At 72.2% G+C, this 55,886-nt stretch carries 55 protein-coding genes (2 of these 55 cut by a window edge); 22 read left to right on the top strand and 33 right to left on the bottom strand.

Annotation, left to right across the window (positions count from 1 at the left end; all coding sequences use genetic code 11):
* From hutH to ACZ7N4_RS09285, 3 genes are all read right to left on the bottom strand, one after another.
* Positions 1–417, bottom strand: partial view of a histidine ammonia-lyase gene (gene hutH / locus ACZ7N4_RS09295; protein ID WP_471356169.1) — the 5' end (the start) only. The gene continues 1,122 nt to the left of window position 1, outside the view; only the first 417 of its 1,539 coding nucleotides appear in the window; it begins with the start codon at positions 415–417; its stop codon lies beyond the left edge, outside the window.
* A gap of 88 nt (positions 418–505) precedes the next feature.
* Positions 506–1,648, bottom strand: coding sequence for a GGDEF domain-containing protein (locus tag ACZ7N4_RS09290; protein WP_471355565.1), 1,143 nt, complete (start codon positions 1,646–1,648; stop codon positions 506–508).
* A gap of 310 nt (positions 1,649–1,958) precedes the next feature.
* Positions 1,959–2,753, bottom strand: a complete 795-nt coding sequence (locus ACZ7N4_RS09285) for an enoyl-CoA hydratase/isomerase family protein (protein WP_471355563.1) — start codon at positions 2,751–2,753, stop codon at positions 1,959–1,961.
* Positions 2,754–2,951: 198 nt separating this feature from the next.
* Here ACZ7N4_RS09285 and ACZ7N4_RS09280 point away from each other — a divergent pair, with 198 nt between their 5' ends.
* Entirely contained in the window at positions 2,952–3,548 is a 597-nt protein-coding gene (locus ACZ7N4_RS09280; RefSeq protein WP_471355560.1) for a hypothetical protein, read from the top strand.
* A 76-nt stretch (positions 3,549–3,624) separates the two neighbouring features.
* On the opposite strand, the gene ACZ7N4_RS09275 is transcribed toward ACZ7N4_RS09280, so the two are convergent.
* Together ACZ7N4_RS09275 and ACZ7N4_RS09270 are read right to left on the bottom strand one after the other, a co-directional pair.
* Positions 3,625–4,749 carry an adenylate/guanylate cyclase domain-containing protein gene (locus ACZ7N4_RS09275; protein ID WP_471355558.1) on the bottom strand — a complete coding sequence of 375 codons (1,125 nt, stop codon included), beginning with the start codon at positions 4,747–4,749 and terminating at the stop codon, positions 3,625–3,627.
* A gap of 655 nt (positions 4,750–5,404) precedes the next feature.
* Positions 5,405–6,265: a biotin--[acetyl-CoA-carboxylase] ligase gene (locus tag ACZ7N4_RS09270; protein ID WP_471355557.1), complete on the bottom strand. Its 861-nt coding sequence runs from the start codon at positions 6,263–6,265 to the stop codon at positions 5,405–5,407.
* Between the two features lie 110 nt (positions 6,266–6,375).
* Between ACZ7N4_RS09270 and ACZ7N4_RS09265 the strand changes: the two genes are divergently transcribed.
* The 4 genes from ACZ7N4_RS09265 (at position 6,376) to ACZ7N4_RS09250 (ending at position 9,133) form a co-directional block, all read left to right on the top strand.
* On the top strand, positions 6,376–7,989 hold the full coding sequence (locus tag ACZ7N4_RS09265) for an acyl-CoA carboxylase subunit beta (protein WP_471355555.1): 1,614 nt from the start codon (positions 6,376–6,378) through the stop codon (positions 7,987–7,989).
* A gap of 36 nt (positions 7,990–8,025) precedes the next feature.
* A complete protein-coding gene (locus ACZ7N4_RS09260; RefSeq protein ID WP_471355551.1) occupies positions 8,026–8,235 on the top strand; it encodes an acyl-CoA carboxylase epsilon subunit in 210 nt (69 codons plus the stop codon).
* Between the two features lie 75 nt (positions 8,236–8,310).
* Complete coding sequence (mmpB, locus tag ACZ7N4_RS09255; protein WP_471355548.1) at positions 8,311–8,439, top strand: morphogenic membrane protein MmpB; 129 nt, start codon at positions 8,311–8,313, stop codon at positions 8,437–8,439.
* Positions 8,440–8,515: 76 nt separating this feature from the next.
* Positions 8,516–9,133, top strand: coding sequence for a Maf family protein (locus ACZ7N4_RS09250; RefSeq protein ID WP_471355546.1), 618 nt, complete (start codon positions 8,516–8,518; stop codon positions 9,131–9,133).
* Here the strand turns inward: ACZ7N4_RS09250 and ACZ7N4_RS09245 are convergent.
* A complete protein-coding gene (locus tag ACZ7N4_RS09245; RefSeq protein ID WP_471355543.1) occupies positions 9,105–9,689 on the bottom strand; it encodes a hypothetical protein in 585 nt (194 codons plus the stop codon). The genes ACZ7N4_RS09250 and ACZ7N4_RS09245 overlap by 29 nt on opposite strands.
* Before the next feature lie 378 nt (positions 9,690–10,067).
* On the opposite strand from ACZ7N4_RS09245, the gene ACZ7N4_RS09240 reads away from it, so the two are divergent.
* Positions 10,068–11,840, top strand: a complete 1,773-nt coding sequence (locus ACZ7N4_RS09240) for an acetyl/propionyl/methylcrotonyl-CoA carboxylase subunit alpha (protein WP_471355540.1) — start codon at positions 10,068–10,070, stop codon at positions 11,838–11,840.
* A gap of 299 nt (positions 11,841–12,139) precedes the next feature.
* Here ACZ7N4_RS09240 and ACZ7N4_RS09235 read toward each other — a convergent pair whose 3' ends face one another.
* Together ACZ7N4_RS09235 and ACZ7N4_RS09230 are read right to left on the bottom strand one after the other, a co-directional pair.
* Positions 12,140–13,069: a DeoR/GlpR family DNA-binding transcription regulator gene (locus ACZ7N4_RS09235; RefSeq protein ID WP_471355538.1), complete on the bottom strand. Its 930-nt coding sequence runs from the start codon at positions 13,067–13,069 to the stop codon at positions 12,140–12,142.
* 166 nt (positions 13,070–13,235) lie between these two features.
* Positions 13,236–14,684, bottom strand: coding sequence for an NAD(P)H-quinone dehydrogenase (locus ACZ7N4_RS09230; RefSeq protein WP_471355535.1), 1,449 nt, complete (start codon positions 14,682–14,684; stop codon positions 13,236–13,238).
* Between the two features lie 96 nt (positions 14,685–14,780).
* Here ACZ7N4_RS09230 and ACZ7N4_RS09225 point away from each other — a divergent pair, with 96 nt between their 5' ends.
* From ACZ7N4_RS09225 to ACZ7N4_RS09215, 3 genes are all read left to right on the top strand, one after another.
* Positions 14,781–15,218, top strand: coding sequence for a gamma-glutamylcyclotransferase family protein (locus tag ACZ7N4_RS09225; protein WP_471355532.1), 438 nt, complete (start codon positions 14,781–14,783; stop codon positions 15,216–15,218).
* Between the two features lie 123 nt (positions 15,219–15,341).
* On the top strand, positions 15,342–16,166 hold the full coding sequence (locus ACZ7N4_RS09220) for a purine-nucleoside phosphorylase (protein ID WP_467926844.1): 825 nt from the start codon (positions 15,342–15,344) through the stop codon (positions 16,164–16,166).
* Between the two features lie 167 nt (positions 16,167–16,333).
* Positions 16,334–17,965 (top strand): phospho-sugar mutase, encoded by a 1,632-nt coding sequence (locus ACZ7N4_RS09215; RefSeq protein ID WP_471355528.1) that lies wholly within the window; start codon positions 16,334–16,336, stop codon positions 17,963–17,965.
* 372 nt (positions 17,966–18,337) lie between these two features.
* Here the strand turns inward: ACZ7N4_RS09215 and ACZ7N4_RS09210 are convergent, their stop codons facing one another.
* Together ACZ7N4_RS09210 and ACZ7N4_RS09205 are read right to left on the bottom strand one after the other, a co-directional pair.
* Complete coding sequence (locus tag ACZ7N4_RS09210; protein WP_471355526.1) at positions 18,338–20,038, bottom strand: hypothetical protein; 1,701 nt, start codon at positions 20,036–20,038, stop codon at positions 18,338–18,340.
* A gap of 248 nt (positions 20,039–20,286) precedes the next feature.
* A complete protein-coding gene (locus ACZ7N4_RS09205; RefSeq protein WP_471355523.1) occupies positions 20,287–20,988 on the bottom strand; it encodes a PH domain-containing protein in 702 nt (233 codons plus the stop codon).
* 136 nt (positions 20,989–21,124) lie between these two features.
* Between ACZ7N4_RS09205 and deoC the strand changes: the two genes are divergently transcribed.
* From deoC to ACZ7N4_RS09190, 3 genes are read left to right on the top strand one after another with little or no spacing between them, the layout of a single operon-like run.
* Positions 21,125–22,084: a deoxyribose-phosphate aldolase gene (gene deoC / locus ACZ7N4_RS09200; protein ID WP_471355520.1), complete on the top strand. Its 960-nt coding sequence runs from the start codon at positions 21,125–21,127 to the stop codon at positions 22,082–22,084.
* A gap of 5 nt (positions 22,085–22,089) precedes the next feature.
* Positions 22,090–23,526: an aldehyde dehydrogenase family protein gene (locus tag ACZ7N4_RS09195; protein ID WP_471355517.1), complete on the top strand. Its 1,437-nt coding sequence runs from the start codon at positions 22,090–22,092 to the stop codon at positions 23,524–23,526.
* Positions 23,519–24,403 carry an aldehyde dehydrogenase family protein gene (locus tag ACZ7N4_RS09190; RefSeq protein ID WP_471355514.1) on the top strand — a complete coding sequence of 295 codons (885 nt, stop codon included), beginning with the start codon at positions 23,519–23,521 and terminating at the stop codon, positions 24,401–24,403. Before ACZ7N4_RS09195 ends, ACZ7N4_RS09190 begins: the two co-directional genes overlap by 8 nt.
* Before the next feature lie 172 nt (positions 24,404–24,575).
* Here the strand turns inward: ACZ7N4_RS09190 and ACZ7N4_RS09185 are convergent, their stop codons facing one another.
* Positions 24,576–24,977 carry a hypothetical protein gene (locus ACZ7N4_RS09185; RefSeq protein ID WP_471355512.1) on the bottom strand — a complete coding sequence of 134 codons (402 nt, stop codon included), beginning with the start codon at positions 24,975–24,977 and terminating at the stop codon, positions 24,576–24,578.
* 162 nt (positions 24,978–25,139) lie between these two features.
* On the opposite strand from ACZ7N4_RS09185, the gene ACZ7N4_RS09180 reads away from it, so the two are divergent.
* Positions 25,140–25,742, top strand: a complete 603-nt coding sequence (locus ACZ7N4_RS09180; protein WP_471356166.1) for a uridine kinase family protein — start codon at positions 25,140–25,142, stop codon at positions 25,740–25,742.
* 198 nt (positions 25,743–25,940) lie between these two features.
* On the opposite strand, the gene ACZ7N4_RS09175 is transcribed toward ACZ7N4_RS09180, so the two are convergent.
* The gene (locus ACZ7N4_RS09175; protein WP_471355508.1) at positions 25,941–26,717 is read right to left on the bottom strand and encodes a SigE family RNA polymerase sigma factor; all 777 of its coding nucleotides are present in this window, start codon (positions 26,715–26,717) and stop codon (positions 25,941–25,943) included.
* A gap of 252 nt (positions 26,718–26,969) precedes the next feature.
* Here ACZ7N4_RS09175 and afsQ1 point away from each other — a divergent pair, with 252 nt between their 5' ends.
* From afsQ1 to ACZ7N4_RS09150, 5 genes are all read left to right on the top strand, one after another.
* A complete protein-coding gene (afsQ1, locus tag ACZ7N4_RS09170; RefSeq protein ID WP_026248263.1) occupies positions 26,970–27,647 on the top strand; it encodes a two-component system response regulator AfsQ1 in 678 nt (225 codons plus the stop codon).
* The gene (locus tag ACZ7N4_RS09165; RefSeq protein ID WP_471355505.1) at positions 27,644–29,224 is read left to right on the top strand and encodes an ATP-binding protein; all 1,581 of its coding nucleotides are present in this window, start codon (positions 27,644–27,646) and stop codon (positions 29,222–29,224) included. Before afsQ1 ends, ACZ7N4_RS09165 begins: the two co-directional genes overlap by 4 nt.
* Positions 29,221–29,820, top strand: coding sequence for a hypothetical protein (locus tag ACZ7N4_RS09160; protein WP_471355503.1), 600 nt, complete (start codon positions 29,221–29,223; stop codon positions 29,818–29,820). Before ACZ7N4_RS09165 ends, ACZ7N4_RS09160 begins: the two co-directional genes overlap by 4 nt.
* A gap of 119 nt (positions 29,821–29,939) precedes the next feature.
* On the top strand, positions 29,940–30,503 hold the full coding sequence (locus tag ACZ7N4_RS09155) for a VanZ family protein (protein WP_471355501.1): 564 nt from the start codon (positions 29,940–29,942) through the stop codon (positions 30,501–30,503).
* Positions 30,504–30,626: 123 nt separating this feature from the next.
* Positions 30,627–30,827 (top strand): PspC domain-containing protein, encoded by a 201-nt coding sequence (locus ACZ7N4_RS09150; protein WP_356151172.1) that lies wholly within the window; start codon positions 30,627–30,629, stop codon positions 30,825–30,827.
* Between the two features lie 75 nt (positions 30,828–30,902).
* Here the strand turns inward: ACZ7N4_RS09150 and ACZ7N4_RS09145 are convergent, their stop codons facing one another.
* Positions 30,903–31,286 carry an ATP-binding protein gene (locus ACZ7N4_RS09145; protein WP_471355498.1) on the bottom strand — a complete coding sequence of 128 codons (384 nt, stop codon included), beginning with the start codon at positions 31,284–31,286 and terminating at the stop codon, positions 30,903–30,905.
* A 150-nt stretch (positions 31,287–31,436) separates the two neighbouring features.
* Positions 31,437–32,600 carry an adenosine deaminase gene (locus ACZ7N4_RS09140; protein WP_471355496.1) on the bottom strand — a complete coding sequence of 388 codons (1,164 nt, stop codon included), beginning with the start codon at positions 32,598–32,600 and terminating at the stop codon, positions 31,437–31,439.
* A gap of 134 nt (positions 32,601–32,734) precedes the next feature.
* Here ACZ7N4_RS09140 and ACZ7N4_RS09135 point away from each other — a divergent pair, with 134 nt between their 5' ends.
* Positions 32,735–33,496: an alpha/beta hydrolase gene (locus ACZ7N4_RS09135; protein ID WP_471355494.1), complete on the top strand. Its 762-nt coding sequence runs from the start codon at positions 32,735–32,737 to the stop codon at positions 33,494–33,496.
* A gap of 82 nt (positions 33,497–33,578) precedes the next feature.
* On the opposite strand, the gene ACZ7N4_RS09130 is transcribed toward ACZ7N4_RS09135, so the two are convergent.
* Complete coding sequence (locus tag ACZ7N4_RS09130; RefSeq protein WP_471355491.1) at positions 33,579–34,541, bottom strand: LysR family transcriptional regulator; 963 nt, start codon at positions 34,539–34,541, stop codon at positions 33,579–33,581.
* 63 nt (positions 34,542–34,604) lie between these two features.
* On the opposite strand from ACZ7N4_RS09130, the gene ACZ7N4_RS09125 reads away from it, so the two are divergent.
* On the top strand, positions 34,605–35,924 hold the full coding sequence (locus tag ACZ7N4_RS09125; protein WP_471355488.1) for an MFS transporter: 1,320 nt from the start codon (positions 34,605–34,607) through the stop codon (positions 35,922–35,924).
* Positions 35,925–36,133: 209 nt separating this feature from the next.
* On the top strand, positions 36,134–37,147 hold the full coding sequence (locus ACZ7N4_RS09120) for a sigma-70 family RNA polymerase sigma factor (protein WP_471355485.1): 1,014 nt from the start codon (positions 36,134–36,136) through the stop codon (positions 37,145–37,147).
* On the opposite strand, the gene ACZ7N4_RS09115 is transcribed toward ACZ7N4_RS09120, so the two are convergent.
* Complete coding sequence (locus ACZ7N4_RS09115; RefSeq protein ID WP_471356163.1) at positions 37,031–37,417, bottom strand: STAS domain-containing protein; 387 nt, start codon at positions 37,415–37,417, stop codon at positions 37,031–37,033. The two genes, ACZ7N4_RS09120 and ACZ7N4_RS09115, sit on opposite strands and share 117 nt — an antisense overlap.
* A gap of 80 nt (positions 37,418–37,497) precedes the next feature.
* On the opposite strand from ACZ7N4_RS09115, the gene ACZ7N4_RS09110 reads away from it, so the two are divergent.
* Positions 37,498–38,418, top strand: coding sequence for an AEC family transporter (locus tag ACZ7N4_RS09110; protein WP_471355482.1), 921 nt, complete (start codon positions 37,498–37,500; stop codon positions 38,416–38,418).
* A 7-nt stretch (positions 38,419–38,425) separates the two neighbouring features.
* Here the strand turns inward: ACZ7N4_RS09110 and ACZ7N4_RS09105 are convergent, their stop codons facing one another.
* The 17 genes from ACZ7N4_RS09105 to ACZ7N4_RS09025 all read right to left on the bottom strand — a co-directional run.
* A complete protein-coding gene (locus ACZ7N4_RS09105) occupies positions 38,426–39,010 on the bottom strand; it encodes a Uma2 family endonuclease (protein WP_471355479.1) in 585 nt (194 codons plus the stop codon).
* Between the two features lie 95 nt (positions 39,011–39,105).
* Positions 39,106–40,389 carry a thymidine phosphorylase gene (locus tag ACZ7N4_RS09100; protein ID WP_471355477.1) on the bottom strand — a complete coding sequence of 428 codons (1,284 nt, stop codon included), beginning with the start codon at positions 40,387–40,389 and terminating at the stop codon, positions 39,106–39,108.
* 74 nt (positions 40,390–40,463) lie between these two features.
* Positions 40,464–40,868, bottom strand: coding sequence for a cytidine deaminase (locus ACZ7N4_RS09095; protein ID WP_471355475.1), 405 nt, complete (start codon positions 40,866–40,868; stop codon positions 40,464–40,466).
* Positions 40,865–42,151 (bottom strand): ABC transporter permease, encoded by a 1,287-nt coding sequence (locus tag ACZ7N4_RS09090; RefSeq protein WP_471355473.1) that lies wholly within the window; start codon positions 42,149–42,151, stop codon positions 40,865–40,867. Before ACZ7N4_RS09090 ends, ACZ7N4_RS09095 begins: the two co-directional genes overlap by 4 nt.
* Entirely contained in the window at positions 42,151–43,278 is a 1,128-nt protein-coding gene (locus tag ACZ7N4_RS09085) for an ABC transporter permease (protein WP_471355470.1), read from the bottom strand. Before ACZ7N4_RS09085 ends, ACZ7N4_RS09090 begins: the two co-directional genes overlap by 1 nt.
* A complete protein-coding gene (locus ACZ7N4_RS09080; RefSeq protein WP_471356161.1) occupies positions 43,275–44,801 on the bottom strand; it encodes an ABC transporter ATP-binding protein in 1,527 nt (508 codons plus the stop codon). The genes ACZ7N4_RS09085 and ACZ7N4_RS09080 overlap by 4 nt, the downstream gene beginning before the upstream one ends.
* A gap of 199 nt (positions 44,802–45,000) precedes the next feature.
* Positions 45,001–46,059, bottom strand: a complete 1,059-nt coding sequence (locus tag ACZ7N4_RS09075) for a BMP family lipoprotein (RefSeq protein ID WP_471355468.1) — start codon at positions 46,057–46,059, stop codon at positions 45,001–45,003.
* 278 nt (positions 46,060–46,337) lie between these two features.
* On the bottom strand, positions 46,338–47,582 hold the full coding sequence (locus tag ACZ7N4_RS09070; RefSeq protein WP_471355465.1) for an amidohydrolase: 1,245 nt from the start codon (positions 47,580–47,582) through the stop codon (positions 46,338–46,340).
* Between the two features lie 266 nt (positions 47,583–47,848).
* Positions 47,849–48,382, bottom strand: a complete 534-nt coding sequence (locus ACZ7N4_RS09065; protein ID WP_471355463.1) for a hypothetical protein — start codon at positions 48,380–48,382, stop codon at positions 47,849–47,851.
* A gap of 27 nt (positions 48,383–48,409) precedes the next feature.
* A complete protein-coding gene (locus ACZ7N4_RS09060; protein ID WP_471355460.1) occupies positions 48,410–48,937 on the bottom strand; it encodes a hypothetical protein in 528 nt (175 codons plus the stop codon).
* 271 nt (positions 48,938–49,208) lie between these two features.
* Positions 49,209–49,739: a hypothetical protein gene (locus ACZ7N4_RS09055; RefSeq protein ID WP_471355457.1), complete on the bottom strand. Its 531-nt coding sequence runs from the start codon at positions 49,737–49,739 to the stop codon at positions 49,209–49,211.
* A 58-nt stretch (positions 49,740–49,797) separates the two neighbouring features.
* Positions 49,798–50,364, bottom strand: a complete 567-nt coding sequence (locus tag ACZ7N4_RS09050) for an alpha/beta hydrolase (protein WP_471355455.1) — start codon at positions 50,362–50,364, stop codon at positions 49,798–49,800.
* A gap of 84 nt (positions 50,365–50,448) precedes the next feature.
* Positions 50,449–51,345, bottom strand: coding sequence for a hypothetical protein (locus tag ACZ7N4_RS09045; protein WP_471355452.1), 897 nt, complete (start codon positions 51,343–51,345; stop codon positions 50,449–50,451).
* A gap of 38 nt (positions 51,346–51,383) precedes the next feature.
* Positions 51,384–53,222: an alpha/beta hydrolase gene (locus tag ACZ7N4_RS09040; RefSeq protein WP_471355450.1), complete on the bottom strand. Its 1,839-nt coding sequence runs from the start codon at positions 53,220–53,222 to the stop codon at positions 51,384–51,386.
* Between the two features lie 9 nt (positions 53,223–53,231).
* The gene (locus ACZ7N4_RS09035; RefSeq protein ID WP_471355448.1) at positions 53,232–53,675 is read right to left on the bottom strand and encodes a hypothetical protein; all 444 of its coding nucleotides are present in this window, start codon (positions 53,673–53,675) and stop codon (positions 53,232–53,234) included.
* Between the two features lie 147 nt (positions 53,676–53,822).
* A complete protein-coding gene (locus ACZ7N4_RS09030) occupies positions 53,823–55,034 on the bottom strand; it encodes a hypothetical protein (protein WP_471356158.1) in 1,212 nt (403 codons plus the stop codon).
* Positions 55,035–55,282: 248 nt separating this feature from the next.
* Positions 55,283–55,886: the 3' portion of an N-acetylneuraminate synthase family protein gene (locus ACZ7N4_RS09025; protein WP_471355446.1), read on the bottom strand. It continues 335 nt past the right edge of the window; 604 of the gene's 939 nt are visible here — the last part of the coding sequence; its start codon lies off the right edge, out of view; the stop codon is at positions 55,283–55,285.

The following is a 55,886-nucleotide window of genomic DNA, read 5'->3' as shown; positions in this document are numbered from 1 at the left end:
GCCGTACTCGTGCACCACCGGGGTGATCCCGGCGTTCAGCACGTCGGCCATGGTCTGCGCGACCTCCGGCCGCACACCGGTGTGCCCGGAGCAGACGGTCTTCAGCCGCAGGAACATCAGGGCCCGGACGACCTCGCGCTCCACGCGCGGGCCCATGCCGGCGGCGTGCGAGCGGACGATGTTGCGCTGCAGCTGGGCGCGGAGTTCCTGGCTGATGTGCCGGGTCGCCAGGGCGCCGAAGCCGGTGGAGACGCCGTAGACCGGGTCCGGCTTGGCCGCCAGCGCGTCCACGATCTCCCGGGCCGCCGCGAGGGCCGCCACCGCCTCCGCCGACAGTTCGATGCGGGCACCGCCGCGCGCCACGGCGAGAACGTCGGACGCCGTGACACCGGACGTCCCCACCACCACAGTGTGCATATCCATATTCAGGAGCGTACGCATTGAATGCGGTGATGTCACTACTGGGGACCGGGGGTGACCCTTACCGTACGGTGTGGGCTTCGCCTCACGGCCGGCGCCCGCGGAACCGCCGCCGCTCGGCCCGCGAGGGCGGCGGCTCGTCGGCCAGCCGTACGACCGGATCGTCCGGCCCCTCCCGGCCGGCCACCACCGGACGGTGCAGGCGCATCGCCTTCGCCCGGTACTGGGCGGCGTCCGCCAGCCGGAACAGCCGGCGGGCGTCCCGCACCTCGCCGATCGGATCCTCGGTCGAGGCGACCCCACACGCGACGCCCTCCCCCAGCTCCAGCTCCCCGGCCCGCCGGCACAGCTCGTCCGCGGCCTTCACCACGTCGTCGGCGGGCGGCCCGACCGCGAGCAGACAGAACTCGTCCCCGCCGAGCCGGGCGGCCAGCGCGCCCGGCACCATCGCGCCGCACAGCGACAGCACCGAGCCGAAGCGTTCGAGGAGGCGGTCCCCGACGGCGTGCCCGTGGGTGTCGTTGACCCGCTTCAGCCCGTTCAGATCGCACACGACGAGGCTGACGGCCACGCCCTCGGCGCGGTGCCGCTCCACCGCCTCGCCCAGGCGCACGTCCACGGCCCGGCGGTTGGCGAGTCCGGTCAGGGCGTCGGTGTACGCGAGCCGGCGGGCCTCCTCCAGCCGCTCTGTCTGCGCGATGCCCGCGGCGACGACGGCGGCGAGCACGGTGGCGAAGTCGGCGTCGGCCCGCGCGAAGAGCGGCTCGCCGACCGCCCGCGCCACATACAGCTCGCCCCAGGCCCGGCCGTGCAGGACGACGGGGGCGACGACGCAGCAGCCGCGGCCCCGGCGGCGCAGGGCGGCGACGCGCTGGTGGAAGTAGCCGGGGGTGCCCTTCGCCGTACCCTCGGCCGTCTCCACCCAGGCGTTGGGCCCACCGCCGCCGGCCCACCGTTCGTGCAGGAACTCGGTGATCTCCGGAAACTGGTGCACCGGGTAGGTCTCCGACTCGGGGAACTCCGCCTCGTCCGACGCGCGGTCCCCGACGTTGACCAGGACACGCAGCCGGCCCAGCTCCCGCTCCCACACCGACAGCGCGGCGAAGCTGCCGTCCAGCGCGCGGCAGGCGCCTCGGGCGGCGGCCTGCCAGCACTCCCGCGGGGTGTGCGCCGCCGCCATGCCCTGGGCCAGCGACACGACTGCGGCTAGCCGCTTGTCCTCAGCCATTACTCCAGATTAGGGAGGAATGGGGGTGTTCGGGCTGTTGGTACGGCGATCAGGTGGAATGCGCGGTGCCGGCTCAACGGGTACGGGCGCCGGCTCGGGCGTCCGGATTCCGGCTCGGGGAGGACTGGTGCCGGCTCGGGGAGGACTGGTGCCGACGTGGGCGTACGGGCGCCGGCCCGGGGAGGGGCCCGGTGCCGACGTGGGCGTACGGGCGCCGGCCCGGGGAGGGGCCCGGTGCCGACTCCCCGCGCCTGTCGCGGGGCGCTGTCGGCGCCGCGAACCGCCCGGCCCCGGCGCAGGCGGCGACGCCCTACTCCCCGGGCCACTCCGGCTTGCGCTTCTCGTTGAACGCGGCCACGCCCTCCGCCCGGTCCCCCGAGAACGCCACCGAGCGCCACGCCGCGTCCTCGACCTCGAGGCCGGCCCGCAGGTCCAGCCCGTGCCCCAGCCGCAGGGCCCGCTTGGCGGCGCGCAGCCCCACGGGCGAGTTCGCGGCGATCCGCTCGCCGAGCGCCAGCGCCTCCTCGCGGTCACGGCCGGTCTCCACCACCCGGTCCACCAGGCCCAGCTCCGCCGCCTCCGCGGCCTCCACCCGCCGCGCCGAGAAGATCAGCTCGGCCGCGCGCGCCGCACCGACCCGCCGGGGCAGCAGCTGGGTGCCGCCGCCGCCCGGGATGACGCCCACGGAGACCTCGGGCAGCCCCACCACGGCCGTACCGTCGGCCACGATCAGGTCGCAGGACAGCGCCAGCTCGAACCCGCCGCCCAGCGCGAAGCCGTGCACGGCCGCGATCGTCGGCATCGGCAGCTCCAGCACCCCGGTGTACGCGGCCCGCGCCACCGGCCGCTGCCGCACCAGGTCGGCGTCGGTGAAGGAGTTCCGCTCCTTCAGGTCCGCGCCCACACAGAACGCCCGCTCGTGCGACGAGGTCAGGACGACCACCCGGGCGTCCCGGTCGGCGGCCAGCGCGGAACACGCGCCCGCGAGGGAGCGGGCCATCTCCGTGGAGACGGCGTTCATCGCCTTGGGCCGGTCCAGCACCAGCTCCGCGACGAACCCGTGCCGCCGCACCAGCACGAACTCCCCGAACCGCTCCTCGCTCATGACACCCCTCCGGTTAACGCGGGTTAACTGACCGTTCGGCCCGATCATCGCAGCCGCGCCCCGTTCCGTGAAGTCCGGAGGTCCACCCCCGTTCGCCCGTTCGAGTGACATCCCGGCCGTCTCCCCGCACATCGCCCACAGGAGCGCATAGCGTGCGCTCCGCCGCGCGCCCCCGGCGCGCGACGGGGAGGGGAACCCATGCCACCGATACCTGCACAGTCCGGCGCGGAGCAGGACCACGCGCCGGAGCGCACACCGGGAGTACGGCGCGGACGGCACCGCAAGCCCCGTCCCCGCAAGGTGCTGCTCGCGGCCGGCGGCCTGGCCCTGGCCGCCGGGGTGCTCAGTCTGGTCCGGGTCACCCCGGAGCCGGGGGTCGGCGGGCCCGGCACCGCGGAGGCCGAGTCCCGCATCGATGCGGGCGGCACGGCCCCGGACCGCTCCGCGAACACCTCGGCCACCCTCGCCGCCGCCCCCACCGCGCTGCCCTCGGCGACCTCGGTCACGGGCGGCCGGAGCCTCGCGCCGGCACCGACCGGATCCCCGGCTCCCACGGCACCGCGCACGGCCACGCCCGGCCACACCTCCGTGCCGACGGCCGCCCCGACCGCCGTACCCACCGAGGCCCGGGACCCCCGCAGCACAGCGCGCCCCACGCCCACGGCGTCCGCCCCGCGCCCCGCCCCCACGCCGACCCGGACCCCCACCCCGAGCCGCACCACCACCGAGCCGGAGCCCGGCGGGGTGTGCGTCCCGGTGATCGGCCTGTGCGTGGACGTGCTCGACGGCGACTAGGACGGACCGTCCGCGACCGTCGACTGGTACCGGCCGCCGGAACCGGCATCCGAGTCCGACCGTCCGGACCCGGCGTCTACGACTGGCCGTCGCGGCGCGCGAGGAGCCACGGCTCGACCACGCCGAGCCCACGCACCGGGCGCTGCCACATCGGCTGGAGCGCGAAGCGGTACACCGGCGGGTCCTCGCCCTCCTTCTCGGCGGCCGCGGCGGCCTCCGCCGCCTCCGCCTCCGAGGCGGGCGCCTCGCCGGTGCGGATCAGCTCCTCGGCGAAGGCGCTGTCCACGAGGACGGCGTCGCGCGGGGCTATCGAGGTCAGCCGGGAGGCCAGGTTCACCGTCGTACCGAACACATCGCCCATGCGGGTGGTCACCGTGCCGAACGCCATGCCGACCCGCAGCTCGGGCATCGTCTCGTCGTTCGCGAGCGTCTCCACCAGCCGCAGCGCGATGTCCGCGGCCGTGCCCGCGTCGTCCGCGGCGTACAGCACCTCGTCGCCGAGGGTCTTGATGAGCCGGCCGCCGCGCGCGGCCACCAGGTCGGCCGCGGTCGTCTCGAACGCCTCGACCAGCTCGCCCAGCTCCTCCTCCTCCATACGGCGGGTGAGCCGGGTGAAGCCGACGAGGTCGGCGAAGCCGACGGCGAGCCGCCGGTCGACCATCTCCTCGTCGTCCCCGGTCTGCACGACCCGTCCGGCGGAGGCCGCGAGCTGCCGGCGCCAGACGTAGACGAGGAACTCCTCCAGCTCGGGCAGGAGCAGTTCGACGATCGGGTACGTCACCTCGGTGCGGGTCATGCCCGGTTCCGGCGGCTCGGTCAGCCCCTCCAGGAAGGAATCGATCTGCCACTCCGCCAAACGGGCGGTGGTCTGCCCGGTGGACCGGGCCACCTGCACCGCCATGGCCTCGCTGAGCAGCCCCGCCTCCACCAGACCGGCGAGACGGCGCAGCGCCAGCACGTCGGCCTCGGTGAGGGCCTTCGCCTGCCCGATGTCCGCGAAGCCCATGGCCCGCCAGAACCGGGACGCCAGCTCCATGGAGACACCGGCACTGCGGGCTGCCTGGAACGGGGTGTAACGGCGCTCGGCGCCCAGGATGAGCTGTTCGAGCCGCAGGGCCAGCGGGTCCTCGCCGGTGTCGGGGGCGTGGGGGTCCACCCGGCCGTCCCCGCCAGCGCCGGAGCCCGTGTCGTCGACGGTCACGCCTGCTGCCCTTCCGATCTGCCGCGGTCAGGTTTCGACCGGCCTCAACTCTACGGCAGGTGTGCGCCAGCTCACTCCGTCGGGTTCGGCCGACGGGTCGCTCCCCCGCACCGGGCACACGGACCGACACCGGTACCGCCCACGCCGGGGCCGGCACCCCCGGCCCCCGCATCGAGGCAGGTCCGGGCTCTGCGAGCGGTCCCGGGCCACCGGCCCCCTTCGTCGGGCGGGGGCCCAGTTCCCCGCGCCCTTCGGCCGATCCCCGGGCGGATCCGGGGCGGTGCCGCGGTCGCGCACGGCGGGAAGAGGACGTGCCGGGGGTGCCCGCCCACAGCGGTCGGCGCGTCGACGCCGGGCCCTGGACAGCCGACCGATTCCGCGCCGTTCCGACGCCGGACACGCCGTTTCCGACGACGGACACCCCTCGGCGCGGCCCCGGCCCCCACTCCGCCGCAGGAGGCGCTACAGGCACCCCCACCCCGCCGCGGACGCGCCGGCGGCACCTACACCGCACACGCACCGTAGCCACCCCGCAGACCCTCACGCCCGCCGCACAACGCCGCAGCCACCCGGCCACACCCGCGCACCACACACACCGCAGCCACCCCGCACGACCCTCACGCCCGCCCCCCGCACACCGCAGTCACCAGCCCCCTCACGCCGGCCGCAGATGGACGATGTCCCCCGCCCCCACCGGCTCCTGCACACCCTCCTCCGTGGCGATCACCAAGCGCCCGTCCCCGTCCAGCGCCACGGCCTCCCCCACCAGCGCCCGGTCGCCGGGCAGCTCCGCCCGCACCACGCGCCCGAGCGTCGCGCAGCCCGCCGTGTACGTCTCCTGGAGCCCGCTCGCCGAGGGGTCGCCGCCCGCCGCGCGCCAGCGCCCGTACCAGTCCTCCAGCGACCGCAGCACGGCCCGCAGCAGCGGATCCCGGTCCGTCCCCCGCGCCCCGGCCAGCGCCAGCGACCCCGCCTGCGGGACGGGAAGCTCCTCCTCCCGGAGGCTGACGTTGATGCCCACGCCGATGACAACCCCGTCGTCCCCGGCCCGCTCGGCGAGGATGCCCCCGGCCTTGCGCTCCTGGCCGCCCACGGTCACCAGCAGGTCGTTCGGCCACTTGAGCGCGGTGTCGATCCCCGCCGCCCGCGCCAGCCCGGTCGCCACCGCCACACCGGTCAGCAGCGGCAGCCAGCCCCAGCGGGCCACCGGCACCTCGGCGGGCTTCAGCAGCACGGAGAAGAAGAGCCCCGAACGCGGCGGCGCCGTCCAGCGGCGGTCCAGGCGGCCCCGGCCAGCCGTCTGCTCCTCCGCTACCAGCACCGCGCCCTCACCCGCCTTCCCGGCGTCGGCCAGCGCGGCGAGGTCGGAGTTGGTGGACCCGGTCCGCTGCACGACCTGGACGTCGCGGTACAGACCCTCCTCCCGGACCAGCCCGCGCCGCAGCGCCACGGCGTTCAGGGGCGGACGGTCCAGGTCGGACCAGCGGCTGTCGTCTGATGGATTCTGCGGCGTCATGCAAGCCACCCTAGGTGTGGTAAACGACGCACTGCTGATCCGCAGGCCCGCCACTACTCTACGGATGAGTAACCGTCCCCCCTTTTGAGCAGGCAGGGAGCCGCATCCCGATGTCCGAGCCGGAAGAGCGTCACGAGATCCACGAGATCGACATCCACACGACCGCGGGAAAGCTCGCGGATCTCCAGCGCCGCATCCACGAGGCGACGCACGCCGGCTCGGAGCGCGCCGTCGAGAAGCAGCACGCCAAGGGCAAGCTGACGGCCCGTGAGCGCATCGAACTCCTCCTCGACGAGGGGTCGTTCGTCGAGCTGGACGAGTTCGCCCGGCACCGGTCCACCCACTTCGGTCTCGACAGGAACCGCCCGTACGGGGACGGCGTCGTGACCGGCTACGGCACCGTCGACGGCCGCCCGGTCGCCGTGTTCTCCCAGGACTTCACCGTCTTCGGCGGCGCCCTCGGCGAGGTCTACGGCCAGAAGATCGTCAAGGTGATGGACTTCGCGCTGAAGACCGGCTGCCCGGTCATCGGCATCAACGACTCCGGCGGTGCCCGCATCCAGGAGGGCGTGGCCTCGCTCGGCGCCTACGGCGAGATCTTCCGCCGCAACACCCACGCCTCCGGTGTGATCCCGCAGATCAGTCTGGTCGTCGGCCCCTGCGCGGGCGGCGCGGTCTACTCCCCGGCCATCACCGACTTCACGGTCATGGTGGACCAGACCTCGCACATGTTCATCACCGGACCGGACGTCATCAAGACCGTCACCGGCGAGGACGTCGGCTTCGAGGAGCTCGGCGGCGCCCGCACCCACAACTCCACCTCCGGCGTGGCGCACCACATGGCCGGCGACGAGAAGGACGCCATCGAGTACGTCAAGCAACTGCTGTCGTACCTGCCGTCCAACAACCTCTCCGAGCCCCCGGTCTTCCCGGAGGAGGCGGACCTCGCCGTCAGCGACGAGGACCGCGAGCTGGACACGCTCGTCCCGGACAGCGCGAACCAGCCGTACGACATCCGCACGGTGGTCGAGCACGTCCTGGACGACGCGGAGTTCTTCGAGACGCAGGCGCTGTTCGCGCCGAACATCGTCACCGGTTTCGGCCGGGTCGAGGGCCACCCGGTCGGTGTCGTCGCCAACCAGCCGATGCAGTTCGCCGGCTGCCTCGACATCACGGCGAGCGAGAAGGCCGCCCGTTTCGTGCGGACCTGCGACGCCTTCAACGTCCCGGTGCTGACCTTCGTGGACGTGCCGGGCTTCCTGCCCGGCGTCGGCCAGGAGCACGACGGCATCATCCGCCGCGGCGCCAAGCTGATCTACGCCTACGCCGAGGCCACCGTCCCGCTGATCACCGTCATCACCCGCAAGGCCTTCGGCGGCGCCTACGACGTCATGGGCTCCAAGCACCTGGGCGCCGACCTCAACCTCGCCTGGCCCACCGCCCAGATCGCCGTGATGGGCGCCCAGGGCGCGGTCAACATCCTGCACCGCCGCACCCTCGCGGAGGCGGAGGCGAACGGGGAGGACCTGGAGGCGGTCCGGGCGCGCCTGATCCAGGAGTACGAGGACACCCTCCTCAACCCCTATGTCGCGGCCGAGCGCGGCTACATCGACGCGGTGATCATGCCGTCCGACACCCGCGCGCACATCGTCCGCGGCCTGCGTCAGCTGCGCACCAAGCGGGAATCCCTGCCTCCGAAGAAGCACGGCAACATCCCCCTCTAGGTCCCTCGCCAAGCCCTGCCGACCCCGGGAGCGGTCATGAACATCAAGGTCGTACGAGGCAACCCGACTCCGGAGGAGCTGGCCGCCGCCCTGGCGGTGGTCCGCGCCCGCGCCGCGGCGGCAGCGGCGACGCCGTCCGGCGCGGAGCCCCCGAAGGACGCGTGGTCCGACCCGTCGAGGATCGCGACGCACCGCGTGCCCCGGCCCGGCCCGACGTCCTGGACCCGCACCTACTGGCCGAGCTGAGGGGCCGCGGCGCCGGGCGCCAATTGAGTACCGGTACTCAGGCGCCCGGCCCCCACGAGGCCGCACGCTGGACGGATGCTGTGGTCAGACCCGGAGGACGAGCCGCCGAAGGACCTGCGCGACGCGCAGGACATGCTTCGGCGGCTCGGCTTCCTCATGGCCCTGGCCATGGTCCTGATCATGATCGTGATCGGCCTGAGGTGAACCCGGTCCGAGGTGAGCCGGTTCGGGTGCGCCGTCCGAGGTGAGCCGGACGGCGCACCCTGACTAACCTGACCGCATGACTGCCACACCGCGCAGGCGACTCGTGCTCGCCTCCCAGTCCCCCGCCCGGCTGGCCCTGCTCCGGCAGGCCGGTCTCGCCCCCGAGGTGATCGTGAGCGGTGTCGACGAGGACGCCGTCACCGCCCCCACCCCGGCGGAGCTCGCCCTCGCCCTGGCCGAGGCCAAGGCGAGCGTCGTGGCGGCGAAGCCGGAGGTGCAGGGCGCCCTGGTGATCGGCTGCGACTCGGTGCTGGAGCTGGACGGGCAGGCGCTCGGCAAGCCGGCCGACGCCGAGGAGGCCACCGCCCGCTGGAAGAGCATGCGCGGGCGGGCCGGTGTCCTCCAGACGGGTCACTGCGTGTGGGACACGGAGGCGAAGCGGTACGTGTCGGCGACCGCCTCCACCGTCGTCCGGTTCGGCGAGCCCAGCGACGAGGAGATCGCCGCCTACGTGGCCTCCGGTGAGCCGCTGCACGTCGCCGGCGCGTTCACCCTGGACGGCCGTTCGGCGCCGTTCATCGAGGGCATCGACGGCGACCACGGCAACGTGATCGGCATCAGCCTGCCCCTGATCCGCAAGCTCCTCGCGGAACTGGGTGTCGGCATCACGGAGTTGTGGGCGCCGGAGCGGTGATCCGGGCGGGGACGGTGTCCTGCGGCTCCTCGTCCCCGTCCTGCGGCTCGTCCCCACGGCGCGCCGGCGCACCCGCGCCGGCGGGCGCCGCGCCCGGCTCGGCGCCCGGCTCGGGCTTCGCCGCCGGGTCGCCGCCCTGCCCCGGCACACCGCCGCCGGGTGTCCCGCCGTCCACGCCACCCACACGGTCGTACGTCACCAGGAGCAGCACGATCAGCGCGAGGACGACCATCATGAACAGGAACGCCGTCCAGCCGGCCGGGCCCCAGACGAAGGCGCCGAGGAGGCCGTGCACGACGGCCGCGCTGATCAGCAGGACACGGCCGAGGCCGGCCGGGGCGCGGTCGCGTACCGCCACGAGCACGGCCACCAGCGCGCACGCCACGAAGTAGAGGCCGAAGACCAGTCCAGCAATCTTCGAGGTCCTCGACATAACGTCGGGGTCGAGGCCGGCCAGGGACATGCCCTGCCGGTCCACCACCATCCCGAGGAACCAGTTCAGCGCGGCGATGAAGACGGCCTCCCCGAGGAGGACGACCGCCACGACCCATGCCACCGGTCTACGCACCACCGGCCCCACCCACTCTCACACCGACAGCCTGTTACCCCAGGTACGTTCGGGACAGCGCGAACGCTACTAACGGGTAAACCGGGGGACAAGGGTTCGGGCGCCGGCAAAGAATCATTGGGCCATTCGTAGGGACTCGACAAAGAAACAGAGTGGGCCGCAGCACGCACTCACAGAGACCTTGGCCACATGGCAGGGCTAGGGTTTTCCGAAGGAGTCCTGCGTACCGTGGTGCGACATGGGCTTTGGCGGGTCGAGCGAGCCTCGTATCACGCTCCGTGTGGGCAAGCTCACCACTGGGGACGGGTCGAAGTGCCGTGTCGGCAGTCCCTAAACTCGGCTTGTTTCAAGGAGGGAGCCTCAATCGTGCGCAAGGTGCTCATCGCCAACCGTGGCGAAATCGCTGTCCGCGTGGCCCGGGCCTGCCGGGACGCCGGGATCGCGAGCGTGGCCGTCTACGCCGACCCGGACCGGGACGCTCTGCATGTCCGCGCCGCGGATGAGGCGTTCGCCCTGGGCGGTGACACCCCGGCGACCAGTTACCTGGTCATCGACAAGATCCTCAACGCCGCGCGCGAGTCCGGCGCGGACGCTGTCCATCCGGGGTACGGCTTCCTCTCGGAGAACGCCGAATTCGCCCAGGCGGTGCTGGACGCGGGCCTGATCTGGATCGGCCCGCCCCCGCAGGCCATCCGCGACCTGGGCGACAAGGTCGCCGCCCGGCACATCGCCCAGCGCGCCGGCGCCCCCCTGGTCGCCGGCACCCCCGACCCCGTCTCCGGCGCCGACGAGGTCGTGGCCTTCGCCCGGGAGCACGGCCTGCCGATCGCGATCAAGGCCGCCTTCGGCGGCGGCGGACGCGGTCTGAAGGTCGCCCGGACGCTGGAGGAGGTCCCGGAGCTGTACGAGTCGGCGGTGCGTGAGGCGGTGGCCGCCTTCGGCCGCGGCGAGTGCTTCGTCGAGCGCTACCTGGACCGCCCCCGGCACGTGGAGACCCAGTGCCTGGCCGACAAGCACGGCAACGTGGTCGTCGTCTCCACCCGTGACTGCTCCCTGCAGCGCCGCCACCAGAAGCTGGTGGAGGAGGCTCCGGCGCCGTTCCTGTCCGAGGAGCAGGTCGCCGAGCTGTACCGGGCCTCGAAGGCGATCCTGAAGGAGGCCGGCTACGAGGGCGCCGGCACCTGCGAGTTCCTCGTCGGCCAGGACGGCACGATCTCCTTCCTGGAGGTCAACACCCGCCTGCAGGTCGAGCACCCGGTGACCGAGGAGGTCGCCGGCATCGACCTGGTCCGCGAGATGTTCCGCATCGCCGACGGCGAGGAGCTGGGGTACGGCGACCCGGTGCTGCGCGGTCACTCGTTCGAGTTCCGGATCAACGGCGAGGACCCGGGCCGCAACTTCCTCCCGGCCCCCGGCACGGTCACCCGGTTCGACCCGCCGTCCGGTCCCGGCGTCCGTCTGGACGCGGGCGTGGAGTCCGGCTCGGTCATCGGCCCGGCGTGGGACTCCCTGCTGGCCAAGCTGATCGTGACGGGCCGGACCCGCAAGGAGGCCCTGGAGCGGGCCGCCCGCGCGCTGGACGAGTTCCAGGTCGAGGGCATGGCGACGGCGATCCCCTTCCACCGCGTGGTGGTGCGGGACGCGGCGTTCGCTCCGGAGCTGACCGGCTCCGCCGACCCCTTCAAGGTCCACACCCGCTGGATCGAGACGGAGTTCGTCAACGAGATCAAGCCGTTCGCCGCACCGGCCGACGCCGAGGCGGAGGAGGAGCTGGGCCGCGAGACGGTCGTCGTCGAGGTCGGCGGCAAGCGCCTGGAGGTCTCGCTGCCGTCCTCGCTCGGCATGTCGCTGGCCCGCACGGGCCTCGCGGCCGGTGCCAAGCCGAAGCGCCGCGCGGCGAAGAAGTCCGGCCCCGTCGCCTCCGGCGACACCCTCGCCTCCCCGATGCAGGGCACGATCGTGAAGATCGCGGTCGAGGAGGGCCAGGAGGTCCAGGAGGGCGACCTGATCGTCGTCCTGGAGGCCATGAAGATGGAACAGCCCCTGAACGCCCACAAGGCGGGCACCATCAAGGGCCTGGCCGCCGAGGTCGGCGCGTCCATCACCTCGGGCGCCGCGATCTGCGAGATCAAGGACTGACGGCACGCCGCACAGTGACGCCCGGTGGACCGGCCTCGGCCGGTCTGCCGGGCGTTCCGCTTCCCGCGCGGGGGACACGCTGCCCCGCAGCCCTACGGCGGCATCGTGTCGACGAACGGTCGCGCACCTCCGGCCCCGACGTCTACGCGGCCGGCGACGTGGCGTCCTTCCCGCCGGCCCTGTCCGGCACCCGGCTGCGGGTGGAGCACTGGGCGGACGCCCTGAACGGCGGTCCGGCGGCGGCCCGCGCGGTGCTCGGCCAGGACGTCACCCACGACGGCGACCGGGCACCCGCGTCCTCAGCGCCGCCGCAGATCAGCGACCCGCCCCCGCTCGGGCCCGGTCGGCTCTCCCAGCCCCGCCCCCGAGCGGAGCGCCATGCCCCTCCTCGGCCCCGGGAGCGGAGCGCGACGCGCCGGGGCCTGCTCACCCCCCGGAGACGCTCCGTTCGCCCCCGCCACGGCGATCTGCACGCCCTGGTCGGCGAGCGCCTGCAACTCCGTGGCCGCGCGGTCGTCGTGGGCGGGCGGCTCGTCGGTGACCAGCCGGGTGATGAGGTCCGTCGGCACCGTCTGGAACATCGTGTCCGTGCCGAGCTTGGTGTGGTCGGCGAGGACCACGACCTCCGCGGCGGCCTGGACGAGGGCGCGGTCGACGGATGCCGAGAGCATGTTGGAGGTGGACAGGCCCCGTTCGGCCGTCAGGCCGCTTCCGGAGAGGAAGGCCTTCGACACCCGCAGGCCCTGGAGGGACTGCTCGGCGCCGGAGCCGACGAGGGCGTAGTTGGAGCCGCGCAGGGTGCCTCCGGTCATCACGACCTCCACCCGGTTGGCATGGGCGAGCGCCTGGGCCACCAGCAGGGAGTTGGTGACGACCGTGAGGCCCGGCACACGCGCGAGGCGGCGGGCCAGCTCCTGCGTGGTCGTACCGGCTCCCACCACGATCGCCTCGCCTTCTTCGACGAGGCCCGCGGCGAGGTCGGCGATGGCCGTCTTCTCGGCGGTCGCGAGATGAGACTTCTGCGGAAAGCCGGACTCCCGCGTGAACCCGCCCGGCAGTACCGCACCGCCGTGCCGGCGGTCGAGGAGTCCTTCGGCCTCCAGTGCACGCACGTCCCGCCGTACGGTCACTTCGGAGGTCTGGACGACGCGGGCGAGCTCACGGAGCGACACGGCACCGTTCGCTCGCACCATTTCGAGGATCAATTGGCGACGTTCAGCAGCGAACACGAAACTGACAGTAACCCCAGCGACCGTCTGGTTTCAGCAGTTTGCGCCGAATAACAGAAGTTGTTCGCATGGTGGGGCGGGAAGTGGTATAGGACCCGCCCGCCCCGACTATGCCGTCCGCACTCGCCACAACTCCCCGTGACCAGCGGGAAGTCGGCCGGCCCCGTCAGCCCTCCGCGCTCGCCTTGCGCGTGTGCAGCTGCCGGGCGACTTCCGCGATCGACCCCGAAAGGGAGGGGTACACCGTGAACGCGTTCGCGATCTGTTCGACCGTCAGATTGTTGTCGACGGCGATCGAGATGGGGTGGATCAGTTCCGAGGCGCGCGGGGCCACCACCACACCGCCGACCACGATCCCGGTGCCCGGCCGGCAGAAGATCTTCACGAAGCCGTCCCGGATGCCCTGCATCTTGGCGCGCGGGTTGCGCAGCAGCGGGAGCTTCACGACCCGGGCGTCGATCTTGCCCCCGTCCACGTCGGCCTGCGTGTAGCCGACGGTGGCGATCTCGGGGTCGGTGAAGACGTTGGAGGAGACCGTCTTCAGGTTGAGCGGGGCCACCGCGTCGCCGAGGAAGTGGTACATGGCGATGCGGCCCTGCATGGCGGCGACGGACGCGAGGGCGAAGACACCGGTCACGTCACCGGCGGCGTAGACGCCCGGCGCGGTCGTGCGGGAGACCTTGTCGGTCCAGATGTGGCCCGACTCGCGCAGCTTGACGCCGGCCTCCTCCAGGCCGAGGCCCGCGCTGTTCGGGATGGCGCCGACGGCCATCAGGCAGTGGGAGCCGGTGATGACCCGGCCGTCGGCCAGCGTCACCTCGACCCGGTCGCCGACGCGCTTGGCGGACTGCGCGCGGGAGCGGGCCATGACGTTCATGCCCCGGCGCCGGAAGACGTCCTCCAGCACGGCGGCGGCGTCCGGGTCCTCGCCGGGCAGCACGCGGTCGCGGGAGGACACGAGGGTCACCTTCGACCCGAGCGCCTGGTAGGCGCCGGCGAACTCGGCACCGGTCACGCCGGAGCCGACCACGATCAGCTCTTCCGGCAGCTCGGTGAGGTCGTAGACCTGGGTCCAGTTGAGGATGCGCTCGCCGTCGGGCTGGGCGTCGGGCAGCTCGCGCGGGTGGCCGCCGGTGGCGATGAGGACGGCGTCGGCGGTGAGGCTCTCCTCGGTGCCGTCGGCGGCGGTGACGACGACCTTGCGGGAGCCGTCCAGGGCCTGCATGCCGTCGAGCCGGCCGCGCCCGCGCATGACCCGGGCGCCGGCGCGCGTCACGGAGGCGGTGATGTCGTGGGACTGGGCGAGCGCGAGCCGCTTCACCCGGCGGTTGACCTTGCCGAGGTCCACGCCGACGACCCGGGCGGCCTGCTCCAGCGGCGGGGTGTCGTCGGCGACGATGATTCCCAGCTCCTCGTAGGAGGAGTCGAAGGTGGTCATCACCTCGGCCGTAGCGATAAGGGTCTTCGACGGCACGCAGTCGGTCAGCACCGACGCTCCGCCCAGACCGTCGCAGTCGACGACGGTCACCTCCGCGCCGAGCTGGGCGGCCACCAGGGCCGCCTCGTATCCGCCGGGTCCGCCACCGATGATCACGATCCGAGTCACGTACTCCATTGTCCCGCACGCCTCAAGGTGCTACTGCCCGGGGGCGCCACCGGGTCGCTCCCGGGACACCGGAGGCGCGGGAGGCGTCTGCCGTACCCTCTCCCCATGTCGCTCTATGCCGCGTACGCCGGCAACCTCGACGCGCGCCTGATGTCCCGCCGCGCCCCGCACTCCCCGCTGCGCGCCACCGGCTGGCTGAACGGCTGGCGGCTGACCTTCGGCGGCGAGCAGCTGGGCTGGGAGGGCGCGCTGGCGACGCTCGTCGAGGACCCGCTGGCCGCGGTCTTCGTCGGTCTGTACGACATCGCGCCCATGGACGAGGAGTCGCTCGACCGGTGGGAGGGCGTGGGCCTCGGCATCTACCGCCGGGTACGCGTGCGCGTGCACACGCTGGACGGTGAGGAGCCGGCCTGGGCGTACGTCCTCGACGGTTACGAGGGCGGTCTGCCGTCGGCGCGCTACCTGGGCGAGATCGCCGACGCGGCGGAATCGGCGGGGGCCCCGCACGACTATGTGATGGAACTCCGCAAGCGCCCCTGCTGAGCCTGCGCCCCCCGCCCCACCTCGCTGTTCGCCGCCGTTTGTGGAAACCGACAAGGCAACGCGTACAAACCCGTGGGCTCTGTCATCTACGCGCGTAGGCGAAGACCGGTTACCCTCATCGGCGTGAACGCATCTCTTACTCCGGACGACATCAAGGGCGACCCCTACGCCGCCGCCGACGCCGCCGCCGCGCGCCTGCGCGCCCTCACCGGCGCCGAGACCCACGACGTCGCCCTCGTGATGGGCTCCGGCTGGGCTCCGGCCGTCGACGCCCTGGGCGCACCCGACGCCGAGTTCCAGGTCACCGAGCTGCCCGGCTTCCCGCCGCCGGCCGTCGAGGGGCACGGCGGCAAGATCCGCTCGTACTCCTTCGGTGACAAGCGCGCCCTGGTCTTCCTGGGCCGCACGCACTACTACGAGGGCCGCGGCGTCGCCGCCGTCGCCCACGGCGTGCGTACGGCCGTGGCCGCGGGCTGCAAGACGATCGTGCTGACCAACGGCTGCGGCGGCCTGCGCGAGGGCATGCGCCCCGGCCAGCCGGTCCTGATCAGCGACCACATCAACCTCACGGCGACCTCCCCGATCGTCGGCGCCAACTTCGTCGACCTGACGGACCTGTACTCGCCGCGCCTGCGCGCCCTGTGCAAGGAGATCGACCCCACGCTGGAGGAGGGCGTCTACGCCCAGTTCCCCGGCCCGCACTACGAGACCCCGGCCGAGATCCGCATGGCCCGCGTCATCGGCGCGGACCTCGTCGGCATGTCCACGGTCCTCGAAGCCATCGCGGCCCGCGAGGCTGGCGCCGAGGTCCTCGGCATCTCCCTGGTCACCAACCTCGCCGCGGGCATGACCGGCGAGCCCCTTAACCACGAGGAGGTCCTCCAGGCCGGCCGCGACTCGGCGGCGCGGATGGGGCAGCTGCTCGGCCAGGTGCTGGGCAAGCTGTAGGAGACGACGGCCGGAACGGCACGAGCGGGCCGCCGGTCCGCGCCGGCGGTGGAACGATCCCGCCCGTTCGCTCCGCGGCCGACCGAGCCGGTCGGCGGGTGGGCGAACGGGTGTCCGGGGGCAGAGCCCCCGGTGGACGAGGCAAACACGGAGAGGTTGATCCCAAGGTGCACGACGATCTCATGGCCCGGGCCACGGCATGGCTCGCCGAGGACCCGGACACGGAGACCCGTGACGAACTCGCCAAGCTGATCGAGGCCGGCGACACGAACGAACTGTCGTCCCGCTTCTCCGGCACACTCCAGTTCGGCACCGCCGGCCTGCGCGGCGAGCTGGGCGCCGGCCCGATGCGCATGAACCGCAGCGTCGTCATCCGCGCCGCCGCCGGCCTCGCCGCGTACCTGAAGGGCAGGGGCCGGGCCGGGGGGCTCGTCGTCATCGGCTACGACGCCCGCCACAAGTCCGCCGACTTCGCCCGGGACACCGCCGCGGTGATGACCGGTGCCGGCCTGCGCGCGGCCGTCCTCCCCCGCCCCCTGCCCACCCCCGTCCTGGCCTTCGCCATACGGCACCTCGGCGCGGTCGCGGGCGTGGAGGTCACCGCCAGCCACAACCCGCCCCGCGACAACGGTTACAAGGTCTACCTCGGCGACGGCTCCCAGATCGTGCCGCCCGCCGACGCGGAGATCGCCGCCGAGATCGACGCGATCGCCTCCCTGCACGACGTGCCCCGCCCGGAGAGCGGCTGGGAGATCCTGGACGAGTCGGTGCTGGACGCCTACCTCGCCCGCACGGACGCCGTCCTGGACCCCGCCTCCCCGCGCACCGCCCGCACGGTCTACACGGCGATGCACGGCGTAGGCAAGGACGTCCTGCTGGCCGCGTTCGCCCGCGCCGGCTTCCCCGAGCCGGTGCTGGTCGCCGAGCAGGCCGACCCGGACCCGGACTTCCCGACGGTCGCGTTCCCGAACCCGGAGGAGCCGGGCGCGATGGACCTGGCCTTCGCCCGGGCCCGCGCCACCGAACCGGACCTGATCATCGCCAACGACCCCGACGCCGACCGCTGTGCCGTGGCCGTGAAGGACGGCGCGGACTGGCGCATGCTCCGTGGTGACGAGGTCGGCGCCCTGCTCGCCGCCCACCTGGTCCGCCGCGGCGCCCGGGGCACCTTCGCCGAGTCGATCGTCTCCTCCTCCCTGCTCGGCCGGATCGCCGACAAGGCGGGCCTGCCGTACGAGGAGACGCTGACCGGCTTCAAGTGGATCGCCCGCGTCGACGGCCTGCGCTACGGCTACGAGGAGGCCCTCGGCTACTGCGTGGACCCGGAGGGCGTGCGCGACAAGGACGGCATCACCGCCGCGCTGCTGATCACCGAGCTGGCGTCCGGGCTGAAGGAGGAGGGCCGTACCCTCCTCGACCTGCTCGACGACCTCGCCGTGGAGCACGGTCTGCACGCCACGGACCAGCTGTCGGTGCGCGTGCAGGACCTCTCCCTGATCGCGGACGCGATGCGCCGGCTGCGCGAGCAGCCGCCGACCGAGCTGGCCGGGCTGCCGATCGTCCGGGCCGAGGACCTGACCCGGGGCACGGACAGGCTGCCGCCCACGGACGGCCTGCGCTACACGCTGGACGGCGCCCGGGTCATCGTCCGCCCCAGCGGCACCGAGCCGAAGCTGAAGTGCTACCTGGAGGTCGTCGTACCGGTCTCCGCGCACGACGCGCTCCCGGCCGCCCGCACCCGCGCGACCGAGCTGCTGACGGCCGTCAAGCGCGACCTGTCGGCGGCTGCGGGCATCTGACCGGCGGGCATCTGCCGGCAGGCATCCCGGAGCGGGCGGGTCCCGCAGGGCGCCGGGCCCTGCCGCCCGTCCTCGGACGGGAACGGCAGGGCCACCGGCCGGCGACCGACAGCGCCGGCCGCCGAGGGCCCCGCGGCGGTCCGCTCGCAAGGGCGCAACCAGGCGTTCCCGCACTGGTCCGCGTCACCGGCGCCTCCCGCGCCACCGGCGAGCTGTGGCCGCTGCGCGAGCCGCCCGCCGCCCGCGCACACCCACGCCGCCCCGACACGAAGCGCCGACCGTCCGCTCACAAGGGCGCGACCCGCACTCCCGCCACCTGGACTCCACGCGCAGGGACCCGACCCGCGTTCCGCCCGGACACGCCGTCGGGGCTCAGGACAGGAACAGCAGGGCGGCCGCCCAGGCGACCGCCGTCACCAGCGCCAGGGGCCACAGCGGCCGGCCCCGCTGACCGCGGCCGGCCGACACGGAGGGACGCAGCGACGGGTCGCGCCACAGGGCGGTGATCTCCCCGGCGGTCCGCTCGTACGGGTGCAGGAGCCCGAACCTGCGCTCCAGCCACGGCCAGCGGGGCGCGTGCGCCGACCAGCCGGCGAAGGAGGCCCGCCGGCTCTCCAGCCTCAGCTCGGTGCCGGTGCAGTCGACGGACCTGATCTCGTCCCAGGGCAGCAGCCGGGGTCCGCGCAGTCCGCCCAGCCACAGTCCCTCCCGGTCGGCCGTGATCCGCCAGGCGACCGAGTGGGGCAGCCAGAGCGCGCCGACGCATCCGGCGAGAGCACCGATGGCGTATCTCCAGCCTCCGGTGTCGCCCCAGAAGACGACGCCGGCCCACAACACCACCAGCAGCGCGCCGAGCCGGTCCGGCAGCCCCGCCCGCCACTGCCGTATCCCCGCGGGGGCACCACCCCCCGTCTCCGGCTCCCGCCCTCCGGCGAGGGCATCCCCGGCCGCCCGGCGCAGCTCGGCGTGGGAGGCATCCCGGGCCGCCCGGCGCTTCTCCGCGGCCGACAGCCGCCGTACGGTCGCCTCGGACAGCGGTCGCACGGGTCCCGACGACCGTTCCACGACCGGCGGCCCGTCCACCGCGTCGGCGGCCGTGACCAGCAGGATCTCCGCGCCGTCGCAGGGCACGCCGTAGAGCAGGGCCTCCCGCAGCGGCCCCGGTCCCTCCCGGTCCAGCCGCGCCAGGAAGTCGTCCAGCTCCTCCTCGCCGTCCCCTTCCCTCTTCTCCTTCTCCCCGGTTACTCCGAGGACGTTCCCGGCGGCCTCGGTGACGGCGACCCGGAAGAGAGGGCGCAGCGCGGCCGTGTCGTCGGCGGCGAACACCTCGGTGTCGCCGTCGGCGCCCTCGCGCGCGAGCACCCGCAGCACGGGTGCCGGTGCCGCGCGCAGGGCGGCGGCCCGGCGACGGCCCAGCAGCCCGGAGACCAGCGTGGTCAGGCCCTGGCCCGCGACCAGCCAGGCGAGCGCCGGCAGCACCCGCGCCGCCTCGGACGGGTCGGACGGAGGGGCCGGGACGACGACGACGGCGCCGACCCCGAGGGCGAGCAGGACGCCTCCACACACGATGAGGAACCGGCCGCGGGGCAGGGGGCGTCCGGTGTCCGGCAGCGGCGCGGCGCTGCCGGCGGCCGCGTCCCGGGCCCGGTCCCGTTGCCGGCGCCGGGCCACCAGCCGGGGCACGGCAGCCGCCCAGGCCAGGGCCAGGAGGGTCACGGCAACCGCGGTCTCCGGCCCGCTGGTCCCGGGCCGCAGGACGGCCAGCAGCACCGCGACCACGGGCGCGGACACCGGGACGATCTCCGGGCGCGCGTACAGCCACAGCGCGTGCAGCGCCGGAAGCGCAGCCGCCCACGGCTGCCATCCGGCGGGCAGCGCCAGCAGCGCCGTGGCCGTCACGGCGGCGCACAGGGCGGTCAGCAGCTGCCGGCTCCGGCAGGGCAGGGGCACCGGGCGGGACGGCAGCGCGTCGAGCCAGCGACGGGCGTGCTCACCGCTCCAGGAGGGGCAGCCGTCGGGCACCACCACGGCGGGCAGCGGCAGGGGCGGCGGCGGTCCGGGGGTCGTACTCATCGCATTCCAGACACTCGACAGCGGCGAGGGGTCGACCACGACCCTCGGCCCGACAACACAAGCGGACGCCCCCGCGAAGGGCCCACTCCCCGACGGCCCTCACCCCGAGAGCCCCCGCGGACGATCCGCCCGCTCCCGGCGGACACCGGCCCGAGAGCACCCGAGAGCCCCCGCGAACACCCCCCGCTCCCCACCGGACCCCACCCCGGAAGCACTCGCGGACACCCCGTCCGCTCCCCCGACGGACCTCAGCCCAGAGCCACCAGAATCAGCAGCAGAACGGCGCCCGCCACCGCGGGGGCCATCACCTCGTAGGCCCAGCGCACGCTGACCTCGCCCTGGGCCGACTCGGCCTCCTCCCGGCGTTCCAGGAGTTCCCGCAGGTCGTCCACGACCTGGTCGGTCTGCGCGCGGGTCGGCCCGGTGTCGGGGCCGCGCAGGCTGAAGCCGCCGAGGCCGAGGACGCCGGGGCCGAGGCCGCCGCCCCGGCTGCCCGGTGTCACGCCCCTGGCCTCGTCCGCCTCCGCCCGCTGCTGCCGGCGCGCCGCCTTGCTGCGGGCGCGCAGCGAGACGGGGACGGCCCACAGCTGGTACTTGGTGCCGGACTTGGCGACGACCTCGTTGGAGTAGCCGGAGCGCAGGGAGGCGATCTCGCCCCAGGGCAGGGTGATCACCCGCAGCGGGTTGCGGACGCGCAGCCGGTCCTCGTTCGCGAAGACCGCCGGGCGGAGCGTGAAGGCGATGACCACCGGCACGATCAGGATGAGCCCGGCCAGCGCCAGCCACGGGGTCCGGCCGTGGCCCTTGACCAGGGCGTCGAAGCCCAGCCAGAGGACGACCAGAAGCAGCAGTACGCCGCCCGCGAGGCCCAGGGGCGAGCGGTAGATCCGGTCCGTGGTGGCGGACGCCGGGGGCGGTGACGCGGGTGACGGGTGATCCGGGGTGGTCATGGCCCCGATTCTGCACGACAGGGCCGACGGCGCGGCCACGCGCCCGTGAACCGGCGCTCATCCGTGATCTCCGGAACCGTTGTGAGCGGCTGGGGTGTACAGCAGCTACGCGCGTAGATATGCTCGTCTGGTGACCATGCCCAGTACTGCACCCGCCGCACACGCCCTGAGTGACGTGACCGCGTCCGACAGCACGCTGCGCCGTTTCCTCCACGGGCTGCCCGGCGTCGACGCGGTCGGCCTGGAGGCGCGCGCCGCCTCTCTCGGAACCCGTTCCATCAAGACGACCGCGAAGGCGTACGCCATCGACCTCGCCATCTCGATGGTCGACCTGACGACGCTGGAAGGCGCGGACACCCCGGGCAAGGTCCGGGCGCTCGGCGCCAAGGCGGTCCATCCCGACCCCACGGACCGCGCGACGCCCACGACGGCCGCGGTCTGCGTCTACCCCGACATGGTGGCCGTGGCCAAGGAGGCCGTCGCCGGTTCGGGCGTGAAGGTCGCCTCGGTGGCCACCGCCTTCCCGGCCGGCCGTGCCGCCCTCGACGTGAAGCTGGCCGACGTCCGTGACGCCGTCGCGGCCGGCGCCGACGAGATCGACATGGTCATCGACCGGGGCGCGTTCCTCGCCGGCCGGTACCTGAAGGTGTACGACGAGATCGTCGCCGTGAAGGAGGCCTGCGGGGACAGCGCCCGGCTGAAGGTCATCTTCGAGACGGGCGAGCTGTCGACGTACGACAACATCCGCCGCGCCTCCTGGCTCGGCATGCTGGCCGGCGCCGACTTCATCAAGACCTCGACGGGCAAGGTGGCGGTCAACGCCACGCCCGCCAACACCCTGCTGATGCTGGAGGCGGTCCGCGACTTCCGCGCGCAGACCGGCGTCCAGGTCGGCGTGAAGCCGGCCGGCGGCATCCGCACCACCAAGGACGCCATCAAGTTCCTGGTGCTGGTCAACGAGACGGCGGGCGCGGACTGGCTGGACAACCACTGGTTCCGCTTCGGCGCCTCCTCGCTCCTGAACGACCTGCTGATGCAGCGTCAGAAGCTGGCCACCGGCCGCTACTCCGGCCCCGACTACGTGACGGTGGACTGATCCCCATGGCATCCGCATTCGAGTACGCACCCGCGCCCGAGTCCCGCTCGGTCGTCGACATCGCCCCCGCCTACGGCCTGTTCATCGACGGCGAGTTCACCGAGGCCGCCGACGGCAAGGTCTTCAAGACGGTCTCCCCGTCGACGGAGGAGGTCCTCTCCGAGGTCGCCCAGGCCGGCGCCGAGGACGTCGACCGCGCGGTGAAGGCCGCCCGTAAGGCCTTCGAGAAGTGGTCGGCGCTGCCCGGCTCCGAGCGCGCCAAGTACCTGTTCCGCATCGCGCGGATCATCCAGGAGCGCAGCCGTGAGCTGGCTGTCCTGGAGACGCTGGACAACGGCAAGCCGATCAAGGAGACCCGCGACGCGGACCTCCCGCTGGTGGCGGCCCACTTCTTCTACTACGCGGGCTGGGCCGACAAGCTCGACCACGCCGGCTTCGGCGCGAACCCGCGCCCGCTGGGCGTCGCGGGCCAGGTCATCCCCTGGAACTTCCCCCTGCTGATGCTGGCGTGGAAGATCGCCCCGGCGCTCGCGACCGGCAACACGGTGGTGCTCAAGCCCGCCGAGACCACCCCCCTGTCGGCCCTGTTCTTCGCGGACATCTGCCGCCAGGCCGGCCTGCCCAGGGGTGTCGTCAACATCCTCCCGGGCTACGGCGACGCGGGCGCCGCGCTGGTCGCGCACCCGGACGTGAACAAGGTCGCCTTCACCGGCTCGACGGCGGTCGGCAAGGAGATCGCCCGCACGGTCGCCGGCACGCACAAGAAGCTCACCCTCGAACTGGGCGGCAAGGGCGCCAACATCGTCTTCGACGACGCGCCCGTGGACCAGGCCGTCGAGGGCATCGTCACCGGCATCTTCTTCAACCAGGGCCAGGTCTGCTGCGCGGGCTCCCGCCTCCTGGTCCAGGAGTCGGTCCAGGACGAACTGCTGGACTCCCTCAAGCGCCGGCTGTCCACGCTGCGCCTCGGCGACCCGTTGGACAAGAACACCGACATCGGCGCGATCAACTCCGCCGAGCAGCTGGCCCGGATCACCGCGCTGGCCGAGCGGGGCGAGGCGGAGGGCGCCGAGCGCTGGTCGCCGGCCTGCGAGCTGCCGTCCTCCGGCTACTGGTTCGCCCCGACGCTCTTCACGAACGTCACCCAGGCCCACACCATCGCCCGCGACGAGATCTTCGGCCCGGTGCTGTCGGTCCTCACCTTCCGCACCCCGGACGAGGCGGTCGCCAAGGCGAACAACACCCAGTACGGCCTCTCGGCCGGCATCTGGTCCGAGAAGGGTTCCCGGATCCTGGCCGTGGCGAACAGGCTGCGCGCGGGTGTCGTCTGGTCCAACACGTTCAACAAGTTCGACCCGACGTCGCCGTTCGGCGGCTACAAGGAGTCGGGCTTCGGCCGCGAGGGCGGCCGCCACGGCCTGGAGGCATACCTCGATGTCTGACCGTCTGTCCGTCTTCAAGACCTACAAGCTGTACGTCGGCGGGAAGTTCCCGCGTTCCGAGAGCGGCCGGGTGTACGAGGTGACCGACGCAAAGGGCAACTGGCTGGCGAACGCGCCCCTGTCCTCCCGCAAGGACGCCCGTGACGCGGTCGTGGCCGCGCGCAAGGCGTTCGGCGGCTGGTCCGGCGCGACCGCCTACAACCGGGGCCAGGTCCTCTACCGCGTCGCCGAGATGCTGGAGGGCCGCAGGGAGCAGTTCGTCCGGGAGGTCGCCGACGCGGAGGGCCTGTCGAAGTCCAAGGCGGCGGCCGTCGTGGACGCGACGATCGACCGCTGGGTCTGGTACGCGGGCTGGACCGACAAGATCGCCCAGGTGATCGGCGGCGCCAACCCGGTCGCGGGCCCGTACTTCAACCTCTCCTCCCCGGAGCCGACCGGCGTGGTCGCCGTCCTGGCCCCGCAGGAGTCGTCGTTCCTCGGCCTGGTCTCGGTCGTGGCCCCGGTGATCGCCACCGGCAACACGGCCGTCGTGATCGCCTCCGAGAAGGCCCCGCTGCCCGCCCTGTCCCTCGGTGAGGTGCTGGCCACCTCCGATGTCCCGGGCGGTGTGGTCAACGTCCTCTCCGGCCGTACGGCGGAGATCGCGGCGCCGCTCGCCGCGCACCAGGACGTCAACGCGATCGACCTCGCGGGCGCGGACGAGGCGCTGGCGAAGGAGCTGGAGATCGCGGCGGCCGACAACCTGAAGCGCGTCCTGCGTCCACAGGCTGTGGACTACCTCGAGACGCCCAGGATCGAGCGGATGACGGCGTTCCTGGAGACGAAGACGGTGTGGCACCCGACGGGGTCGCTCGGCGCGGGCGGTTCCTCCTACTGACGGGTCCCGGGTACCGACGGGCCCCGGAAGGGGACCTGCTGGCGTCCGCCGATCGCGGGTGCGTCGCGGCTCGGCGCGCCCGCGCGGCGCGCCCGCGCGGCGCGCCCGCGCGGCGCGCCCGCGCGGCGCGGCCGCGACCCGGACACCGCCCCGCGCCCCTTCGGGGGCGCTCTCAGTGGCCCAGGGCTCCGAGGGCCTGTCCCAGCACCGGGACACTGCCGAGCGAGGACGCCTGGGCCAGGGGGCGGGTCAGCGTCTGGGAGCCGACGGGCTTGAAGTCGGCCAGCTGGGTGCCCACCCCGTTGTCCAGCGGGTCGACGCCCGTGCCCGCCAGCGGGTTGGGCTTGAGGCCGGCGACCGGGCCGGTGACGTAGCCGACGATGCCCGTCGCGGCGCGCGCGCCGGCCTGCGGGTCGATGTTGCCCATGTCGACGGGGCGGTAGTTGACGCCCACGCCGGGGAGGGACTCGGCGGACGCCGTGGCCGCGCCCGCGCCCAGGGCCGCTCCGGCGGTCAGGAGGGCGATCAGGGCGCGCTGCGCGGTCGGGTGCTCGGGGGAGGTGTGTCGGGCCATCGCTGGTGCCAACCTTCTGGTGCGCAGGGTAATGAGGTCGACACGTAGGGTAGTTGAGGTCAGGCTCACGCTCAAAAGCCGACCCGCGGGGGTCGGCAGGGCGGCCGCGATGCCTCAAACTGGTGTTCCGTGAGCCTTCATCCTCCGTTCCCCGCCCGTGTCGTGCTGCTGTGCGGCCCCTCGGGCTCGGGCAAGTCACTCGTCGCCGCCCGTTCCGGGCTCCCCGTGCTGCGCCTCGACGACTTCTACAAGGAGGGTGACGACCCGACTCTGCCCCTGGTGGCGGGGAGTTCGGACATCGACTGGGACCACCCCGGGTCGTGGGACGCGGACGTCGCGGTCGAGGCCATCACCCGGCTGTGCGCGACGGGGTCCACCCCGGTGCCGGTGTACGACCTGGGGCTGAGCGCCCGCACCGGCGAGGAGACGCTGCGCATCGGCCGTACCCCGCTGTTCATCGCGGAGGGCATCTTCGCCGCGGAGATCGTCGGGCGCTGCCGGGAGCTGGGCGTGCTCGCGGACGCGCTGTGCCTGTCGCGCGGCCCGGTCACCACCTTCCGGCGGCGTTTCGTGCGCGACCTGAAGGAGGGCCGCAAGTCGGTGGCGTTCCTGCTGCGCCGCGGCTGGCGGCTGATGCGGACGGAACGCACGATCGTCTCCCGCCAGGTGTCCCTCGGCGCGCACCCGTGCGACCGGGACGAGGCGCTGAGCAGGCTGGCGGCAGCGGCGGCGGGCCGGCAGGCACGTCAGGAGACGCCGGCGTAGGACCCGTACGCACGGACAACGCACGGACAGCGGACGGACACGCGACAACCCGCGCGGACGCACGAAAGCGGGACTGGCAGGACCCCCCGGCCCACCAGCCCCGTTTCCCGTTGCTCCCCCGTTCCCCCGAAGGCCCACCCCCCAGTGGTCCCCCGTGGCCCCCGTACTCCCCCCGTTTTCCCCCGTCCCCCCGTACCTTCAGGCGACCAGTTCGCCGAAAGCGTCCTCCTGGTCGCGGCCGAAGCTGAGGACCTCGTCCTCGCGCAGCCGGCGCAGCGAGCGCCAGATGCTGGACTTCACCGTGCCGACGCTGATGCCGAGGATCTCCGCGATCTCCGGGTCCGTGCGGCCCTCGTAGTAGCGCAGGACCAGCATGGTGCGCTGGAGTTCGGGCAGCCGGGCCAGCGCCTGCCACAGGACCGCGCGCAGCTCGGTGCCGCGCATCGCGTCCGTGTCGCCGGGCGTCTCCGGCAGTTCCTCGGTCGGGTACTCGTTGAGCTTGCGGCGCCGCCAAGCGCTGATGTGCAGGTTGGTCATGGTGCGGCGGAGGTATCCGCCGACCGCCGCCTTGTCGCTGATCCGCTCCCACGCCTTGTACGTCGAGAACAGCGCGCTCTGCAGCAGGTCCTCGGCCTCGAAGCGGTCGCCGGTCAGGTGGTAGGCGGTGGCGTACAGGGAGGCGCGGCGCTCCTGGACGTAGGCGGTGAACTCCGCCTCCGTCAGCGAGCGGCGCTCCCCCGAGTCCTCCCTGTACGCGGCTCCCCCGTCGACCACCGTCATGTAGGGCTGAAGGCCCTGCTGCGCATGGGCGGTGTGCTGACGCCCGGTGCCGCGAGCGCACCCCCGCACTCCCCCACGCTCGAACACGCTCGCGCGGGAGGGACCCCCCTCCGCACCGGACTTCTCGGATCCCCGGTGCACGTCGTGCAGACGCGTGACCACTGCGCTGGTGCTGATGCTGTGCAGCGTGTTCATCTCGCGCTCCCCGTCGTGGACTTCCGGTGACTCTGTCTTGCCGGGCCGGTTCCAGCTCCCCCGTCCGGCCCGTGACGAAAAGACTGCCGGGGTGACTTCATGGACGTGTCCGTCGACTGTCACAGACCTGTCACAGGGGTCCCGCCCGGTCAGGTCACACGCGGCGCACAGGTGACGGCGCTACGGGGACCGCGCCGACAGGAGGTGGCCGGAAGGTCGTACGGCACCCCCTCCATGGGCCAGAATGAGCCTGTGCCTTCCCTGTTGCTGATCGAGGACGACGACGCCATCCGTACGGCCCTGGAGCTGTCCCTGACGCGCCAGGGACACCGGGTGGCCACCGCTGCCAGCGGCGAGGACGGTCTGAAGCTGCTGCGCGAGCAGCGGCCGGACCTGATCGTGCTGGACGTGATGCTGCCCGGCATCGACGGGTTCGAGGTGTGCCGGCGCATCCGGCGCACCGACCAGCTGCCGATCATCCTGCTGACCGCGCGCAGCGACGACATCGACGTCGTGGTCGGTCTGGAGTCGGGGGCCGACGACTACGTCGTCAAGCCGGTGCAGGGCCGGGTGCTGGACGCCCGGATCCGGGCCGTGCTGCGGCGCGGCGAGCGCGAGTCCAGCGACTCGGCGACCTTCGGCAACGTCGTCATCGACCGGTCGGCGATGACCGTGACGAAGAACGGCGAGGACCTCCAGCTGACCCCGACCGAGCTCAGGCTGCTGCTGGAGCTGAGCCGGCGGCCCGGTCAGGCGCTGTCCCGGCAGCAGCTGCTGCGGCTGGTGTGGGAGCACGACTACCTCGGTGACTCGCGTCTGGTCGACGCGTGTGTGCAGCGGCTGCGCGCCAAGGTCGAGGACGTGCCCTCGTCCCCGACGCTGATCCGTACCGTCCGTGGTGTCGGCTACCGCCTGGACGCGCCTCAGTGACCGACACGCAAGGGGGGCTGCGCGGCTGGGCCGCGGGGCGCAGGGGAAGTCTTTCGCGGCTCAGGTTCACCAGCCTGAGGCTGCGCCTGGTACTGGTCTTCGGTCTGGTCGCGCTCACCGCCGCGGTGTCGGCGTCGGGCATCGCCTACTGGCTCAACCGGGAGGCGGTGCTCACCCGCGCCCAGGACGCGGTGCTGCGTGACTTCCGGCAGGAGATGCAGAACCGCGCGGGCGCACTGCCCGAGCATCCGACGCAGGACCAGCTGCAGCGGGCCGCGGGCCAGATGGCCGCCAGCAGCCAGCGCTTCAGCGTGCTGCTCGTCGCCGAGGACGCCCGGGGCAAGACGGTGTACGGCAACTCGGGCGGCATCAACGGCTTCGCGCTGGAGGACGTGCCCGAGCCGCTGCGCACCGCCGTGGCCAAGCGGCAGAAGGTGACCGACGCGAACAAGGAGACGTACCACCTGTACTGGCAGCGGGTCGTGGACCACGGCACGCCGTACCTGGTCGCGGGGACGCGTGTCATCGGCGGCGGTCCGACCGGTTACATGGCGAAGTCCCTGGAGCCGGAGGCCAAGGACCTCAACTCGCTGGCCTGGTCGCTGGGCATCGCCACCGGGCTCGCGCTGATCGGTGCCGCGCTGCTCGCGCAAGCCGCCGCCACGACCGTGCTGAAGCCGGTGCACCGGCTCGGCGTGGCCGCCCGGAGCCTCGGCGAGGGCAAGCTGGACACCCGGCTGCGGGTCTCCGGCACCGACGAACTCGCCGACCTGTCCCGGACCTTCAACAACGCGGCCGAGGCTCTGGAGCAGCGGGTCGCCGAGATGGCCGCGCGGGACGAGGCGTCCCGCCGCTTCGTGGCCGACATGAGCCACGAGCTGCGTACCCCGCTCACCGCCATCACCGCCGTCACGGAGGTGCTGGAGGAGGAGCTGGAGGCGGAGACCGGCAGCATGGACCCGATGATCGAGCCGGCCGTGCGGCTGGTGGTCAGCGAGACCCGGCGGCTGAACGACCTGGTCGAGAACCTCATGGAGGTCACCCGCTTCGACGCGGGCACCGCCCGGCTGGTCCTGGACGACGTCGACATCGCCGACCAGATCACCGCCTGCATCGACGCCCGCGCCTGGCTGGACGCGGTCGAGCTGGACGCCGAGCGCGGCATCCACGCCCAGCTGGACCCGCGCCGTCTGGACGTCATCCTCGCCAATCTGGTCGGCAACGCCCTCAAGCACGGCGGCTCACCGGTGCGGGTGTCGGTCCGGCAGGCGGACGACTCGATCGAGATCCGGGTCCGCGATCACGGGCCGGGCATCCCGGAGGACGTCCTCCCGCACGTCTTCGACCGCTTCTACAAGGCGAGCGCCTCCCGGCCGCGCTCCGAGGGCAGCGGACTGGGCCTCTCCATCGCCCTGGAGAACGCCCACATCCACGGCGGCGAGATCACCGCGGCGAACTCGCCCGACGGGGGCGCGGTGTTCACACTGCGGCTGCCACGGGACGCCTCACGGCTGACCGAGGAGGGCGCCGAGGACACCAGGACCGACAGAGACAGCTCAGGAGAGGAGGGGTCATGACCGTACGACGGCTGCTGGCGCTGCCCCTCCTGGGCGCGCTGCTCGCCGGCTGCGGCATCCGGGCCACGGAGGTGCCGACCGACTTCGGGGCGGCGCCGTCGCGGGTGCCGTGCACGCTGGCCGGGCCCGACGTGTCCACGGAGGCCGGCCGGGGGGTGCCGGTGCAGGTCTTCCTGCTGTGCGGGGCGTCCCTGGTGGCCGTCGACCGGACGGTGCGGGTCCCGGAGGGCACCCCCGACGCCCGGCGCCGGGTGATCGTCGCGCAGGGGCTGCTGGACCAGCTCGCGAAGTCGCCGTATCCCGCGGAGCGCTCCGCGGGGTACACGACGTACGTGCCGGGTGGACTCGGGGTGAGCGGGCCCCGCCCGAAGGACCCCGAGGACACCCTGCGGCTCAGCACGCCGCCCTCGCGGCTCACCTCCTACGCCCTGGCCCAGCTGGTGTGCACCCTGTCCGACTCGGCGGCCACGGAGGACGACGGCTCGGTCATCCTGGGCGGCCCCGAGGGCCCTCTGCGCCGCTACGAGTGCACGGACGAGCTCCGTGACCACCCGGGCAGCACCCGGCCGCCGTCCGGCGAGGCGGCGGGCGCCTAGGGGTCCGGTCCGGTTCGGCCCGGGGCCGACCGGATCCGGGCGGACCCCCGGCGCCCTGTCGCCCGCCGAAAAGATTCCGTGGCGGAACCAATCACGCCGGCCGTCGCGTCTAGGGGTTCGTGCAGCGTCAAGGCTCCATCGGCGGCAGCGCCGCGATCCGCGTCCGTGTGACAGGGGGTGTCCTCCTCGTCGCACACCTCGCCCTCGTCGCCTGGCTGATGCTGCGCCCCCTGGACGTCCCCTGGGTGATGCCCCCGAACCTGCGGCCACTGGCCGGCATCAGGGCCGACCTGGCGCTGGGCTGGCCCGGGGCGGCCAGACCCCTCGGGGAGGGGCTCGCGCTGCTCGCGCCGCTGGGCGTGCTGCTGCCCCTGGCACACGGCAGGCTCACCGTCTCCCCGCTCGCGTCGCTGCTGCGTACGGCCGCGGCCGGCGCGCTGATCTCCCTCGGCATCGCCCTGTTGCAGACCGGTGTGCCGGGCCGCGTCGTGGACGTCGACTCGCTGCTGCTGAACACGGCGGGCGTCGTCCTGGCCCACCTGGCCGTCGTACCGGCGGGACGGGCCCGGCTGCGGCGGCTGGACGCGCGGGAGCCCGGTGCGGCCGGGACGGCGGTCACCGTCCAGGAGGAGCTGTCTCAGGGCCGTACCCCGACGATTCCCAGGGTCGGGATCGCCCCTTAGAGTGACGCTTCGTCCCCTTCGTCGCCGTACCGTTGATGGCAGTTGAGAGGTCCCGCACGGGGCCCGCCACCGGCTCGCACCGACAGGGATCGGCAGCGGGCCGACGACCACGGAGGAGCCGTCATGACCGCCCTTGCCCGCCCCACCCACGGCCGCGTGATCGGCGGAGTCTGCGCCGCGCTGGCCCGGCGCTTCGGCACCTCGGCCACGACCATGCGGGTGATCTTCCTGGTGTCCTGCCTGCTGCCGGGCCCGCAGTTCCTGCTCTACATAGCGCTGTGGCTGCTGCTGCCGTCCGAGGACAAGGCCCGCACGGCCTGGTGACCTCCGGGCGCGGGTACGCCACGGGGGCGCGTCCGGACGTACCGGAGCGCCCCGCGCGGTGGAGGGAGGCCGGGCTCAGCCGACCGGGATCCCGTTGATCGGCACGCCGTGCGTGGGCAGGCCCTTCAGCGGCAGTCCGCCGAGCAGACCGGCGACCGGCTTGGTCGGACCCTCGGCGACGACGCTCTCGGCGACGGGCTGCGCGGCGGCCGCCCCCTTCTTCGCGGCCGGCAGTCCCGCGGCGACCCCGCGCTTGGCGACCGGCTTGAGCGTCTTCACCGGGCCGCTGTCCGGCAGCGCCTCGATGACCTGCTCGGGCGGCAGCGTCCTGGTGACGGTGTCCAGCGTCTGGCCGGCGTCCGGGCTGGCCGGGGCCGCGCTCGCCACGCCCGCACCGGCGGCGGCGAAAGCGGCGCCGAGGGCGGCGACACCGAGGGTCTTGGCAGCAGACTGCTTCATGGTGAATGCGTCCTTGTATGCGGAGACGGGAGATCACGAACGATCCGAGCGGTCCACGACCGTAAACACCCCCTACCGCCCGCCGCAAACACCGAAATGCGGACGCCTTGTGAAAGTGCGTCCGCATTCCGGGCCGGGAAATTCCGGCGCCTAGGCCTCGCCACCGGCAGAACCGCTGGTGGACGCCGTCTGCCGGAACAGCCATTCGGATTTCAGTTCGGCATATCCGGGCTTGATGACGTCATTGATCATCGCGAGTCGTTCATCGAAAGGAATGAACGCTGATTTCATCGCATTGACGGAGAACCACTGGAGGTCGTCGAGCGTGTAACCGAACGCCTCGACGAGGTGCTCGAACTCCCGGCTCATGGTGGTGTGCGACATCAGCCGGTTGTCGGTGTTCACGGTGGCCCGGAAGTGCAGCCGGCGCAGCAGCCCGATGGGGTGCTCGGCGTAGGAGGGCGCGGCCCCGGTCTGCAGGTTGGAGCTGGGGCACAGCTCCAGCGGGATCCGCTTGTCGCGGACGTAGGAGGCGAGCCGGCCGAGCGTGACCGTGCCGTCCTCGCGGACCTCGATGTCGTCGATGATCCGCACCCCGTGGCCGAGCCGGTCGGCGCCGCACCACTGGAGCGCCTGCCAGATGGACGGCAGCCCGAAGGCTTCACCGGCGTGGATCGTGAAGTGGTTGTTCTCGCGCTTGAGGTACTCGAAGGCGTCCAGGTGCCGGGTGGGCGGGTGACCGGCCTCGGCGCCCGCGATGTCGAAGCCGACCACGCCCGAGTCCCGGTAGCGGTTGGCGAGTTCGGCGATCTCCAGGGAGCGGGCCGCGTGCCGCATGGCGGTCAGCAGGGCGCCGACCCGGATCCGGTGCCCGTTCTCCCGGGCGATCCGCTCGCCCTGCCGGAACCCCTCGTTGACGGCCTCGACCACCTCTTCCAGGGTCAGGCCCCCGTCGAGGTGCTGTTCGGGCGCGTACCGCACCTCGGCGTAGACGACCCCGTCCTCGGCGAGGTCCTCGGCGCACTCCCGGGCGACCCGGACCAGGGACTGCCGGGTCTGCATCACGCCGACGGTGTGCCGGAAGGTCTCCAGATACCGTTCCAGCGAGCCGGAGTCGGCGGCCTCCTGGAACCAGATCCCGAGCTTGTCGGGGTCGGTCTCGGGCAGTTCGGAGTAGCCGGTCTCCCGGGCGAGGTCGACGACGGTGCCGGGGCGGAGCCCGCCGTCGAGATGATCGTGCAGCAGTACCTTGGGCGCCCGGCGGATCTGGTCCTCGGTGGGGGCGTTCCCGGTCGGTGCGGTCTGGCTCGTCATTTCCGCACTCTAACGCCTACGCGCGTAGAGGGCCCGGAGTGCGCGGCAGCTGTTTTCCGGCACTTTTCCGTCGATACGCAACGGTGACCCCACGGACGGGTTTGGTACACCGCGCCTTCTGACACTGTTCTGTCATGGGACAGCAAGCGACGCCGGTCCGAACGGCCGGGCTGGGAAGGGCAGTCGGCCCGGAGCCGATGTCGGTGAGCGGAGCGGTGCTGCTGCTCCCCGGCGGGGAGGAGGTCTCCGCCCGTCGGCCGTCCCCCCTCCGCGCGATGACCTTCCTGCGCTCCCTGGGCCGCGCGTTCGCCCGCGCGGGCCGGTCCGAGGGACTGGCCGTCCACGCCGTCCACTACCGCTACCGCGGCTGGAACGGCAGCGAGGCCCATCTGGCGGCGGACGCCGAGTGGGCCGCCGACGAGGTCGTACGACGGTACGGGGACGTGCCCGTCTGCCTGGCCGGCGTGGACATGGGCGCACGCGCCGCGCTCCGCTCCGGCGGCCACGAGGCGGTCAACTGTGTGGTGGCGCTGGCGCCCTGGCTGCCGGAGGAGGACGTCGCCGCGCCGGCCGAGCCGGTGAAGCAGCTGGTCGGGCGCCGGGTGCTGATCGCGCACGGCACGAACGACGAACGCACCGATCCCGAGCTGTCGTTCCGGTTCGCGGCGCGGGCGAAGAAGGTGAACCGGGAGGTGTGCCGGTTCGAGGTGCACTCCGACGGGCACGGATTGCACGGGCACCGGGACGAGGTGCGGTGTCTGGCGGTGGACTTCGCGATGGGCGCGCTGTTCGGACACTGCGTGTCCCGCCCGGTCGAGGACGCGTTGGCCGCGCCGCCGCCGATCGGACTGCGGATGCCGCTGGCCGCGGGGTTCGGCAAGTCGTTGCGGCGGTAGGGGACGGGGCTGCCGCGGTGTGCGGGGTGCGGGTGCGCTGTGGCTTGTCGCACCGTTCCCCGCGCCCCTGGCCCGGCTGCCCCTAAGCCGGGAGCAGGCTGCCCCGTCTCGACAGCAGGAACTTCTTGAAGGCCGCCACCGGTGGGGTGTCGGGGCGGTCCGCCAGCCAGGCGACGCCGATCTCGCGGGCCGCTCTCGGGGCCGTCACCGTCAGTTCCACCACGCCGGGGCGGGGGACGGTCGGCGGGGGCAGGAGGGCGACGCCCAGGCCGGCCGCCACCAGACCCCGCAGGGTTTCCGCCTCCTCCCCCTCGAAGGCGACCCTCGGGCGGAAGCCCGCCTGACGGCACAGGTCGTCGGTGATGCGGCGCAGGCCGTAGCCCGGTTCCAGGGTGACGAAGGTTTCCTCTGCGGCCTCGGCCAGGCGGATGCGGCGGCGGGCCGCCAGACGGTGGTCGGCGGGGACGACCAGGCGGAGCTTCTGCTCGTCCAGGCGGCGGGCGACCAGGTCGGGGGCGTCGGGGACCGGCGAGGTGAGGCAGAGGTCCAGTTCGCCGGCGCGCAGCCGCTCCAGCATCGCCTCGCCGTAGTTCTGGACCAGGCTGAAGCGGACGCGCGGGTGGTCGGCGCGGAAGGCGTGCAGCAGCCCGGGTACGGTCTCGGCGCCCATGGTGTGCAGGAAGCCGAAGGCGACCTTGCCGGTGGCCGGGTCGGCGTCGGCGCGGACCTCCTCGGCGGCGCGCTCGATCTCGGCGAGGGCCCGCTCCACGGAGGCGAGGAAGGTGCGGCCGGCGGTGGTCAGGGAGACCGTGCGGCCGTGCCGGGCGAACAGGTCGACGCCCAGGTCCTGCTCCAGGCGGACCATCGCCCGGGACAGGGTGGACTGGGGGACGTTCATCTCCTGCGCGGCCCGGGTGACGTGCTCGGTGCGGGCCACGCCGGCGAAGTAGGCGAGGCGGGGCGCGAGCAGCCTCGGCATCGCGGCCGTGTCTTCTGTGTCACCGGACGGTGACAGCCACGCCTGTGACCTCTGCTGATGCACCATGGGAACGATTATGGCGTTTCCATGCATTGGACGCATGAGAGAGGACGTCCGTACGGTCGAGGCATGTCTCCCGCCAGTACCGGGGCGTCCACCCGCGTGGACGCCGTCTCGCCCGCCCCTTCCGCACCTTCGGCACCTTCGGTGTCCTCCCGCGACGTCGCCTCCGACTCGCGTATGACCCCCGGCGGTCCGGGCTACCGCCGGATGAGCCTCGCCCTCTTCCTCGCCGGAGTCGCGACCTTCGCCCTCCTCTACTCCACACAGGCCCTGCTGCCGCTGATCTCCGGGGAGTTCGGGGTCGCGGCGAGCGAGGCGAGCTGGACCGTGGCGGCCGCGACCGGTGGACTGGCCCTGTTCGTCCTGCCGATGAGCGCCCTGTCGGAGCGCTTCGGGCGCCGTACGGTGATGACGGCCTCGCTGGCCGTCGCCGTCACGGTCGGCATGCTGGTGCCGTTCGCCCCGTCGCTCGGTGCGCTGGTGGTGCTGCGCGGGGTGCAGGGCGCGGCGCTGGCCGGGCTGCCGGCGTCGGCGACCGCGTACCTGGCCGAGGAGGTGCGGCCCAAGGCGCTGGTCACGGCGATCGGGCTGTTCGTGGCCGGCAACAGCGTCGGCGGTATGAGCGGCCGGGTCATCACCGGCTGGGTCGCGCAGGAGTGGGGCTGGCGGATCTCGGTCGGCGTGATCGGCGCGCTGGCGGTCGTCTGCGCGGTGGCGTTCCGGCTGCTGCTGCCGGCCCCGCGGCACTTCACGGCGGGTTCGCTGCGCCCTCGGGTGCTGCTCGGCACGGTCCGCGGTCACCTCTCCGACCCGCTGTTGCGCCGCCTGTACGCGATCGGCGCGCTGTTCATGACGGTGTTCGGCGGTGTCTACACGGTGATCGGCTACCGGCTGACGGCGGCGCCGTTCGGGCTGCCGCAGGGCATCGTGGGTTCGATCTTCCTCGTCTACCTGGTGGGGACGGTGTCCGCGTCCACGGCGGGCCGGCTGGTGGGCCGGCTCGGCCGCCGGGGCGCGCTGTACCTGGCGGGCGGTACGACGGCGGCGGGACTGCTGCTGACCCTGACCACCTCCCTCGTCCTCGTCATGCCGGGCCTGGTGCTGATCACGGCGGGTTTCTTCGCCGGGCACGCGGTGGCGTCGTCGGCGGTCGGCAAGACGGCCACGCACGGCCGCGCCCAGGCGTCGGCGCTGTACCAGTCCGCGTACTACGTCGGCTCCAGCGTCGGCAGCACGGTCGGCGCGCTGGCCTTCCGCGCGGACGGCTGGGGCGGCACGGTCGGGGTCGGGCTGCTCGCGGTCCTCGGTGTCGTCACGATCACCGCCCTGGGCTCCCGGGCGGCGCGCGTCGCGGCGCGAGGCCCGCTCGTGGCCGACGCGCGGTGAGGACGCCGCGAAGGGGCGCGGGGACCTGCGTGAGCCACCACGCCGGCGCCGCGCCCGCCGGTGTCCCGCGCCTCCCGAGCCCCTGGGCACCCCCCTCTCCACCTGCACGTTCCCGGACTCCGGGGGCCATTGTCAGTCCCCTGCGGTAGCTTCCAAGGTGCTGGGGCGCGAAGGCGCGCTACAGGAACGGCCACAGGGGTGGGTGGACGATGGGCGACAGCACGGCGACGGCGGATCTCGACGTCGCACTGGAGAAGCACCGGACCGAGCTGACCGGGTACTGCTACCGGATGCTCGGCTCCTCCTTCGAGGCCGAGGACGCGGTGCAGGACACCCTGGTGCGCGCATGGCGGAGCCACGCCTCGTTCGAGGGCCGTTCCAGCCTGCGCTCGTGGCTGTACCGGATCGCGACGAACGTGTGCCTGGACATGCTGAAGGCGGGCAGCAAACGGGCCCGGCCGATGGATCTGACGGAGGCGACCCCGCTCGCCCGGGCGGCGCTCTCACCGCGCCCGGACCACACCTGGCTGGAGCCGATGCCCGACGCGCGCGTGCTGCCGACCGTGGAGGACCCCGCGGAGGCGGCGGTCGCCAAGGAGACGATCCGGCTCGCCTTCATGGCGGCCCTGCAGCAGCTGCCGCCCAAGCAGCGGGCGGTGCTGATCCTGCGGGAGGTGCTCGCGTGGAAGGCGAGCGAGGTGGCCGAGCTGCTGGACACCTCGGTCGCGTCGGTGAACAGCGCGCTGCAGCGGGCCCGGGCCACGCTCGCGGAACGCGGGGACGCGGGAGCCGAGGGGGCGGTGTCCGATCCGCTGGACGAGGAGCAGCGGAAGCTCCTGGAGCGGTACGTCAAGGCCTTCGAGGGCTATGACATGACGGCGCTGACGGCGCTGTTGCACGAGGACGCCATCATGACGATGCCGCCGTTCGACCTGTGGCTGCGCGGCACTGCCGACATCACCGGTTTCATGACCACCATCGGCGCCTCCTGCGCCGGCTCCCGGCTGCTGCCGGTCCAGGCCAACGGCCTGCCGGGCTTCGCGCACTACAAGCCCGACCCGGAGAACGGCGGGTTCAGCCCGTGGGCGGTGCAGGTGCTGGAGATCTCAGACGGCCGGATCACCGGATTCCACTGTTTCCTCGACACCCAGCGCTGGTTCCCGCTCTTCGGTCTGCCCCTCCACCTGGAAGCGGAGACCGACGAGGTCGAGAAGGGCGTGTAGCGCGGGGCCGGCGCCCCGCAGCCGGATCCGCCCGTCGGCCCGGCGGGCGGACAGCTCCAGCCGGGCCAGCAGATCGACGGCCGCCAGCCCCGGCGGCCCGAGCCCGTCTACATCACACACGACCACCCGGCCCCCACCCCCCTCCAGCAACGCCCGCACCTCGGCACAGAGCCCGTCCACCACATCCCGGCGAACGGGCCCGGACAGCACCAGCACGGCAGGGGTCTCGGCATCCACGTGCGGTAGACCGACGGCACGGCCGGAACTCATCGGAGGGTGCGGCGGCGTGCGTCCGGGCGTCTCCGGGATCACATTGACCGGTTCGCCCGCCGCCCCGCAGGGTGGGGCCTGTGACGGGGGTGCTGAGCGGGTTCGCGGTGATCGCGGTCGTCATCGGGGTGGGCTATGTGCTCGGGCTGCGCGGGACGCTCGGCGCGCAGGGCGGGGAGGTGCTGACGCGGCTCGCCTTCAGCCTGGCGGGCCCCGCGCTGCTCTTCACCACGCTCGCCCGTGCCGACCTCTCGGTCCTGTTCTCCGCCCGGCTGCTGGTGACGGCCCTCAGTACGGCCGCGGTCGCCGGGGCCTTCGTCGCGGTGGGGGTGGTCCGGCGCTGGGGGCTGGGCCGTACGACGATCGGTGCGCTGTGTTCCGGTTACGTCAACTCGGGCAACCTCGGCATCCCGATCGCCGCGTACGTGCTGGGCGACGCGTCGCTGGTGGCGCCCGTGCTGCTCTTCCAGGTCGTCCTGGTCACGCCGGTCGCCCTCACGGTCCTGGACCTGTCCGGCACGGGGGCGAAGGGCACGGTGTGGCGGCGTCTGCTGACCCCGCTGCGGAACCCGATCGCCGTCGGCTCCGTGTCCGGGGTGGCGGTGTCGGCGGCGGGCTGGCAGCTCCCCGGCCTCCTCCTGAACCCCCTCACCGTGCTCGGCAACATGTCCGTCCCGGCGGCCCTGCTGGCCTTCGGCATGTCCCTGCACGGCAACCCGGCACCCGGCCGGGGACGGGACAGCCACCTGGTCCTGCTGTCCGTCGCGCTGAAGTCACTGGTCCAGCCGCTGGTGGCCTGGGTCCTGGCTCGCGGCGTCTTCGGCCTGCACGGCGCCCCCCTGCTGGACGTGGTGGTGACCGCGGCCCTCCCCGGCGCCCAGAACGTCTTCACCTACGCCAGCCGCTACCGCGTGGCCGAGTCCCTGGCCCGCGAGTCGGTGCTCCTGTCGACAGTGGTGTCGGTGCCGGTGCTGGTGGGGGTGGCGGCGGTGCTGGGGTGACGCCGGGTCAGTCGACCGGGAACTCGCTCGTGTCGATGGTGACGCCGAACGGCTCCGGCAACTCGATGAGATCGCCGAACTTGACCGCCTTGAGAACCCGGTAGACGTCGCCCTTGGGCTCCCCGTAGAGGGTCGCGGTGGGGCCGCCGGGCGCCCAGCGGTCGACCAGGAGGTACAGCGGGATACCGGCGGTGGCGTAGGCGGCGGGCTTGCTGACGCGGTCGTGTCCGGCGTTGGACTTGGAGGTGACCTCGACGACGAGTTCGGCGAGGGCGGCGGGGATGTGGGAGTCGGCCTCGGCGCATTCCCGCACCGGAGCCACCAGCAGATCCGGGATGAGCATGCCCAGCCGCGACGGCACGGCGATGGCCAGTGTCTGGAAGATCTCCCACTCTTCGGGGATCACGGAGTAAAGGCGACGCTGGATGCGGGCCGCGATCACGTTGTGGCGGGACGCGGGAGCAGGTGACACGGTGATGATCCCCTCGATGATCTCCACCTTGCTGCCCTCCGGCCACTCCATCTCCTCCCAGTACCGGACGAGGTCGTCCCAGTTCTGGTCGGAGTCCTGGCTGACGGTGAGTGCGCTCATGGCGGTCTCCTATCGGTGCGTCACCAATCCCAGCATGCCGAACGGGACCGGCGGAGGTCCACCGGTCCCGTTCACCCGAATGAGGAAACCCCAGGTCAGGCGATACGTTCCAGCACCACCGGCGAGGCCGTGAAGTCCGTGCCGGGGGCCGCGATGTCGTAGGAGCCGACCACCGCCTGGAGGGCGTAGTCGAAGCGCTCGGGGGTGTCGGTGTGCAGGGTCAGCAGGGGCTGCCCCTCGGTGACCGTGTCGCCCGGCTTGGCGTGGAGCTCGATGCCCGCGCCCGCCTGCACCGGGTCCTCCTTGCGGGCCCGGCCGGCGCCCAGGCGCCAGGCGCCGACGCCGATGTCGTACGCGTCGAGGCGGGTCAGGACGCCGGAGGACGGGGCCTTGACGACGTGCTGCTCCTTCGCGGTGGGCAGCGGCGCGTCCGGGTCGCCGCCCTGCGCCGCGATCATCCGGCGCCAGACGTCCATCGCCGAGCCGTCGGCCAGGGCCTTCGCGGGGTCGGCGTCCCTGATGCCCGCCGCGTCGAGCATCTCGCGGGCCAGGGCGACGGTCAGTTCCACGACGTCCGCGGGGCCGCCGCCGGCCAGGACCTCGACCGACTCGCGGACCTCCAGGGCGTTGCCCGCGGTGAGGCCCAGCGGGGTGGACATGTCCGTCAGGAGCGCGACCGTCTTCACGCCGTGGTCGGTGCCGAGGCCGACCATCGTGGAGGCCAGCTCGCGGGCGTCCTCGATCGTCTTCATGAAGGCGCCCGAGCCGACCTTGACGTCCAGCACCAGGGAGCCGGTGCCCTCCGCGATCTTCTTCGACATGATCGAGGAGGCGATCAGCGGGATCGCCTCGACGGTGCCGGTGACGTCCCGCAGGGCGTACAGCTTCTTGTCGGCGGGGGCCAGGCCGTCACCCGCCGCGCAGATGACGGCGCCGACACCGTCCAGCACGTTCAGCATCTCCTCGTTGGAGAGCAGGGCGCGCCAGCCGGGGACCGACTCCAGCTTGTCCAGGGTGCCGCCGGTGTGGCCGAGGCCGCGGCCGGAGAGCTGCGGGACGGCCGCGCCGCAGGCCGCCACGAGGGGCGCCAGCGGCAGGGTGATCTTGTCGCCGACGCCGCCCGTGGAGTGCTTGTCGGCGGTCGGGCGGGACAGCGAGGAGAAGTCCATGCGCTCGCCGGAGGCGATCATCGCCGCGGTCCAGCGGGCGATCTCGCGGCGGTTCATGCCGTTCAGCAGGATCGCCATGGCGAGCGAGGACATCTGCTCGTCGGCGACCTCGCCGCGGGTGTAGGCGTCGATGACCCAGTCGATCTGCGCGTCGGTCAGCTCGCCGCGGTCCCGCTTGGTGCGGATCACGGAGATGGCGTCCATGGCCATGGCGGGTGTGGTTCCTTCCGGGAGGTGCGAAGTGTGCGGCCCCCCTGCGAGCGGGGCAGGGGGGCCGTACGGCATTACTGGGAGAGGTGGCCCGGACCGAAGGCCTGGGGCAGCATCTCGGAGAGCGGGAGGACGCCCTCGGGGGTGTCCAGGAGCAGGTCGGGGCCGCCGAACTCGTAGAGCAGCTGGCGGCAGCGGCCGCACGGGACCAGCAGGGCGCCGGTGCCGTCGACGCAGGTGAAGTGCGTCAGGCGGCCGCCGCCGGTGCGCTGGAGGTCGGAGACCAGGCCGCACTCGGCGCACAGGCCGAGGCCGTAGGAGGCGTTCTCCACGTTGCAGCCGGTGACGGTGCGGCCGTCGTCGACCAGGGCCGCGACCCCGACCGGGTAGCCGGAGTACGGGGCGTAGGCGTGGGACATCGCCTCCCGCGCCACCTCCCGCAGCGCCTCCCAGTCGAAGCCGGCGGATTCCCGGGTCACTTGCCCTGGCCCTTCCGGTAGCGCATGCCGTCCGCCTTCGGCATCCGCAGGCGCTGCGCCGAGAGGGACAGCACGAGCAGGGTGACGACGTACGGGGTGGCGCCCACGAAGTCGCTCGGGACCTCGTCGGTGAGCAGGTACCAGACCAGGACCAGCGCGGCCGTGACGGCGCTGACCACACCCTGCACGAGGGCCTTCTTGTACAGCTTCCAGCCGGCCAGCAGCGCGAGCAGGACGACCAGCAGCAGGAGCAGGGCGTGGACGGTGACACCGCCGTTGCGGAGCTGGAGCGCGTCGGAGTATCCGAACAGGCCCGCGCCCATCGCCAGGCCGCCGGGGCGCCAGTTGCCGAAGATCATCGCGGCGAGACCGATGTAGCCGCGGCCTCCGGTCTGGCCCTCCAGGTAGGTGTGCGAGGTGACCAGCGCCAGGAAGGCGCCGCCGAGGCCGGCGAGGCCGCCGGAGATGGCCACGGCCGCGTACTTGTACTGGTAGACGTTGACGCCGAGGGACTCGGCGGCGACCGGGTTCTCACCGCAGGAGCGCAGCCGCAGCCCGAACGGGGTGCGCCACAGCAGCCACCAGCTGCCGATGAACAGCAGCACGGCGAGGATCGTGACCACGGACAGGTTGGTGATCAGACCGCCGATGATGCCGGCGAGGTCGGAGACCAGGAACCAGTGGTGCTTCTCGATGGAGGCGAGTCCGTCGGAGAGGCCGGGGATGGTGACGTCGGGCAGCGAGTCCGCGGGCGGGGACTGCTTGGGGTTGCCGCCCGCCTCCGCGGCCTTGCCGCCGGCGAAGAACAGCTTGGCCAGGTACTGGGTGGCGCCGAGCGCGAGCAGGTTGACGGCGACACCGGAGACGATGTGGTCGACGCCGAAGGTGACGGTGGCGACGGCGTGCACCAGGCCGCCGAGGACACCGAAGCCGATGCCGCACAGCAGGCCGAGCCAGGGGCTGGTCTGCCAGCCGATCCAGCCGGCTCCGAAGGTGCCGAGGATCATCATGCCCTCGAGGCCGATGTTGACCACGCCGGCCCGCTCGGACCACAGGCCGGCGAGTCCGGCGAGGCCGATCGGCACGGCGAGGCCGAGCGCGGCGGCGACCTGTCCGGCGGAGTCGAGCTGGTTGGCGCCGGTGATCACGCGGACGGCGGCCAGGAGCAGCAGCGCACCCGCGACGATCATCAGGGTCAGTCCGAGGGAGCGGCCGGAGCGCTGGGGGGCGCCCGCCGCCTTGGGGGCCGCGGGCGGCGGCGCGTCGGTCATCGTGGCAGTCATCACGCCACCTCCTGCTTCTTCGTCGCGGCGGCGGCCTGGGCGGCGAGTTCCGCACCGACCTTCTGCTGCTGGCGCTTCAGGCCGTAGCGGCGTACGACCTCGTAGGCGATGACGACGCACAGCACGATGACGCCCTGGATGACGCCGAGGATTTCCTTGTCGTAGCCCTGGAATTCCAGGTGGTTGGTGGTGCGCTCCAGGAAGCCCCAGAGCAGGGCGCCGAGCGCGATGCCGATCGGGTGGTTGCGGCCGAGCAGCGCGATGGCGATGCCGGTGAAGCCGATGCCGGCCGGGAAGTCGTTGCTGAACTGGTGGCTGTCGTTCAACAGGGTCGGCATGCCGATCAGACCGGCCACCGCACCCGAGATGATCATGCTGGTGGCGATCATCTTCTTCACCGAGACACCGCTGGCGCCGGCCGCGCTCTCGGACTGGCCGACGGTGCGCAGGTCGAAGCCGAACCGCGTACGGCCCAGTACGAACCAGTACGCGACGCCGACGACGGCGGCGATGACGATGAAGCCCCACAGCTCACCGGCGGGGCCGGTGTCGAAGCTGAAGAAGTACGAGGACGACGGCAGCGGCTTGGTGGAGACGAGGGTGCCGGCCTGGTCCAGCTGGCCGAGCTTTCCGGGCTGGAGCAGGTAGGCGATGATCGCGGTGGCGATCGAGTTCAGCATGATGGTCGCGATGACCTCGCTGACGCCCCGGGTCACCTTGAGGATGCCGGCGATGGCCGCCCACAGGGCACCGGTCGCCATGGCGCAGATCATGATCAGCGGGATGGCGATCCAGCCGGGCACGGTGAGCACCCCGCCGAGGACGGCGGCGATGAACGCGGCGAGCCGGTACTGGCCGTCGACACCGATGTTGAACAGGTTCATGCGGAAGCCGATGGCCACCGCGACGCCCGCGAGGTAGTAGGTCGTCGCCTTGTTCAGGATGTAGACCTGGCTGTCGCTGGCGAAGCCGTAGGTCACCATGTCGCTGAAGGCGTCGCCGGGGTTCTTGCCGGTCGCGAGGATCACCAGGGTGGTGACGACGAGCGCGGCGACGACCGCCAGCAGCGGCGCGGCGATGCCGAGGAGCAGCCGCTCCTTGTCGATGCGTTGGGTCAGCTTGTTCATCGCTCGTCGTCCTCTGTGTGCTCCAGGTGGCCGGTGGCCGCACCCGTCATGGCGGAGCCCAGCTCTTCGGGGGTGATCGTGGCGGGGTCGGCGTCGGCGACCAGGCGGCCGCGGTACATCACCCGCAGGGTGTCGGAGAGCCCGATCAGCTCGTCCAGGTCGGCGGAGATCAGCAGCACGGCCAGGCCCTCGCGGCGGGCCTCGCGGATGTAGTCCCAGATGGCCGCCTGCGCGCCGACGTCCACACCGCGGGTGGGGTGGGCGGCGATGAGCAGCTTGGGGTTGTGGCTCATCTCGCGGCCGACGATCAGCTTCTGCTGGTTGCCACCGGAGAGGGAGGCGGCGGTGACGTCGATGCCGGGGGTGCGGACGTCGTACGCCTCGACGATCCGCTGGGTGTCGGCGCGGGCCGCCTTGGGGTCGAGCAGTCCGCCGCGCGAGTTGGGCTTCTCGGTGACGTGGCCGAGGATGCGGTTCTCCCACAGCGGTGCTTCCAGGAGCAGGCCGTGGCGGTGGCGGTCCTCCGGGATGTAGCCGATGCCGGACTCGCGGCGGTGGCGGGTCGGGGCGTGGGAGATGTCGGTGCCGTCGAGGGTGACGACGCCGGCGTCCGGGTGGCGCATGCCCATGATCGCCTCGACCAGCTCGGACTGGCCGTTGCCCTCCACGCCGGCGATGCCGAGGACCTCGCCCTTGTGGATGGTGAAGGAGATCTCGTCCAGGATGATCCGCTCGACGCCGTCGAGGTCGGTCTGCGCCAGGTGCAGGCCGTCCACCTTCAGCATCGGCACGTCGGTGACCGTGGACTCCTGGGTCTCCGGGGTGGGCAGTTCGCTGCCGACCATCAGTTCGGCGAGCTGCTTGGGGGTGGTGGCGCGCGGGTCGACGGTGCCGACGGTGGTGCCGCGCCGGATGACGGTGATCTCGTCGGCGACGGAGAGCACCTCGCCCAGCTTGTGCGAGATGAAGATGACGGTGAGGCCCTCGGCCTTGAGTTCGCGCAGGTTGTCGAAGAGCGCGTCGACCTCCTGCGGCACCAGGACGGCGGTGGGCTCGTCGAGGATGAGGGTCTTGGCGCCGCGGTAGAGGACCTTGAGGATCTCCACGCGCTGTCGGTCGGCGACACCGAGTTCCTCGACCAGGGCGTCGGGACGGACACCGAGGCCGTAGGCGTCGGAGATCTCCTTGATCCGGGCGCGGGCCTTGCCCCCGATGCCGTGCAGCTTCTCCGCGCCGAGAACGACGTTCTCCAGCACGGTGAGGTTGTCGGCGAGCATGAAGTGCTGGTGCACCATGCCGATGCCGCGGGCGATGGCGTCGCCCGGGTTGTGGAAGACGACCTGTTCGCCACCGACGGTGATGGTGCCCTCGTCCGGCTGCTGCATGCCGTAGAGGATCTTCATCAGGGTGGACTTGCCGGCGCCGTTCTCACCGCACAGGGCGTGGACGGTGCCCGTGCGGACCGTGATGTCGATGTCGCGGTTGGCGACGACGCCGGGGAAACGCTTGGTGATGCCGCGCAGTTCGACGGCAGCGGGAGGGCTGGACGCGTTGATGGCGCACTCTCCTCGGGGAAAGGGGCTGCGGGGAGGGGGCAGGCGTCGGCGACGCTAGCGCGGCAACTCCGCGCTACACGCGTAGAGTTGACACATTGTTATGGCTCGGCGGGGGGCTCCGACAGGCGCCCCCGCGCCGAGCCGAGGTCCGGCGGGACCCGTCAGGTCACGGGGTGGTCTTGACCTTGATCGAGCCGTCGACGATCTTCTTCTTCGCGGCGTCCAGCTTGGCCTGGAGGTCGTCGATGAAGCCGCCGCTGGTGGACAGCGAGACGCCGTCCTTGGCGAGCGAGTAGGTGTTGGTGCCGGCCAGCGGCTTGCCGTCGTGGACCGACTTCACGAAGTCGTAGACACCGACGTCGACGTTCTTGACCATCGAGGTCAGGATCGAGTTCTTGTACTTGGCCAGACCCGGGATGTTGTACTGGTCCGAGTCCACGCCGATGGCCCAGGCGCCCTTCTTGCCGGCGACGGCCTCGATGGCGCCGTTGCCGGAGGAGCCGGCCGCCGTGTAGATGACGTCCGCGCCGTTGTCGAGCATGCCCTGCGCGGCCTCCTTGCCCTTGTCGGGGCTGGCGAAGCCGGAGGTGTCCGAGCCGTGCGACAGGTACTGCGTGTCGACCTTGGCCTTCTTGTCGGTGTCCTTGACGCCCTGGACGAAGCCCGCCTCGAACTTCTTGATCAGCGGGACGTCCACACCGCCGATGAAGCCGACGTGGTTCGACTTGGTCTTCAGGGCGGCGGCGACACCGGCCAGGTAGGAGCCCTGCTCCTCGGTGAACGTGATGCTGTCGACGTTCTTGCCGTTCACGACCGAGTCGACGATGCCGAAGCTGGTCTTCGGGTACTTCGCGGCGACCTTGGTCATGGAGGCGGCGTAGGCGTAGCCGACACCGATGACCGGGTTGTAGCCCGCGTCGGCCAGGTCGGACAGGCGCTGCTCACGGTCGGCCTCGGTGTCCGAGGTCTTCGCGGTCAGTTCCTTGATGTCGCCGCCGAACTCCTTCTTGGCCTTGTCGGCACCGCGCGCGGCGGAGTCGTTGAAGGAGCGGTCACCACGGCCGCCGACGTCGAAGGCGAGACCGACCTTGACACCCTTGCCGTCGCCGCCCGAGGAGGACGAGCCGGTGTCGTTGTCGGAGGAGGTGCTGCCACAGGCTGTGGCAGTCAGTGCGAGAGCTGCGGAGGCGAAACACGCAGCGGAAAGCTTGGCTACCCGGCGCACGGGAAGGCTCCTTCACCTGACCTGAGCGCCACGTAGGCGCTTGATGTGAGCACCTTGGCAGTGCTCCGGCCGAGACGCCCCCATCGGCGTCGGCTTCGCGGCATCGTAACGCGCGTAGATGTCGCAAAAAACCCTCTCGCGAAGCCGTTATCGATTCGAGGCAAACACTGTCTGAACTCGGTCTCCGGCCCTTCTCGCGCCGATGTCGCGGACCGTGCACGAATGGCTTGCATCCGTGTTGCGCCGGCCGAGGGGGACGGCCCCGAGGGGCCGTCCGATCAGCTCTGCGCGCCGTTGCGGTCCAGGAACGCGGCGGCCGTGAACATCTCCACGCCGACCGTGATCGCGTGCTCGTCGGCGTCGAAATCGCCCTGGTGGAGATCGCGTACCGTCCGCTCGCCGGGCCGGCGCACGCCGAGCCTGGCCAGCGCGCCCGGCACCTGCTCCAGGTACCAGGAGAAGTCCTCGCCGCCGAGGCTCTGCTCGGTGCTCTCGACGGACTTCATCCCGCGCCGGGCGACCATGGCCCGGCGCAGCAGCTCGGTGGACTCCCGGTCGTTGACGACGGGCGGCACCCCGCGCATGTAGGTGATCTCGGACTTGGCCCGGTGCAGGGTGGCGACCTCGTCGATGGCCGCGTGCACGATGTCGGGGGCCTGCCGCCAGGCCTCCAGGTCCAGGCAGCGCACGGTTCCGGACAGCTCGGCGTGCTGCGGGATCACGTTCGGGGCGTGGCCCGACTCGATCCGGCCCCAGGTGACGGCGAGACCGGCGCGGGTGTCGACCCGGCGGGCGACCACCGCGGGGACGTCGACGGCGACCCGGGCGGCGGCGGTGACCAGGTCGGTGGTGAGGTGCGGGCGGGCGGTGTGCCCGCCGGGACCGTCGAGCGCGATCTCCACGCGGTCGCAGGCACTGGTGATCGGCCCGTGCCGCAGCCCGATCTTCCCGACCTCCACCCGGGGGTCGCAGTGCACCGCGAGGATCCGGCCGACCCCGGTCAGCACGCCGTCCTCGATGGCGTCGAGGGCGCCGCCGGGCAGCACCTCCTCGGCGGGCTGGAAGAGCAGCCGCACCGGGCGGGGCAGCAGGCCCTTGGCGTGCAGGTCGGCGAGTACGAGCCCGGTGCCGAGCACCACGGTGGTGTGCACGTCGTGACCGCAGGCGTGCGCCCGGTCGGGCACGGTGGACCGGTACGGGCAGTCGGTCTTGGCGTCCGGGATGGGCAGGGCGTCGATGTCGGCGCGCAGCGCGAGCAGCGGTACGGGGAGGTGCTCGGGGTGCTCACCCTCCGCGAGCCCGATGTCACAGACGAGTCCGGTTCCGGTGCTGAGCACGCGTGGCCTGAGCCCGGCCTGCTCCAGCCGCTCCTTGATCGCGGCGGTGGTGCGGAACTCCTGGTTGCCCAGCTCCGGGTGCATGTGCAAGTCGCGACGGAAGGCGACGAGTTCGGCGTGCAGGGACTCGCTCAACACGCCGGGGAGCACATCACCCGGGAGGCCGGTCTCGGACTCTAGGGACATCAATTGCTTCACCCTCTGAAGGGTAGGACGCCCGGGTGGTCAACTACCCCTCGATCAACAAAAGTTCAGCCCGTTAGGGGAAGAAAATCTGACCGGCGGACGCATGGCGGCGAACTGTGGTGGGTAAAACCTCTGTTTTCCTCCTCCACGCATACCACGCCTCACCCGGATCACGCGCGCGATGTCCAGAAACCGGACCACCACGGATCCCGGTGGTCCCGCCCGGCCCGGGCCGTCCTCGCCGGAACACTTCGTCCGCCCCGCGGCTAGAAGTGCTCGACCTTCTGCCCCTCGGGGACCTCGTAGCAGCCGGAGACGACCATCACGCTGAGCTTGGGCGGGTTCCGCTTCGCCATCCGGGTGATGTGCACGCCCGCCTTCTGGTCGTCGTTGTCGGCGACCAGGGTGAGGTTCTTGTTCGCGCTGCTGTCGGGGCCGTACTCGACGATCTTCCAGCCGTGCTCCGGCATCCCCTCCTGGAGGTTCCGCATGGCGACGTCGAGATCGTCCGCCGACGCGGGGTGGAAGCTCCACTTGTGCAAGATCCGGAAGTACCTGTCCCGGTCCTTCCCCGAGCACTCCCGGACCCCGGGGCTGCCGTCGGAGGCCTTCCCCTTGACGCCGATCAGGTCGTACAGCCGGCTGGACACCTTCTGCGTCCGCGCGGCGGCGTCCTGTGACGTTCTGGTGCCGGCGGAGGGGACGTCGTCGGATTCGTCGGCGGACATCATCCCGCATCCGGTGACAGCGGTCAGGGCGAGGGACGCGAAGAGCGCCGCCGTACTCCGTCCGATGTCCACGTCACCAGCTCCCCGGAGTGCCATGGCCTAGAAGTGCTCGACCTTCTGGCCGTCCGGAACCCGGTAGCAGCCGGAGATGACGTCCACGCTCAGCATCGGCGGGTTGTCCTTCGCCATCTGGATGACGTGGACGCCGGCCTTCTTCGCGTCATTGTCGGCCGTGAGCCTGATGTTCTTGTTCTTGCTGGTGTCCGGCCCGTACTCGACGATCTTCCAGCCGTGCTTCGGCAGCGTCTCCCTGAGCCGTTGCATGGCTGCCTCGAGGTCACCGGGGGACGCAGGGGTGAAGCTCCACGGGTGGAGGACCCGGAAGTACGTGTCGGGGTCCTTGCCGGAACACTCCGTCACCGTCGCACGGCTGTCGGAGGTCTTGCCCTTGACACCGATCAGGTCGTAGATGCCGCTGGAAACGGCTTCCACCGCGTCTGCCGCGTCGCTCGACGTGCTCGTGCCGGCGGAGGGGATGTCGGAACCGCTGTCAGTCATGTCGCATCCGGTGAGGGTGGTGAGCGCAAGGGGTATGGCGAGCGCGAGGAATCCCAGCGTGACCTTCATGTCCGGGGCACCTTTCCTACCTCACACGATCTCAGAACCGGCGGCGCGGACGAGGGCTTCGGCTCCGCGTCGTCGCCCCTCCCGGGGTGTCCGTCCTCGGCCTCGGGCCCCCACTGGGCCACCACGGTGATCAGCGCCGTGTCGTAGAAACGGCAGTTCGCCGTCCGGCGCGGTGACGTGTCGCCGGTGTGGGACACCGCGCGTGGGCCCGATCCGGCACGGTCAACCGGAGGTGCCGGACTCTCACGGGCCCGGGCCCGGCCGGTTGGCGCTAGAAGTACTCGACCTTCTGGCCCTCGGGCGCCTTGTAGCAACCGGAGACGACGGTCAGGCTGAGCTTGGGCCGCTCCCTCTGCGGCATCTTCGTGATGTGCACGCCGGCCTTCTGCTCGGCGTTGTCGGCAATCAGGAGGATGTTCTTGTTCTTGCTGGTGTCCGGGCCGTAGGAAACGATCTTCCAGCCGTGCTTCGGCAGTCCCTCCTTGAGGTGCTCCATGGCGGCGTCGAGATCGCCCGGCGACGCGGGGTAGAAGCTCCACGGGTGGAAGACCTTGAAGTACGTGTCCCTGTCTTTGTCAGGGCACTCTTCGACGCCCGCGCGACTGTCGGACGCTTCGCCCTTGACGCCGATCAGATCGTAGATGCCGCTGGATATCTTCTCCAGCGCGTCAGCGGCGTCGCCGGAGGTGCTGGTGCCGACGTACGCGACGTCGTCGGACTCTTTGTCAGTCATGCTGCATCCGGTCAGGGTGGTGAGCGCGAGGGGCATGGCGACCGCGAGGACGCCCAGCTTGATCTTCACGTCGGGGAGTCTCTCCTGGGTCCCGGTAGCCACCGGGTGATGGGCCGGCCCTGCCCCGTCAGCGCGTCGGGGTCGTGCCGTCGGACTTGCTCCGGAAGCAGTCGGACACCACGGTGACCTCGATCATGGACGAGCGCTTGCTGTCGGCGGGCTCCCGCCACAGGCGAAGGTCGGCGGACAGATGGCTGTCGCGTGAGTCGGCCACGATCTGCGGAAGCTTCGCCCGGCTCTTGTCGGGGCCGTCCTTCACGATCTTCCACCTCCTGGCGGGCAGCTGGGCGCGCAGACGGTCCATGGCCTTCTCCAGGTCGTCGCCGGGCACACCGTGGACGCTCCACGGGTGCCGCATGCGGTGGCCTGGTTGCGCAGGCTTGTCGAACCCTCGTCCCAGAAGGCGCCACCCCTGCTTCGCCCACACGTACCCCTGTGGGATGCCGAGGCCCGCGGCGTGCTTCGCCTGCATACCGGGGCTGCCCACCGCGATGACGTCGACCACCGGCAGCCCACCTTCGAGCGTGCGCGTGCCCCGCCCCGGCCCGTGGCCGGGATGCCGTCGAGTTTGCCCACGAGGTCCGGGCAGAGGGAGACCCAGGCCGCACGCTCCTCGTCGGTGAGCCTTTGTCACCAGGCCGCGTTGTCCTTGGGGCTGCTGTCCTTGGGGGGCAGCAGCGGAAAGTCCAGGTACTTCCCGCCCACCTCGTTCATGCCGTCACACGGATGCGACCGCCGGGGTGGACACCGCGACCCGGAGGGTGCCGTCAACCGAAGGGGCCAGCCGGGCCACGGTCCCGTCGTCGGCGTTACGCGCCGCGAGCGAGGGAACGCCGTTCACCATCGGGACGTGCCGTACCGTCCAGCCTGCACGCACGAAGTAGGCATGGGCCCGCTGCATCGCCTGGGCCAGTACGTCCTCCGCGAGCGGCTGCGTCGACCAGGCGTGGTGGGCGTAGGCGGCCTCGGCGTCCTGGTGGGTGCTCAGCCCTTCCCCTTCCCTGGCGGGGGCGTGCGGCACCTGAAGCGCGTCGTAGATACGGCTGGAGTGATCCAGAACCCGGCGCTCGGCCTGGTCGTCGGGGGTGGCCCGACGGAGCGAGGCAGGGTCGGCCGTGGCGGTGGCGTCACTGGGCGGGAAACAGGGTGAGGTGACGCCGAGGGAAGCAACACCCGTGCCCTTCTCCTTGTCCAGGACACCGGTGATGGCATCCATCCAGAAGTCATCGGGTTCGGTTCGCATGCTCACGGTGGGGTACGGATCGGACCAGTCGGCATCCGACGACTGGAACTTGTAGCCCTGCTTCACCCAGGCGTCCCGCGCTTGCCGGACCAGACTCTTGGCCTCAGTGTTCGGCACCCCTGTCAACCGGTACGTGAGACTCAGCTGCACCCGCTCGCCGGAGCTGTGCTCGTCCGCGACACAGGCACCAATCGGCTCGGGCCCGACCCGCTTGAGGATCGGCTTCGGCGACATGCCGTCCACCGCCTGGTGGATGATCTCCTCGGCGCGCTCCATTGCTTGCTGCTCGTCCATCGCAACCTGCTTCGATGAGGGGCGGCCCGCCCCGGTCTCGTCCTGACTCGATCCGCATGCCGCAACCGTGATCGCCATGATCAGCGATGCGACACCGCATAGTGCTCTGCGCAGTCTCACGGTTTCCCTCCGGTCGCGATCTTCGCCATGTTGGTCAGGGAGTCTCCCTCCCAGTACTGAGAGTGAGCAGGCACCTGAAAGTCCCAGGTGACCGGGTCGCCGTCAGCGACTCGGAAGGTCTGACCACCGAATTCGTCGGATATCGGGTCATTGCCGTACATGATGGAGTGGTCGTTGAAAAGCCGGTAGTACGCCATCGGGTTCAGCGGTGCGAGCGTACCGGCCGGCGGTGGGGCGAGGTTCACGATGTCGTTCTTGGCGGTGGCCGCCCAGACGTGGTCGGCGCCGATGTTGAGGTCCTTGGCGTGATCCACGCCCGCGCCGGGGCTGCCCACCAGGACCGCGTTGTCCACCGGCAGGTCGGGGTGGTCACGCATGGTCTCACCCGCCACGAGGGAACCGTAACTGTGACCGAGCAGCGTGGAGTTCACGGACCCCTGGTGGGCGGTGTCGATGCCGTTCAGGAAGTTGCTCAGGGGCTCGCGGGCGGCATCGGCGTACTTCGCGTCGGTCGCGTCGCCGAAGAGGCTCTGAGGGGCGTCGTAACCGAGCCACATGATCGATGCCGTCGACTGGCCGGAGCCCGTGCTCTCCGCTTTCGTCTGAAGCAGTTCCGCTCTCCGGATGTCTCCCTCGATACCGCTCAGCTTGGCACCGGTCCCCGGCACATAAGTGACCACGTTGTCCGCGGTATCGGGATCACCGATCGACATGATGGCGTGGCCACGGTTCCTGGTGTCGAATCCGAGCAGGTACGGACGGGCGTGCTCGTCGGTGACGTTGTCGAAGCGCTTCTGGATCGCGTCCATGCCGTCGAGCGAACTGTGCGCACCCTTGCGCGCCTCCTCCCACTTCTTCCACTCCCGGCTCTCGACCATCGGCGCCCACTTCACCTCGCGCCCGGTGATCGGGCTGATGTAGGGCTCGTACCGCTTGGGTTCGGGATGCTTCTTCAACCAGGCCGCATAGTCGAGATGGGCTTGCGCACGGGCCTCGTCGAAGACAGTGCGGTTGGCCTGGTCCCGTACGGATGCGGGGAGTCCGTCCATGGCGCCCACGGAGTCGGGGTGCATGGAGATGTAGGCCGACTTCTGGTCGTCGTCGAGGCCCTTCCACCAGGCCGCGTTGTCCTTGGGGCTGCCGTCCTTGGGCGGGTGGGGCAGAGAGTCCAGGTACTTCTTGCCGGCCTCGCTCACCCCGTCCTGGTCGGACTTGACGTCGGACCAGTCCCGGTCGGACACCACCAGGTCGTCGTCCGCCTTCAGCGCCCGCAGCTTCGGCGCCCACTTGGCGTCCGCGTCCGCGGCCTCCTTCAGCGCGTCCCCGATGCGGTTCGCGAAGCCGATGGCCTTGCCGAAGTTCGGGTTGGGGTGCTGGTGGATGGCCTGCTGCTCGATCGCGTTGGCCGTCGGGTCCGTCGTGCTCGTCGAGGGGGACACGGAGCCGCCCTCGGGTACCTTGCCGTCGACCTCCTTGCCGCCGGCCGGGAACGACACGGAGCCGTCCGCGCCCACCGTGCAGCCGGCCGCCTTGGCGTCCTCCAGGGCCGCCTCCAGCTTCCGCTTCGCGGCGGCCATGTCGTACGCGAACCCGTTCAGCGCGGTACTGGCCAGCGCGCACTCGGTCTGGATGTAGTGGAAGTTCTTGCCCAGTTCCTTCAGTTCGCGCACGGCCGCGTCGGCCGTCTCGCCCTTGAGCTGGTTGCGGATACCGGCGGATATCCGGTTCTCCACCGTGTCCTTGGCGGTGCTCGCCATCTCGCTCGTGGCCCGGTACCCGTCGGCCGCCTCCTCGTACTCCGAGGGCTTGAGCGCCTGCAGCGTCGCTATGTCCATGAGCCCCCGTCACCGGCCCTTCGCCTGGCCGCCGACGGCCTCGGTGTCGTGGTACTTGCCCTTGATCTTGTCCAGCTCCGCCTTCACCTCGGCGTCGGACATCGACAGGTCGTGCCCGGACTTCTCCATGACCCCGCCCAGCTCACCGCAGCGGGCCTTGACGTCGCCGACGTACTTCTTCCAGGACTCGTACAGCTCCTGCTGCGCCGCCGCCGACTGCACACCGGAGGTGTCGCCCAGCCCGGACTGCCCGTCGTCCAGCTTTCCCAGGGCCTTGCCGATGCCGTCCTGCAGCCCCTTGGTGTCCTCGCCCGCCTTCGTCCAGGCCTTCTTGTCCGACTTCAGGTCACCGGCGCCGCCGCCCGGATCCGACGGAACGTGGTTCAGCTGCATCCCCGTGGAGCCGCGGGCCGCGGCGTCCGCCTTCAGTCGCTCCCACTCGTCCCACGCCATGCGTGATGTTCTCCCCGTTTCCCCATCTCCCCGATGCCGGCGGTCTTCCGCCGTCTCATGCGGGTCCCGTGCACGAGGTGAAGGAGCCTATCGAAATGTGATCACACTGCGCCTGAGTATCCGTACTCATGCCTGCGAGGCCGGCGGCTACGCCGGGCTCACCGCCGCCAGCCGGTGGACGTCCCGGGCCGTGCCGGTCACTCCGGACAGGAAGCCCTGGGCGCGGGGGGAGGCGGTCTCGGTGAGCCAGGCCGGGTCGATGTCGCAGACCGCCACGCGCACGCCCGTGCCGACGAGGGCCAGCGGCAGGGTGTGGACGACCGTGGAGGGGAAGCTGAGGATCGTACGGCCGATGGGGCCGCGGCGGGCGATCAGTTCCAGGGGGAGGTCCGGGCGGACTATCTCCAGGCCCGTCTCGGTGGCGAGGCGGTGGAGCTTGTCGGTGCTCTCGCGGCGGTGCGCGAAGTAGCGGGTGGCGCCGTGGGCCTTCGCCAGGAGCTGGACGGCCTCCACGTAGCGGTCGCCGTCCACGACCCCCGTCTCCACCAGGGAGGTGCCGACCAGGTCCGCGCTCTGGGTGATGCGCGGTGGTCCGAAGCGGGCGCGGGTCCAGGCGAAGTCGTTGGCGGTGACGGTGACGCCGTCCGGGATCTCGGTCACCGGCATGGAGGAGAACACCTCGACGCGGCGCCGGTCGCTCGGGGTGAGGCGGCGGCGGGCGGAGGAGGAGACCGGGGCGAAGAGGAGGTCGCGGGCGCCGGGGCGGCCACCCTTGCGGTGCCAGCGGACCAGTCGCTCGCCGCGGGCCAGCTGGGCGACGAACTCCATCGTCGCCGTGCCGTCGTCCACGACCACGAGGTCGCGGGCGCGGGTGATGGTCAGCAGGAGCTGTACGTAGCGGGAGAAGGGGTCCCCCATCACGATGCGGTCGGCCCGGCGGAGGGAACCCGCCAGGCCGCCGATGGTGTGGAAGGGCGCGGTGGTGCCGCCCCGCGCCTCCTCCCAGCGGACCCGGTACCCCTCGTCCCGGGCCAGGTCGGCCATGCGGCGCAGCTGGCCCCGGGTCATGGGGTCGGTCGGGGACAGGACGACGAGGGTCAGCTCCCCGCCGGCCGCCGGCGGACCGCCCGGCGCGGTGCCGCCCGGCGCGGTGCCGCCCGGCGCGGTGCCGCCCGGCGCGGTGCCGCCCGGCGCGGTGCCGCCCGGCGTCCGCCGGGCCTGCGCGGGCACGGAGGGGGAGGCCCCGGCCGGTCCCCCGGCCTCCCCGCCGCCCGGCGGAACCCCCGGTGCCGCCCCGGCCCGGCCCGGCGGTACGGCCGGGCCGGAGACGGCAGGGGCCGAGGTGACCGGGTCCGGCACGACCGGATCCGACGCGACCGGGTCCGGCACGGCCCGGCCCGGCCCGAGCGGGCCCGGTCCGGCCGGCCCGGGCACCGCCGGCCGCTCCGGCTCGGCAGGCCCGCGCAGGCCGTGCAGGTGTGCCCACTCCAGTACGTTCAGCAGCTGTACCGGGCTCTCCACGAAGGCGAGCGTGCGGGCGGCGTGGCCGGCCTGACCGGCGCGGGGGCTCATCGGCGTACGACCGTCCCGTCGTCAGTGACCTGGATTCACACCGAGACCGGCTCGCCCGCCGCCGCGGCGATCTCCGCCTCGGCGACGGCGCCCGCGACCCGGCGCAGCTTCTTCATCGGGCCCAGCTCGGAGTCGTAGACCTTCTTGACGCCGTCGCCGAGGGAGGCCTCGATGGTGCGGATGTCGCGGACGAGGCGGGTCAGCCCCTGCGGCTCGACCGAGGCGGCCTGGTCGGAGCCCCACATGGCGCGGTCCAGGGTGATGTGGCGCTCGACGAAGGTCGCCCCGAGCGCGACCGCGGCGAGGGTGGTCTGCAGGCCGGTCTCGTGGCCGGAGTAGCCGATCGGCACGTTCGGGTACTCCTTCTCCAGCGTGTTGATCACGCGGAGGTTCAGCTCCTCGGCCTTCGCCGGGTACGTCGAGGTGGCGTGGCACATCAGGATGTTGTCGCTGCCCAGGACCTCGACCGCGTGGCGGATCTGCTTCGGCGTCGACATGCCGGTGGAGAGGATGACCGTGCGGCCGGTGGCGCGCAGGGCGCGGAGGAGCTCGTCGTCCGTCAGGGACGCCGAGGCGACCTTGTGGGCGGGCAGGTCGAACTTCTCCAGGAAGGCGACGGCCTCGGTGTCCCACGGGGAG

Source organism: Streptomyces sp. NPDC107654, assembly GCF_055639035.1.
Note: the sequence above shows the minus strand (reverse complement) of the source record. Positions and strands in the feature narration are given on the sequence as shown.

Bases quoted from the DNA above. Each gene is read 5' to 3' on its own strand.
- ACZ7N4_RS09090 (WP_471355473.1), bottom strand. From the start codon at position 42,151: ATGACTGCCACGATGACCGACGCGCCGCCGCCCGCGGCCCCCAAGGCG.
- ACZ7N4_RS09045 (WP_471355452.1), bottom strand. From the start codon at position 51,345: ATGGCGATCACGGTTGCGGCATGCGGATCGAGTCAGGACGAGACCGGG.
- ACZ7N4_RS09100 (WP_471355477.1), bottom strand. From the start codon at position 40,389: ATGGCCATGGACGCCATCTCCGTGATCCGCACCAAGCGGGACCGCGGC.
- ACZ7N4_RS09205 (WP_471355523.1), bottom strand. From the start codon at position 20,988: ATGACCACCCCGGATCACCCGTCACCCGCGTCACCGCCCCCGGCGTCC.
- ACZ7N4_RS09140 (WP_471355496.1), bottom strand. From the start codon at position 32,600: ATGACGAGCCAGACCGCACCGACCGGGAACGCCCCCACCGAGGACCAG.
- ACZ7N4_RS09210 (WP_471355526.1), bottom strand. From the start codon at position 20,038: ATGAGTACGACCCCCGGACCGCCGCCGCCCCTGCCGCTGCCCGCCGTG.
- ACZ7N4_RS09185 (WP_471355512.1), bottom strand. From the start codon at position 24,977: ATGGCCCGACACACCTCCCCCGAGCACCCGACCGCGCAGCGCGCCCTG.
- ACZ7N4_RS09190 (WP_471355514.1), top strand. From the start codon at position 23,519: ATGTCTGACCGTCTGTCCGTCTTCAAGACCTACAAGCTGTACGTCGGC.
- ACZ7N4_RS09120 (WP_471355485.1), top strand. From the start codon at position 36,134: ATGGGCGACAGCACGGCGACGGCGGATCTCGACGTCGCACTGGAGAAG.
- ACZ7N4_RS09285 (WP_471355563.1), bottom strand. From the start codon at position 2,753: ATGAGCGAGGAGCGGTTCGGGGAGTTCGTGCTGGTGCGGCGGCACGGG.
- ACZ7N4_RS09230 (WP_471355535.1), bottom strand. From the start codon at position 14,684: ATGGAGTACGTGACTCGGATCGTGATCATCGGTGGCGGACCCGGCGGA.
- ACZ7N4_RS09070 (WP_471355465.1), bottom strand. From the start codon at position 47,582: ATGTCCCTAGAGTCCGAGACCGGCCTCCCGGGTGATGTGCTCCCCGGC.
- ACZ7N4_RS09175 (WP_471355508.1), bottom strand. From the start codon at position 26,717: ATGAACACGCTGCACAGCATCAGCACCAGCGCAGTGGTCACGCGTCTG.
- ACZ7N4_RS09225 (WP_471355532.1), top strand. From the start codon at position 14,781: ATGTCGCTCTATGCCGCGTACGCCGGCAACCTCGACGCGCGCCTGATG.
- ACZ7N4_RS09290 (WP_471355565.1), bottom strand. From the start codon at position 1,648: ATGGCTGAGGACAAGCGGCTAGCCGCAGTCGTGTCGCTGGCCCAGGGC.
- ACZ7N4_RS09105 (WP_471355479.1), bottom strand. From the start codon at position 39,010: ATGAGCGCACTCACCGTCAGCCAGGACTCCGACCAGAACTGGGACGAC.
- ACZ7N4_RS09130 (WP_471355491.1), bottom strand. From the start codon at position 34,541: ATGGTGCATCAGCAGAGGTCACAGGCGTGGCTGTCACCGTCCGGTGAC.
- ACZ7N4_RS09040 (WP_471355450.1), bottom strand. From the start codon at position 53,222: ATGGACATAGCGACGCTGCAGGCGCTCAAGCCCTCGGAGTACGAGGAG.
- ACZ7N4_RS09115 (WP_471356163.1), bottom strand. From the start codon at position 37,417: ATGAGTTCCGGCCGTGCCGTCGGTCTACCGCACGTGGATGCCGAGACC.
- ACZ7N4_RS09035 (WP_471355448.1), bottom strand. From the start codon at position 53,675: ATGGCGTGGGACGAGTGGGAGCGACTGAAGGCGGACGCCGCGGCCCGC.
- ACZ7N4_RS09125 (WP_471355488.1), top strand. From the start codon at position 34,605: ATGTCTCCCGCCAGTACCGGGGCGTCCACCCGCGTGGACGCCGTCTCG.
- ACZ7N4_RS09135 (WP_471355494.1), top strand. From the start codon at position 32,735: ATGGGACAGCAAGCGACGCCGGTCCGAACGGCCGGGCTGGGAAGGGCA.
- ACZ7N4_RS09250 (WP_471355546.1), top strand. From the start codon at position 8,516: ATGACTGCCACACCGCGCAGGCGACTCGTGCTCGCCTCCCAGTCCCCC.
- ACZ7N4_RS09260 (WP_471355551.1), top strand. From the start codon at position 8,026: ATGAACATCAAGGTCGTACGAGGCAACCCGACTCCGGAGGAGCTGGCC.
- ACZ7N4_RS09145 (WP_471355498.1), bottom strand. From the start codon at position 31,286: ATGAAGCAGTCTGCTGCCAAGACCCTCGGTGTCGCCGCCCTCGGCGCC.
- mmpB (WP_471355548.1), top strand. From the start codon at position 8,311: ATGCTGTGGTCAGACCCGGAGGACGAGCCGCCGAAGGACCTGCGCGAC.
- ACZ7N4_RS09060 (WP_471355460.1), bottom strand. From the start codon at position 48,937: ATGAAGGTCACGCTGGGATTCCTCGCGCTCGCCATACCCCTTGCGCTC.
- ACZ7N4_RS09085 (WP_471355470.1), bottom strand. From the start codon at position 43,278: ATGAACAAGCTGACCCAACGCATCGACAAGGAGCGGCTGCTCCTCGGC.
- ACZ7N4_RS09265 (WP_471355555.1), top strand. From the start codon at position 6,376: ATGTCCGAGCCGGAAGAGCGTCACGAGATCCACGAGATCGACATCCAC.
- ACZ7N4_RS09195 (WP_471355517.1), top strand. From the start codon at position 22,090: ATGGCATCCGCATTCGAGTACGCACCCGCGCCCGAGTCCCGCTCGGTC.
- ACZ7N4_RS09160 (WP_471355503.1), top strand. From the start codon at position 29,221: ATGACCGTACGACGGCTGCTGGCGCTGCCCCTCCTGGGCGCGCTGCTC.
- deoC (WP_471355520.1), top strand. From the start codon at position 21,125: ATGCCCAGTACTGCACCCGCCGCACACGCCCTGAGTGACGTGACCGCG.
- ACZ7N4_RS09150 (WP_356151172.1), top strand. From the start codon at position 30,627: ATGACCGCCCTTGCCCGCCCCACCCACGGCCGCGTGATCGGCGGAGTC.
- ACZ7N4_RS09280 (WP_471355560.1), top strand. From the start codon at position 2,952: ATGCCACCGATACCTGCACAGTCCGGCGCGGAGCAGGACCACGCGCCG.
- ACZ7N4_RS09270 (WP_471355557.1), bottom strand. From the start codon at position 6,265: ATGACGCCGCAGAATCCATCAGACGACAGCCGCTGGTCCGACCTGGAC.